General features: G+C 64.6%; 52 protein-coding genes (1 of these 52 running past the window's edge). 29 read left to right on the forward strand and 23 right to left on the reverse strand.

From position 1 onward, the window contains the following. From E4L98_RS30045 to tssM, 14 genes are all read left to right on the forward strand, one after another. Nucleotides 1-291 (forward strand): type VI secretion system protein TssA (locus E4L98_RS30045; RefSeq protein ID WP_371857233.1); only part of this gene is annotated, 291 nt, incomplete at its 5' end. Between the two features lie 31 nt (nt 292-322). Next, nucleotides 323-835, forward strand: a complete 513-nt coding sequence (tssB, locus tag E4L98_RS15190) for a type VI secretion system contractile sheath small subunit (protein ID WP_135202397.1) — start codon at nt 323-325, stop codon at nt 833-835. A gap of 2 nt (nt 836-837) precedes the next feature. After that, nucleotides 838-2,334 (forward strand): type VI secretion system contractile sheath large subunit, encoded by a 1,497-nt coding sequence (tssC, locus tag E4L98_RS15195; RefSeq protein ID WP_135202398.1) that lies wholly within the window; start codon nt 838-840, stop codon nt 2,332-2,334. A gap of 30 nt (nt 2,335-2,364) precedes the next feature. Next, the gene (locus E4L98_RS15200; protein ID WP_135202399.1) at nt 2,365-2,844 is read left to right on the forward strand and encodes an Hcp family type VI secretion system effector; all 480 of its coding nucleotides are present in this window, start codon (nt 2,365-2,367) and stop codon (nt 2,842-2,844) included. A gap of 18 nt (nt 2,845-2,862) precedes the next feature. Beyond that, a complete protein-coding gene (gene tssE, locus E4L98_RS15205) occupies nt 2,863-3,381 on the forward strand; it encodes a type VI secretion system baseplate subunit TssE (protein WP_135202400.1) in 519 nt (172 codons plus the stop codon). Beyond that, a complete protein-coding gene (gene tssF, locus E4L98_RS15210; RefSeq protein ID WP_135202401.1) occupies nt 3,378-5,249 on the forward strand; it encodes a type VI secretion system baseplate subunit TssF in 1,872 nt (623 codons plus the stop codon). The genes tssE and tssF overlap by 4 nt, the downstream gene beginning before the upstream one ends. Further along, nucleotides 5,234-6,250: a type VI secretion system baseplate subunit TssG gene (gene tssG / locus E4L98_RS15215; RefSeq protein ID WP_205746736.1), complete on the forward strand. Its 1,017-nt coding sequence runs from the start codon at nt 5,234-5,236 to the stop codon at nt 6,248-6,250. The genes tssF and tssG overlap by 16 nt, the downstream gene beginning before the upstream one ends. A gap of 22 nt (nt 6,251-6,272) precedes the next feature. Beyond that, nucleotides 6,273-8,927, forward strand: coding sequence for a type VI secretion system ATPase TssH (gene tssH / locus E4L98_RS15220; RefSeq protein WP_135202403.1), 2,655 nt, complete (start codon nt 6,273-6,275; stop codon nt 8,925-8,927). 35 nt (nt 8,928-8,962) lie between these two features. Then, complete coding sequence (locus E4L98_RS15225) at nt 8,963-9,700, forward strand: hypothetical protein (RefSeq protein ID WP_135202404.1); 738 nt, start codon at nt 8,963-8,965, stop codon at nt 9,698-9,700. Between the two features lie 4 nt (nt 9,701-9,704). Beyond that, the gene (locus E4L98_RS15230; protein WP_135202405.1) at nt 9,705-11,666 is read left to right on the forward strand and encodes a type VI secretion system Vgr family protein; all 1,962 of its coding nucleotides are present in this window, start codon (nt 9,705-9,707) and stop codon (nt 11,664-11,666) included. Next, the gene (gene tagH, locus E4L98_RS15235) at nt 11,653-12,714 is read left to right on the forward strand and encodes a type VI secretion system-associated FHA domain protein TagH (RefSeq protein ID WP_135202406.1); all 1,062 of its coding nucleotides are present in this window, start codon (nt 11,653-11,655) and stop codon (nt 12,712-12,714) included. The genes E4L98_RS15230 and tagH overlap by 14 nt, the downstream gene beginning before the upstream one ends. An 11-nt stretch (nt 12,715-12,725) precedes the next feature. Further along, nucleotides 12,726-14,075: a type VI secretion system baseplate subunit TssK gene (gene tssK, locus E4L98_RS15240; RefSeq protein WP_135202407.1), complete on the forward strand. Its 1,350-nt coding sequence runs from the start codon at nt 12,726-12,728 to the stop codon at nt 14,073-14,075. Further along, complete coding sequence (icmH, locus tag E4L98_RS15245; RefSeq protein WP_135202408.1) at nt 14,072-15,394, forward strand: type IVB secretion system protein IcmH/DotU; 1,323 nt, start codon at nt 14,072-14,074, stop codon at nt 15,392-15,394. The genes tssK and icmH overlap by 4 nt, the downstream gene beginning before the upstream one ends. Before the next feature lie 14 nt (nt 15,395-15,408). Then, nucleotides 15,409-18,897 (forward strand): type VI secretion system membrane subunit TssM, encoded by a 3,489-nt coding sequence (gene tssM / locus E4L98_RS15250; RefSeq protein ID WP_135202409.1) that lies wholly within the window; start codon nt 15,409-15,411, stop codon nt 18,895-18,897. Nucleotides 18,898-18,909: 12 nt separating this feature from the next. Here tssM and E4L98_RS15255 read toward each other — a convergent pair whose 3' ends face one another. The 7 genes from E4L98_RS15255 to E4L98_RS15285 form a co-directional block, all read right to left on the reverse strand. Beyond that, nucleotides 18,910-20,304, reverse strand: a complete 1,395-nt coding sequence (locus E4L98_RS15255) for a serine/threonine-protein kinase (RefSeq protein WP_135202410.1) — start codon at nt 20,302-20,304, stop codon at nt 18,910-18,912. Continuing rightward, the gene (locus tag E4L98_RS15260) at nt 20,297-21,178 is read right to left on the reverse strand and encodes a c-type heme family protein (RefSeq protein WP_135202411.1); all 882 of its coding nucleotides are present in this window, start codon (nt 21,176-21,178) and stop codon (nt 20,297-20,299) included. Before E4L98_RS15260 ends, E4L98_RS15255 begins: the two co-directional genes overlap by 8 nt. Before the next feature lie 3 nt (nt 21,179-21,181). Continuing rightward, nucleotides 21,182-22,036, reverse strand: coding sequence for a hypothetical protein (locus tag E4L98_RS15265; protein WP_135202412.1), 855 nt, complete (start codon nt 22,034-22,036; stop codon nt 21,182-21,184). Between the two features lie 69 nt (nt 22,037-22,105). Continuing rightward, nucleotides 22,106-24,478, reverse strand: coding sequence for an acyl-CoA dehydrogenase (locus tag E4L98_RS15270; RefSeq protein ID WP_135202413.1), 2,373 nt, complete (start codon nt 24,476-24,478; stop codon nt 22,106-22,108). An 82-nt stretch (nt 24,479-24,560) separates the two neighbouring features. After that, on the reverse strand, nt 24,561-25,838 hold the full coding sequence (locus E4L98_RS15275) for a ComEC/Rec2 family competence protein (RefSeq protein ID WP_135202414.1): 1,278 nt from the start codon (nt 25,836-25,838) through the stop codon (nt 24,561-24,563). 9 nt (nt 25,839-25,847) lie between these two features. After that, nucleotides 25,848-27,590, reverse strand: a complete 1,743-nt coding sequence (locus E4L98_RS15280) for a gluzincin family metallopeptidase (RefSeq protein WP_135202415.1) — start codon at nt 27,588-27,590, stop codon at nt 25,848-25,850. Nucleotides 27,591-27,720: 130 nt separating this feature from the next. Beyond that, nucleotides 27,721-28,548 carry an IclR family transcriptional regulator domain-containing protein gene (locus E4L98_RS15285; RefSeq protein ID WP_135202416.1) on the reverse strand — a complete coding sequence of 276 codons (828 nt, stop codon included), beginning with the start codon at nt 28,546-28,548 and terminating at the stop codon, nt 27,721-27,723. Nucleotides 28,549-28,654: 106 nt separating this feature from the next. Here E4L98_RS15285 and E4L98_RS15290 point away from each other — a divergent pair, with 106 nt between their 5' ends. The 7 genes from E4L98_RS15290 to E4L98_RS15320 all read left to right on the forward strand — a co-directional run bounded on the left by E4L98_RS15290 (nt 28,655) and on the right by E4L98_RS15320 (nt 35,945). Next, nucleotides 28,655-29,320: a 3-oxoacid CoA-transferase subunit A gene (locus tag E4L98_RS15290; RefSeq protein ID WP_135202417.1), complete on the forward strand. Its 666-nt coding sequence runs from the start codon at nt 28,655-28,657 to the stop codon at nt 29,318-29,320. After that, nucleotides 29,317-29,967: a CoA transferase subunit B gene (locus tag E4L98_RS15295; RefSeq protein WP_135202418.1), complete on the forward strand. Its 651-nt coding sequence runs from the start codon at nt 29,317-29,319 to the stop codon at nt 29,965-29,967. Before E4L98_RS15290 ends, E4L98_RS15295 begins: the two co-directional genes overlap by 4 nt. After that, on the forward strand, nt 29,964-31,181 hold the full coding sequence (gene pcaF, locus E4L98_RS15300; RefSeq protein WP_135202419.1) for a 3-oxoadipyl-CoA thiolase: 1,218 nt from the start codon (nt 29,964-29,966) through the stop codon (nt 31,179-31,181). The genes E4L98_RS15295 and pcaF overlap by 4 nt, the downstream gene beginning before the upstream one ends. 54 nt (nt 31,182-31,235) lie before the next feature. Next, the gene (locus tag E4L98_RS15305) at nt 31,236-31,898 is read left to right on the forward strand and encodes a response regulator (RefSeq protein WP_135202420.1); all 663 of its coding nucleotides are present in this window, start codon (nt 31,236-31,238) and stop codon (nt 31,896-31,898) included. Continuing rightward, nucleotides 31,895-33,175: an ATP-binding protein gene (locus tag E4L98_RS15310; protein ID WP_135202421.1), complete on the forward strand. Its 1,281-nt coding sequence runs from the start codon at nt 31,895-31,897 to the stop codon at nt 33,173-33,175. Before E4L98_RS15305 ends, E4L98_RS15310 begins: the two co-directional genes overlap by 4 nt. Nucleotides 33,176-33,232: 57 nt before the next feature. Continuing rightward, on the forward strand, nt 33,233-34,834 hold the full coding sequence (locus E4L98_RS15315; protein ID WP_135202422.1) for a glycosyltransferase family 39 protein: 1,602 nt from the start codon (nt 33,233-33,235) through the stop codon (nt 34,832-34,834). 70 nt (nt 34,835-34,904) lie between these two features. After that, nucleotides 34,905-35,945, forward strand: a complete 1,041-nt coding sequence (locus tag E4L98_RS15320) for a bifunctional UDP-4-keto-pentose/UDP-xylose synthase (RefSeq protein WP_135202423.1) — start codon at nt 34,905-34,907, stop codon at nt 35,943-35,945. A 1-nt stretch (nt 35,946) separates the two neighbouring features. Here E4L98_RS15320 and E4L98_RS15325 read toward each other — a convergent pair whose 3' ends face one another. Further along, complete coding sequence (locus E4L98_RS15325; RefSeq protein ID WP_135202424.1) at nt 35,947-36,855, reverse strand: site-specific integrase; 909 nt, start codon at nt 36,853-36,855, stop codon at nt 35,947-35,949. A gap of 129 nt (nt 36,856-36,984) precedes the next feature. Here E4L98_RS15325 and E4L98_RS15330 point away from each other — a divergent pair, with 129 nt between their 5' ends. After that, nucleotides 36,985-38,037, forward strand: coding sequence for a DNA-binding protein (locus E4L98_RS15330; protein WP_135202425.1), 1,053 nt, complete (start codon nt 36,985-36,987; stop codon nt 38,035-38,037). Beyond that, nucleotides 38,034-38,789 carry a class I SAM-dependent methyltransferase gene (locus E4L98_RS15335; RefSeq protein WP_135202426.1) on the forward strand — a complete coding sequence of 252 codons (756 nt, stop codon included), beginning with the start codon at nt 38,034-38,036 and terminating at the stop codon, nt 38,787-38,789. The genes E4L98_RS15330 and E4L98_RS15335 overlap by 4 nt, the downstream gene beginning before the upstream one ends. Here the strand turns inward: E4L98_RS15335 and E4L98_RS30720 are convergent. Next, nucleotides 38,776-39,402, reverse strand: a complete 627-nt coding sequence (locus tag E4L98_RS30720) for a PEP-CTERM sorting domain-containing protein (protein ID WP_135202427.1) — start codon at nt 39,400-39,402, stop codon at nt 38,776-38,778. The genes E4L98_RS15335 and E4L98_RS30720 overlap by 14 nt on opposite strands. Nucleotides 39,403-39,543: 141 nt before the next feature. Here E4L98_RS30720 and E4L98_RS15345 point away from each other — a divergent pair, with 141 nt between their 5' ends. After that, nucleotides 39,544-40,275 (forward strand): class I SAM-dependent methyltransferase, encoded by a 732-nt coding sequence (locus E4L98_RS15345; RefSeq protein WP_135202428.1) that lies wholly within the window; start codon nt 39,544-39,546, stop codon nt 40,273-40,275. 23 nt (nt 40,276-40,298) lie between these two features. On the opposite strand, the gene E4L98_RS15350 is transcribed toward E4L98_RS15345, so the two are convergent. After that, entirely contained in the window at nt 40,299-40,877 is a 579-nt protein-coding gene (locus tag E4L98_RS15350) for a cytochrome b/b6 domain-containing protein (RefSeq protein WP_135202429.1), read from the reverse strand. A 107-nt stretch (nt 40,878-40,984) separates the two neighbouring features. Between E4L98_RS15350 and E4L98_RS15355 the strand changes: the two genes are divergently transcribed. Continuing rightward, nucleotides 40,985-41,992, forward strand: a complete 1,008-nt coding sequence (locus tag E4L98_RS15355) for a LacI family DNA-binding transcriptional regulator (protein WP_205746737.1) — start codon at nt 40,985-40,987, stop codon at nt 41,990-41,992. On the opposite strand, the gene E4L98_RS15360 is transcribed toward E4L98_RS15355, so the two are convergent. The 10 genes from E4L98_RS15360 to E4L98_RS15405 form a co-directional block, all read right to left on the reverse strand. Next, complete coding sequence (locus E4L98_RS15360) at nt 41,982-42,776, reverse strand: transporter substrate-binding domain-containing protein (protein WP_135202430.1); 795 nt, start codon at nt 42,774-42,776, stop codon at nt 41,982-41,984. The genes E4L98_RS15355 and E4L98_RS15360 overlap by 11 nt on opposite strands. 11 nt (nt 42,777-42,787) lie before the next feature. After that, nucleotides 42,788-43,714 carry an isoaspartyl peptidase/L-asparaginase gene (locus E4L98_RS15365; protein ID WP_135202431.1) on the reverse strand — a complete coding sequence of 309 codons (927 nt, stop codon included), beginning with the start codon at nt 43,712-43,714 and terminating at the stop codon, nt 42,788-42,790. Then, a complete protein-coding gene (locus tag E4L98_RS15370; protein ID WP_135202432.1) occupies nt 43,711-44,445 on the reverse strand; it encodes an amino acid ABC transporter ATP-binding protein in 735 nt (244 codons plus the stop codon). The genes E4L98_RS15365 and E4L98_RS15370 overlap by 4 nt, the downstream gene beginning before the upstream one ends. Nucleotide 44,446: 1 nt before the next feature. Further along, nucleotides 44,447-45,118, reverse strand: a complete 672-nt coding sequence (locus E4L98_RS15375) for an amino acid ABC transporter permease (RefSeq protein WP_135202433.1) — start codon at nt 45,116-45,118, stop codon at nt 44,447-44,449. Further along, a complete protein-coding gene (locus E4L98_RS15380) occupies nt 45,118-45,777 on the reverse strand; it encodes an amino acid ABC transporter permease (protein WP_135202434.1) in 660 nt (219 codons plus the stop codon). The genes E4L98_RS15375 and E4L98_RS15380 overlap by 1 nt, the downstream gene beginning before the upstream one ends. A 91-nt stretch (nt 45,778-45,868) precedes the next feature. Next, the gene (locus tag E4L98_RS15385) at nt 45,869-46,600 is read right to left on the reverse strand and encodes a copper homeostasis protein CutC (RefSeq protein WP_135202435.1); all 732 of its coding nucleotides are present in this window, start codon (nt 46,598-46,600) and stop codon (nt 45,869-45,871) included. After that, entirely contained in the window at nt 46,593-47,510 is a 918-nt protein-coding gene (locus E4L98_RS15390; RefSeq protein WP_135202436.1) for an ROK family protein, read from the reverse strand. The genes E4L98_RS15385 and E4L98_RS15390 overlap by 8 nt, the downstream gene beginning before the upstream one ends. Nucleotides 47,511-47,812: 302 nt before the next feature. Next, entirely contained in the window at nt 47,813-48,376 is a 564-nt protein-coding gene (locus tag E4L98_RS15395) for a hypothetical protein (RefSeq protein WP_135202437.1), read from the reverse strand. Between the two features lie 38 nt (nt 48,377-48,414). Further along, a complete protein-coding gene (locus E4L98_RS15400; protein WP_135202438.1) occupies nt 48,415-48,714 on the reverse strand; it encodes a hypothetical protein in 300 nt (99 codons plus the stop codon). Nucleotides 48,715-48,758: 44 nt separating this feature from the next. Further along, nucleotides 48,759-49,001, reverse strand: a complete 243-nt coding sequence (locus tag E4L98_RS15405) for a hypothetical protein (protein ID WP_135202439.1) — start codon at nt 48,999-49,001, stop codon at nt 48,759-48,761. A gap of 255 nt (nt 49,002-49,256) precedes the next feature. Between E4L98_RS15405 and E4L98_RS15410 the strand changes: the two genes are divergently transcribed. The 4 genes from E4L98_RS15410 to E4L98_RS15425 all read left to right on the forward strand — a co-directional run bounded on the left by E4L98_RS15410 (nt 49,257) and on the right by E4L98_RS15425 (nt 54,320). After that, nucleotides 49,257-50,024: a hypothetical protein gene (locus E4L98_RS15410; RefSeq protein ID WP_135202440.1), complete on the forward strand. Its 768-nt coding sequence runs from the start codon at nt 49,257-49,259 to the stop codon at nt 50,022-50,024. A 115-nt stretch (nt 50,025-50,139) separates the two neighbouring features. Continuing rightward, complete coding sequence (locus tag E4L98_RS15415) at nt 50,140-52,044, forward strand: ATP-dependent nuclease (protein ID WP_135202441.1); 1,905 nt, start codon at nt 50,140-50,142, stop codon at nt 52,042-52,044. Next, a complete protein-coding gene (locus E4L98_RS15420; protein WP_135202442.1) occupies nt 52,041-53,708 on the forward strand; it encodes a UvrD-helicase domain-containing protein in 1,668 nt (555 codons plus the stop codon). The genes E4L98_RS15415 and E4L98_RS15420 overlap by 4 nt, the downstream gene beginning before the upstream one ends. A gap of 129 nt (nt 53,709-53,837) precedes the next feature. Beyond that, nucleotides 53,838-54,320 (forward strand): DUF488 domain-containing protein, encoded by a 483-nt coding sequence (locus tag E4L98_RS15425; protein WP_135202443.1) that lies wholly within the window; start codon nt 53,838-53,840, stop codon nt 54,318-54,320. Here E4L98_RS15425 and E4L98_RS15430 read toward each other — a convergent pair. The 3 genes from E4L98_RS15430 to E4L98_RS15440 form a co-directional block, all read right to left on the reverse strand. Continuing rightward, the gene (locus E4L98_RS15430; protein ID WP_135202444.1) at nt 54,277-55,104 is read right to left on the reverse strand and encodes a DUF8757 domain-containing protein; all 828 of its coding nucleotides are present in this window, start codon (nt 55,102-55,104) and stop codon (nt 54,277-54,279) included. The genes E4L98_RS15425 and E4L98_RS15430 overlap by 44 nt on opposite strands. Nucleotides 55,105-55,401: 297 nt before the next feature. Beyond that, the gene (locus E4L98_RS15435; protein WP_135202445.1) at nt 55,402-56,730 is read right to left on the reverse strand and encodes a Swt1 family HEPN domain-containing protein; all 1,329 of its coding nucleotides are present in this window, start codon (nt 56,728-56,730) and stop codon (nt 55,402-55,404) included. A gap of 128 nt (nt 56,731-56,858) precedes the next feature. After that, on the reverse strand, nt 56,859-57,131 hold the end of the coding sequence (locus E4L98_RS15440; RefSeq protein ID WP_135202446.1) for a hypothetical protein. Its footprint extends 654 nt past the window's final position; the window shows 273 of its 927 coding nt (coding positions 655-927); its start codon lies beyond the right edge, outside the window — the gene reads right to left on this strand; it ends in the stop codon at nt 56,859-56,861.

Consider the following 57,131-nt stretch of genomic DNA (forward strand, 5'->3'; position numbering starts at 1 on the left):
GTGCCGACTGCGGCCGATGCGGCGCCGGAGCAGGGCGCCGAGGCCGCTCAGTCAGGGGCGGTGGCGGCGCCGCGCCCGCACGGCGAAATCGGCAGCCGCGCCGACATTCAGCGACTGCTGGACAAGATGTGCACCTATTACGCCGAACATGAACCGGGCAGTCCGGTGCCGGCGCTGCTGCGCCGCGCCGCGCGGCTGGTGGACATGAGCTTTGCCGAATTACTGCAGGAGCTGGCGCCCGATGGACTGAACCAGTATGCGCAGGTCAGCGGCGTCAGAAATGAAAACTAACCCTATCCACATACAACAACGGAGGTCAGTGGTGGCAACAGAAAGCAGTCAAAAATTCATTGCGCGCAATCGTGCGCCCAGGGTGCAGATCGAGTACGACGTCGAAGTGTTCGGCGCCGAAAAGACCGTGCAGCTTCCTTTCGTGATGGGGGTGTTCTCCGACCTGTCCGGCAAGCCGGCGGAGCCGCTGCCGCCGGTGGCGGAACGCAAATTCCTGGAAGTCGACGTCGACAACTTCGACGAACGCCTGAAATCCATGAAGCCGCGCGTGGCGTTTGATGTCCCGAACACGCTCACCGACGACGGCAAGCTGGCCATCGACATGACGTTCGAGAGCATGGAAGACTTCACGCCCGGCGCGATCGCGCGCAAGGTCGAGCCGCTGCGCAAGCTGCTGGAAGCGCGCAGCCAGCTGTCCAATCTGCTGACCTACATGGACGGCAAGACCGGCGCCGAAGAACTGGTGGCCAAATTGCTGAACGATCCCGCGCTGATGCAGTCCCTCAGCCGCGCCCCCAATCCGCCGACGCCGCAGGAGCAATGAGCATGTCTACCGCAACCGCAGAACTGAGCAAGCAACCGGAAGGCGCCAGCGGCATCGTCCACAGCGACTTCGCCACGCTGCTGCAGCAGGAATTCCGTCCCAAGACCGACAAGGCGCGCGACGCCGTCGACAACGCCGTGCGCACGCTGGCCGAACAGGCGTTGCAAGGCGCAGCGCTGGTATCCGGCGACGTGCTGGTCACCATCGAGAACATGATCGCCCAGCTGGACAAGAAGCTGTCGGAGCAGATCAACCATATCCTTCACCACGACGACTTCCAGTCGGTGGAAAGCGCCTGGCGCGGCCTGCACTACATGGTCAGCAATACCGAATCCGACGAGTCGCTGAAGATCCGCGTGATGAACGTCTCCAAGAACGAGGTGCACAAGACGCTGCGCAAGTTCAAGGGCGCGGCCTGGGACCAGAGCCCGATCTTCAAGAAGCTGTATGAGGAAGAGTACGGCCAATTCGGCGGCGAGCCGTATGGCGGCTTCGTCGCCGACTATTACTTCAACAACAGCGGCGCCGACGTCGAGCTGCTGACGCAGATGGCCCAGATCAGCGCCGCCGCCCACGCGCCGCTGATCACCGCCGCCGATCCGGGCGTGATGCTGATGGATTCCTGGCAGGAGCTGGCAAATCCGCGCGACCTGACCAAGATCTTCCAGACGCCGGAGCACGCGGCCTGGCGCAGCTTCCGCGAGTCGGAAGACGCGCGCTATGTCGGCATGGCGATGCCGCGCTTCCTGGCGCGCGCACCTTATGGCGCCAAGACCAATCCGGTCGAGGAATTCGATTTCGAGGAATCCACCAACGCCAACGGCAGCAAGGACTTCACCTGGGCCAACGCGGCATACGCGATGGCGGTGAACATCAACCGCTCGTTCAAGCAGTACGGCTGGTGCTCGCAGATCCGCGGCATCGAATCGGGCGGCGCGGTGCAGAACCTGCCGGTGCATACCTTCCCGACCGATGACGGCGGCGTCGACATGACCTGCCCGACCGAAATCGCCATCAGCGACCGCCGCGAGGCCGAGCTGGCGAAGAATGGCTTCATGCCGCTGGTGCACAAGAAGAACAGCGACTTCGCCGCCTTCATCGGCGCGCAGTCGATGCACAAGCCGGCCGAATACGATGATCCGGAAGCCACCGCCAACGCCAACCTGGGAGCGCGGCTGCCTTACCTATTCGCGACCTGCCGTTTCGCCCACTACCTGAAGTGCATCGTGCGCGACAAGGTCGGCTCGTTCAAGGAGCGCAGCGACATGCAGATCTGGTTGAACAACTGGATCGGCCGCTACGTCGAACACAATCCGGCCACCGCCACCGAAGCCGACAAGGCGCGCAAACCGCTGGCCGGCGCCGAGGTGGTGGTCGAGGAGATCGAGGATAACCCCGGTTACTACACCTCGCGCTTCTACCTGCGCCCGCACTACCAGTTGGAGGGCCTGACCGTGTCCCTGCGTCTGGTCTCCAAACTGCCTTCCGCCAAGGCTTGAACATTCACACACCACTAGTAAAGGCATAACATGATCCTGCTGAAATTCTCCACCCAGATCAAGGGCACCTCCAACGTCGCCGGCCACACCGACTGGATCACCATCGACGCCATCCAGATGGGCGTCGGCCGCGCAATCTCGATCAGCGGCGGCGGCACCGACCGCGACACCAGCAATCCGTCGTTCTCCGAAATCTCGCTGAGCAAGGCCACCGACATCGCCTCGGCCGACCTGTTCATGCAGGCGGTATGCGGCAAGAGCCTGGGCAAGGCGGAAATCCACTTCCTCCAGACCGGCGGCCAGGACAAGAAACAGCAGGTGTTCCTGACCATCGAACTCGAATCGCCGATCATCAGTTCCTACTCGGTCAGCAGCGGCGGCGAACGTCCCAGCGAGACCTTCTCGATCAACTTCACCAAGATCAGCTACAAGTACGACTCCTTCACCGGCGACACCGTGGTCACCGGCACGCCGAAGAAGTGGGACCTGGAAGCCAACGCGGTTTACTGACAGGAAGCGGAGAGCGCCATGGCCGAACTGCTTGCCACCGAACGTCTGCAGCCCGCGCTGCTCGACCGTCTGACCGACGACGAGCGCCAGTCCACGCTGGAGCCGCGCGACAAGCGCGTGCTGTCCATGCGCGGGCTGCGCAAGGCGGTGCTGCGCGATCTCGGCTGGCTGCTCAACAGCACCGGCCTGGGCGCGCTGCAGCCTCTCGAGACGACGCCGCTGGCGGCCGGTTCGGTGCTGAATTTCGGCCTGCCGGACCTGACCGGCAAGACCGCGTCGGGCCTCGACCGCGCCGAACTGGCGCGCCGCATCCGCCAGGCCATCTGGGATTTCGAGCCGCGCATCCTGCGTGACAGCGTGCGCGTGGTGGCGCTGGCGCCGGGCCATGCGGGCAGCGCGCCGAATCAGGTGGCGTTCGAGATCCACGGCGAGCTGTGGGGCCAGCCGCTCCCCGAGCGGCTGTACCTGAAGACGGAACTGGATCTGGAGATCGGCGAGTTGCGCCTGTTCGACATGGAAGGCGGAGGCTTGCAGTGAATCCGAAACTGCTGCGTTATTACGAAAGCGAATTGCAGCACCTGCGCGACATGGGTGGCGAATTCGCGCGCGATTTCCCCAAGATCGCCGGCCGTCTGGGACTGGAGGCGCAGGAATGCGCCGATCCGTACGTCGAGCGGCTGCTGGAGGGCTTCAGCTTTCTGGCCGCGCGCGTGCAGTTGAAGATCGATGCGGAATTCCCGCGCTTTACCAATCACCTGCTGGAACTCGTCTACCCACAGTATCTCGCGCCCACGCCCTCGATGGCGATCGTACAGATGCAGCCGGACATGGACGAGGGCAGCCTGGCGCGCGGTTTTACGCTGCCGCGCAACAGCGCGCTGCACGGCCAGTTGGGCAAGGACGACCTGACCGCCTGCGAATTCCGCACCGCCCACGACCTTACATTGTGGCCGGTGGAACTGGCGTCGGCCCGCTACTTTGCCTGTGGCGGCAAGCTGCATGGCCTGGACCTGTCGCGCATGGGCGGCGTCAAGGCCGCGCTGCGCCTGCGTCTGCGCGCCGGCGCGGGCCTGAATTTCAGCGACCTGACGCTGGAAAACCTGCCGCTGCACCTGCGCGGCGGCGATGCCTTGCCGGCCCGCCTGCTCGAAGCGATGCTGGCCCAGACCGCCGGCATCATCGCCATGCAGGCGGCGGAGACGCCTTCATGGCACCGCCTCATTCCGGCCGACAGCCTGCGGCCGACGGGATGTAGCGACGAGCAAGCCTTGCTGCCCGCAGGTCCCCGCAGTTTTCAGGGCTACCGGCTGCTTCAGGAATATTTTGCGCTGCCACAGCGCTTCATGTTCGTGGAGCTGGGCGGGCTGGCGCCGGCGCTGGCAGTCTGTGACGAGCCCGAAATCGATATCGTCATCCTGTTCAAGCGCCACGACGCGGCGCTGGAGTCATTGACGGCAGCGAATCTGGGCCTGTACTGCACGCCGGCCATCAATCTGTTCCCCAAGCGGACCGACCGCGTGCATCTGTCGGAACAGCAGTCCGAGTATCACGTGGTACCCGACCGCACCCGTCCGATGGACTACGAAATCTACCAGGTGCGCAGCGTCACCGGCTACGGCAGCGGCGCCGATGCGGTACAAAGTTTCGACTCCTTCTACCGCGCGAACGATTTGCGGCCGGGCGGGAAGGGCGCCTATTATCAGGTCCGGCGCGATACGAGGCTGCGTTCCGAACGCCAGCGCCGCCATGGCGCGCGTTCGAGTTACATGGGCAGCGAGATTTTCCTGTCGCTGGTCGACGCCAGCGCGGCGCCTTATCCGTCCGGCCTGCGCCAGCTCGGCGTGGAAACGCTATGCAACAACCGCGATCTCGTGCTCAGCATGCCGCTGGGCGTGGGCAAGACCGATTTCACCGTGGCCGCCGGTGCGCCGGTTCGATCGGTGCGCGCGGTGGCCGGGCCGACGCCGCCGGCGCCATCGCATGCCGAGGGCGAGACTGCGTGGCGTCTGGCCAGCCAGCTGTCCCTGAACTATCTGTCGCTGCTGGACCAGGACGAGACGCAAGGGGCCAGCGCCATGCGCGACCTGCTGCGGCTCTACTGCGGCAGCAACGATGCCGCCGCCCATCGCCAGGTGGAAGGGTTGCTGTCGGTGCGGGCGCAAGCCATCGTACGCCGCCTGCCGCTGCCTGGCCCCATCAGCTATGGCCGCGGCCTGCAGGTGACGCTGACCTTCGATGAGCAGGCGTACGAGGGCAGCGGCGTGTTCGTGCTCGGCATGGTGCTGGAACAGTTCCTGGCCAAGTACGTCAGCCTGAACGCATTCACCGAAACCGTGGTCAGGACCACGGAGCGCGGCGTCATCATGAACTGGCCGGCAAGGATGGGGCGATGCGAGATTCTGTGAGCGTGCTGGAAGACCTGGGGCGGCGCCCGGGCGCCTACGACTTCTATGCGGCGTTGCGACTGATCGAATGCGCCCATCCGGCGCTGCCGCGCATCGGCCAGGCGCGCCGTCCGCAGGAGGAAGCGGCGCGTTTCGGCCAGCAGCCATCGATGGCCTTCACGCCGGTGATGCTGGCGGGCCTCGAAAAAAATGAAGAACAGTCGGCTGCACGGCTGCTGGTGGAGGGTTTCGGCCTGCTCGGCGCGAACGGGCCGATGCCGCTGCACCTGAGCGAATATGTGCGCGACCGCCTGCGTAACGCCGCCGATCCCACGCTGGCGCGCTTCCTGGATATCTTCCATCACCGGATGATCAGCCTTTTCTATCGTGCCTGGGCCAGTGCGCAACCGGCGGTCGGCATGGACCGGCCGGAAGCCGACCGCTTTGCGAATTATCTGGCGGCGCTGATCGGTATCGGCATGCCGGCACTGCGCGGGCGCGACACCGTGCCGGACCACGCCAAGCTGCATTACGCCGGCCGCCTCGGTCCGCAGACGCGCAATGCCGACGGCCTGGAAGCCATCCTGAGCGACCATTTCGGCGTGCCGGTACGGGTGTTGCAGTTTGTCGGCCACTGGATGCGGCTGCCGCAGGATGGCCTGTGCCGGCTGCGCAGCGGCGCAGGCGCCGAGCGGCTGGGCCGCACCACGGTGGTTGGCCGCAAGGTCTGGAACACGCAGCACAAATTCCGCTTGCAGATCGGTCCCGTCGATCAGGCGCAGTTGCAGGACTTCCTGCCCGGGGCGCCCGGCATGCGGCGGCTGCGCGACTGGGTACGGCAGTATGCCGGCCTGGCGCTGGACTGGGACGTCAACCTGATCGTCAAAAAAGAAGCGCTGCCGCGCCTGAAGCTGGGCGGCGGCGCGCGCATGGGCTGGAACAGCTGGCTCTCCAGCAAAACGCCGGAACGCGACGACCGCCAGCTGCTGCTGGCGCCGCGCAGCCGACCGGCCACCATCTGACACTATCATGAAGGAGCCATACATGGCCGACATCAGTCGCCTTGCCCTGTTCGGAAAACTGAATAGCCTGTGCTACCAGGCGATGGAAAGCAGCACCGTCTTCTGCAAATTGCGCGGCAATCCCTATGTCGAACTCGCGCATCTGCTGCATCAGTTGCTGCAACTGCAGGACTGCGACCTGCTGCGCATCGTTCGGCATTACGGCCTCGATGCCGCCGTGCTGGCGCGCGACCTGACGGTGGCGCTGGACCGTCTGCCACGCGGCGCCAGCAGCATCACCGACCTGTCGCCGCAGCTGGAGGAAAGCGTGGAGCGGGCCTGGGTCTACGCCAGTCTGATGTTCGGCGAAAGCCAGCTGCGTTCGGGACATCTGCTGGTGGCGCTGCTGAAGACCAGCGGCCTGCGGCATGCGCTCCTGGGCATGTCGCGCGAATTCGGCGAGATCGTCATCGACGACCTCATCGCCGCTTTCGACAGTCTGCTGCGGTCATCGCCGGAACAGGGATCGGCAGCGACCGACGGCTTGCGGGGCGATGCGGCGGAAGAAGGCGGCGGCGTTACCGCGCCGGCAGCCATGGGCCGGCAGCAGGCGCTGTCGCGCTATACCAGCGACCTGACCGCGCAGGCGCGCCAGGGCAGGATGGACCCCGTGGTCGGCCGCGACGACGAAATCCGCCAGACCATCGACATCCTGATGCGCCGGCGCCAGAACAATCCCATTCTGGTGGGCGAGGCCGGCGTCGGCAAGACCGCCGTGGTGGAAGGCCTGGCCCAGCGCATCGCGCGCGGCGACGTGCCGCCGGCGCTCAAGGATGTGCGTTTGCTTGCGCTCGACCTCGGCCTGCTGCAGGCCGGCGCCAGCATGAAAGGCGAGTTCGAACAGCGCCTGCGCGCCGTCATCGATGAAGTGCAGGCCAGCGCGCAGCCGGTGGTGCTGTTTGTCGACGAGACGCACACGCTGGTCGGCGCCGGCGGCGCGGCCGGCACCGGCGACGCCGCCAATCTGCTGAAGCCGGCGCTGGCGCGCGGTACGCTGCGCACCATCGGCGCCACCACGTTTGCCGAATACAAGAAGCACATTGAAAAAGATCCGGCGCTGACGCGCCGCTTCCAGACCGTGCAGGTGGATCAGCCGGATGAGGCGCGCGCCGTGCTCATGATGCGCGGGATGGCCGCCACCATGGAGCGCCATCACCAGGTGCAGGTGCTGGACGAAGCACTGGAAGCGGCGGTGCAGCTGTCGCACCGCTACATTCCGGCGCGCCAGCTGCCCGACAAGGCGGTCAGCCTGCTGGATACCGCCTGCGCGCGCGTCGCCATCGGCCTGCATGCCACGCCGGCCGAGGTGGACGACAGCCGCCGCCGCATCGAGGCGCTGCGGGTGGAGCTGGACATCATCGGCCGCGAACAGGCGATCGGCATCGATGCGGGGGAGCGGGCGGCGGCGGCGCGCCAGCGGCTTGACGCCGAACTGGCGCGGCTGGAAGCGCTCGAGGCGCGCTGGGACACTGAAAAGCGGCTGGTGGACCGCATCCTGAAGCTGCGCGCCGATCTGCGCGCCGCCGGCGAAAGCTGCGATGCCAGCCAGCGCGCCGACTGGCTGGCCGAGCTGCGCGACCGCCAGCGCGAACTGGCCGAGCGCCAGGGCGAGACGCCGCTGATCCTGCCGACGGTGGACCGGCAGGCCATCGCCGCCGTGGTGCAGGACTGGACCGGCATCCCGGTCGGCCGCATGGTCCGGAACGAGGTCGAAAGCGTGCTGAATCTGGCGGACACGCTGGGCCAGCGCATCATCGGCCAGCGCCATGCGCTGGAAATGATCGCGTGCCGCATCCAGACCGCGCGCGCAGGCCTCGATCATCCGGACAAGCCGGTCGGCGTGTTCCTGCTGGCCGGCACCTCGGGCGTCGGCAAGACCGAGACGGCGCTGGCGCTGGCCGAGACGCTTTACGGCGGCGAACAGAATCTCATCACCATCAACATGAGCGAATATCAGGAAGCGCATACCGTCTCGTCGCTCAAGGGCGCGCCGCCGGGCTACGTCGGCTACGGCGAGGGTGGCGTGCTGACGGAAGCGGTGCGGCGCAAGCCGTATTCGGTGGTGTTGCTGGACGAGGTAGAAAAAGCCCATCCGGACGTGCACGAGCTGTTCTTCCAAGTGTTCGACAAGGGCTGGATGGAAGACGGCGAAGGCCGCGTGATCGACTTCAGGAACACGCTGATCCTGCTGACTACCAATGCCGGCACCGATCTGATTACGCGCCTGTGCGCGCAACCGCGGCTCTTGCCCGAACCGGACGCCATGGCCGCCGCGCTGCGCGCGCCGCTGCTGGAGGTATTTCCGCCGGCGCTGCTGGGCCGCCTGGTCACGATACCGTATTACCCGCTCAGCGACAGCATGCTGGCCGCGATCATCCGCCTGCAACTGGGCCGCATCGGCAAACGCATGGCCGCCAGCCACAAGATCCCGTTCACCTACAGCGAGGACGTGGTGGCGCTGATCGCCAGCCGCTGCGCCGAGATGGAAAGCGGCGGACGCGTGATCGACGCCATCCTGACCAACACGGTCCTGCCGGCGATCAGTACCGCCTTCCTGCGTCGTCAGCTCGATGGGCTTCCGGCGCGGGCGGTGCGGCTGACGGTGGCGGACGGCGACTTTAGCTACGCTTTCGACTGACGCCACCACACCTATATCAAACACAGGAGAATCACATGGTTCAAATGACCGCAAGTAATATGCCATCCTGGAAGTGGGACCAGAACGCCGGTTCCGATGGCGAAGCGGCGATGCAGGGCGGCGCCGCCGCCGCGACGTATTTTGCCACTGCGGGCGGCCTGGCCAGCACCAGCGGCTTGTTCGGCATGCAGTACGGCCCGAACGGGTGGGAGCGCACCATGGACCGACGCATCGCCGTCACCACTGGCCTGAACACCATGGCCGCCGCGGCCAACGGTGCCGCCATCTTTTCGCAGTTGGCCGGTCCTGGCGGCGTGGTGGCGGGGACGGCGCTTGGCTTGATCTCGACCGCGGTCACCGGCGGCTTCGCTGCCTACGATGCGCAGAAGTGCCGCGCCGCGCTGCGGCAGCTTGCGGCGCAGCTGGACGGGATGAGCGCGGAGAAAGCACAGGACCCGGACATGGTGGTGGTCAAGCAGACGCTGAACTTTTGTCTCGGCCAGCAGGATACGCGACAGTACAAGGGCGTGGCCGATGCGGTGATCATCGGCCAGCCGCTGAAGGTCATGTACAAGACCGGCCGCGCCATCTACAAGGAAGTGCAGGGCACCAAGGGCGTGGCGCGCGCCCAGCATTCGCGGCGGCTGGTGCAGATCGCCAAAAAAAACACCAAGGCGGCGGAACTGGCGCGTGCCATCATCACGGCGCTGATGGCCAAGGACCTGGACGGCATCATGGAAAATGCCGTCAGCGACGCCATGCGGACGGGTTGAACGCATGACGACCACGCAAGTTCACCGCGAACTCGCCTTCAGCTGCGCGCTGGGCGCGGACACGCTGCTGCTGCGCCGCATGCAGGGCAGCGAGGCGCTGTCGCAGCTGAGCGAATATATATTGGACCTGTACAGCGAGCGCAGCGACCTGAATATCGACGATCTTCTGGGCACGCCGGCCACGGTGGCGGTGGACCTGCCGCGCGGCGGCAAGCGCTATTTCAGCGGCATCGTCACGCGCTTTGCGCACAGCGGCCGCCAGGGGCGCTACGCCACCTATCAGGCCACGATGCGGCCCTGGTTCTGGCTGTTGACGCGGTCGTCCGACTGCCGCATCTTCCAGGAACAGAACGTGCTGGATATTGTCCGCTCGGTGCTGGCGCCATATTCGGTGGCCGATATCGACACCTCGGCGCTGAGCGGCAGCTATCAGCCCTACGACTATTGCGTGCAGTATCGCGAGACGGATTTCCAGTTCCTCAGCCGGCTGCTTGAGCGCGAGGGGATTTACTATTACTTCCGCAGCTCCGCGGGGCGCCACACCATGATGCTGTGCGACTCGTACGCGGCGCATGCGCCGGCGCCAGGCTATGCCAGCCTGCCATACATGCCGGCGCTGGACCATGCGATGCGCGACAGCGAAGTGGTGTACGAATGGAGCATGGGAGGCGAGATCGAGCCAGGGGTGCAGGCGTTGCAGGATTTCGACTTCGAGAAGCCGTCTTCCAGTCTGCTGGTCAAGTCGGCCGTGGTGCGCGACTATGCGCACGGGCGCCATGCGCTGTATGACTACCCGGGCGGCTACAGTGAGCGTGCCGCCGGCGAGACTTACGCCGGGATGCGGCTCGATGCCCGCCAGACCAGCTACCGCCAGGTGCGCGCCGCCACCCGGGCGCGCGGACTGTATCCGGGCTGTCTGTTTTCCCTGAGCGGCCATCCGCGCGGTGACCAGAATGGCGAATATCTGTTGACGTCCGCGCAGTACACGCTGTCCTCTGATACCTATGAACCGGTGTGGCCGGCGGAGCCGGGTACGGTGCTAAGCTGCAGTTTCGCCGCACTCGCGCGCCAGACCGATTTCCGTCCGCCGCGCAGCACGCCCAAGCCGGTGATGCAGGGACCGCAGACCGCCATCGTGGTCGGCAAGGCGGGCGAGGAAATCTGGACCGACAAGTATGGCCGCATCAAGGTGCAGTTTCATTGGGACCGCCTGGGCCGCGAGGATGAAAGCAGCTCGTGCTGGGTGCGCGTGGCGCAGGGCTGGGCCGGCAAGCGCTGGGGCAGCGTGTTCTTGCCGCGCGTCGGCCAGGAGGTAGTCGTCAGTTTCCTGGAGGGCGATCCCGACAAGCCGCTGGTCACCGGCTGCGTTTATAACGGCGACAACATGCCGCCATACGCGCTGCCGGCGCAGGCTTCGCGTTCCGCCATCCGCAGCCACAGCGTGCAGGGGCAAGGCTACAACGAACTGCGCTTCGAGGATAAGCGTGGCGCGGAACAGTTTTATCTGCGCGCGGAGCGCGATCTCGAACAGCGTGTACAACGCGACGCGCTGGCCTGGATGGGACGCGACAGCCATCGGATCGTCAAGGGCGACAGCTATGACCAGACGGCAGGCGACCGCCATGTCCGGACCGGGGGGGACCGTCGCGAGAGCGTCGACGGCGCGGTGTCGCTGAGTTCCATCCTGAATATGCAGCTGCACAGCGGCCTGATTTCCAGCCTTGAGGCCGCGCAGCATGTCCACATCAAGGCGGGCATGAACGTGGTGATCGAGGCCGGTGCCAGCATCACGCTGAAGGCCGGTTCCTCGTTCCTGACCATAGGTCCGGCATTGATCACCGCGTCCACCATGCCGGTGCCGTTGCCGGCCGCCGCGCTGGCGGTGGAAGCGGCGCTGCTGACCGTACAAACCTTGCCGGCCGCCGCGCCGGCCGCAGCCAAGGAGGCCGACGATGGCAAACAATGATGTGACGCTGGTGCTGAATGTGCTGAGTTACCGTGGCCAGCCGCCAGCTGAAGCGGTGAGCGCGCGTTTTGCGGGGGAGGGCGGCACCCTGGGCCGGGGCCAGGACAGCACGCTGGTGCTGGCCGATCCGGACAAATACATCTCCCGCCAGCACGCCAGCGTGACGCGGCAGGACGGAACTTACTATTTCGCCGACTGCGGCGGCAATCCGAGCATCGTCAACGGGCAGCCTCTGGGCGGCGGCGCCAGCATCGCACTCAGTGACGGCGACCGCATTCTGATCGGCGATTATCTGCTGCAGGTAGCCATGGAGCTGCCACCGCCAGCGCCGCCGCCAGCGCCGCTGCCAGAAGAGGAACTGGCCACCATCGTCAAAATTCCCGCAGGCTTTGATCCGTTGGCGACCTTATTGGCCCCCGTGCCGGCGCCGGCTTCCACGGCGGCGGATGGCGCTGTGCTGCAGGCACTGCTGAACGGCCTTGGCCTGCCCGCGCTGCGCCCCGGCCAGTCGCCCGAACAATTGGCGGAAACGGTCGGCGCAATGCTGCGCGCCGCCGTCGGCGGCACCATGAGCGTGCTGATGGCGCGCGCCCTGACCAAGCGTGAAAGTCACATCGACATGACCATGATCACCGCCCAGGCCAACAACCCGCTTAAATTCTTCCCCGACGCCGACAGCGCGCTGGCGCAGATGCTGGGCAGCCGGATTCCCGGCTACCTGCCTCCGGTCGAAGCCCTCGAAGGCGCCTTCGACGATCTGCGCGCGCATGAACTGGCGGTCATCGCCGGCATGCGCGCGGCGCTGGCGGCGGTGGTGCAGCGCTTCGATCCGCACAGACTGGAGCAGCGCATGCCGGAGCCGGGCCACCTCGACAAGCTGATGCCGGCCGCGCGCAAGGCACGGCTGTGGGATCGCCTGACCGAGTTGTACGCCGATCTGGCGCGCGACGCCGACGAAGATCTGCAGCGCCTGTTCGGCGAAAAGTTCTCGGCCGCCTATGAGCAGCAGGTCGCACGCCTGCGCGCGCCCCTTTCAACCCACCCGTAAAGTCGAACCGTATGTCCTGGAATAGCAAAGTAATCTGGTCCGAAGGCATGCTGCTGCAACCGCAGCACCTGCAGCAGCACGACCGTTATCTACAGACGCAGATGGACGCGCGCGCCGGCGTCCTGCGCCCTTATGCCTGGGGATTCTCCCGCCTGGCGATCGACCAGCAGCAGCTGGCGCTGGGCAAGCTCGCGCTGCAATCGTTCAGCGCCATTCTGCCCGACGGTACACCCGCCGGCCTGCCGGTGGAAGACCTGGCACCGCTGCCGCTCGAGATCCCGGCCGATGCGCGCGACGTCAGCGTGGTACTGGCGCTGCCGGCGCGCCGTCACGGCGTAGCGGAAGTCGATGACCGCGCCGGCCCCGATAACTATGCCCGCCATGCCAGCGCCGAGTACGAGGCGTGGGACAGCAATGGGCTGGACGACAGCGCGCTGATGACTGTCGGCCGCATGCGCCTGCGGCTCGCGCTGGCGACCGAAGCCAACGATGCCTACGTCACGCTCGGCGTCGCCCGCGTGATCGAGCGCCGGCCGGACAATACTGTCGTGCTGGATACCGGCTACATGCCACCCGTGCTGGAAGTGCGCGCGGCGCCGGCGCTGGCCAGTTTTGTCGACGAACTGCGCGGCCTGCTTCAGCAGCGTGCCGAGGCGCTCGCCTCGCGCCTGGCCCAGCCGGGCGGCAACGGCGCGGCCGAAATCGCCGATTTCCTGCTGCTGCAGCTGCTGAATCGCAGCCAGCCGCTGATGGCGCACCTGGCCGGCATGAGCGGCCTGCATCCCGAGCGTCTGTATGCGGAGCTGGTGAAGTTGGCGGGCGAACTGGCCACCTTCACCCAGCCCGACAAGCGCAGCGCCGACTATCCGGCATACCGCCATGACGACCTGGCGTCCAGCTTTGCGCCGTTGATGCTGGACCTGCGCCGTTCGCTGTCGGTGGTGATGGACGCCCACGTGGTGCCGATCGCCCTGGAAGAACGCCAGTACGGTATCCGCGTGGCGGTACTGCCCGATCAGGAACTGCTGCGCAGCGCGAGCTTTGTGCTGGCGGTGCACGCGCAGATGCCGGCGGAAGCGGTGCGCAACGGCTTCCCGCCGCAGGCCAAACTGGGGTCGGTCGAAAAGATACGCGATCTGGTCAACCTGCAGCTGCCCGGCATCGGCCTGCGGCCATTGCCGGTGGCGCCGCGCCAGCTGCCGTTCCTGGCCGGGTACAGTTATTTTGAGCTGGACCGCGGCAGCGACTACTGGCAGCAGCTGTCCAATTCCGCCGGCTTCGCGCTGCATGTGGCGGGCCATTTCCCCGGCCTGCAATTGCAGTTCTGGGCCATCCGCCAACCGCAGCAGGATCGCGCATGAGCACCGGACCATTCACCGCCGAGCAGGACCCGGACAGCACTATCCTGATGCCGAATCCCGGCGGACGCCGCCCGGCCAGCGAGCGGCCGGCGCCCACAGAGCCCGCGGCGGCCCCGGCATCGCCGGTGCATGTAGACGGCGCTGTCGACCTGCATGGCTGTGGCCTCAATCCGCTGGTGCGGGCGGCGCAGGCGCTGTTGGATTTGGTGGTGCCGCTGCGCTTCGTGACCACGGCGCCGGACATGGAAATGCTGCGCCTGCGGCTGACGGTGGAAATGCGCGCCTTCGAAACGGCGGCGCGCGCCAGCCACGCCGATGCCGAAACCGTGGCCGCCGCTCGCTACGCGCTGTGCACCTTCCTGGACGAAACCATCGCCAGCACGCCGTGGGGCGGCAGCGTGTGGAACAGCCGCAGCCTGCTGGTGGCGTTCCATAATGAAGCCTGGGGCGGCGAGAAATTCTTCCTCATCCTGCAGCGCCTGAGCCAGGACGCGCGCGCCAACCTCGACGTGCTGGAGCTGATGTATCTGTGCCTGGCGCTGGGACTCGAAGGCCGCTACCGTGTGCTGCCGGGCGGGCTCGATCAGCTCAGCGTCCTGCGCGAACGCCTGCTGCACCTGATCCAGCAGCAGCGCGGCGCCATCGAGCAGGACCTGTCGCCGCACTGGCGCGGCAACCCGCCGCCGCCGCCCTCCATGCTCCGTCGTGTGCCGTTATGGGTGCTGGTTGCCGCCGCCGGTGTGATCCTGCTGGTGCTCCAGTTGACCTATAGCTGGCTGCTGAACCGGAGTTCCGATCCGGTCTACGCGCAACTTGGCGCGGTGCGGGCGGCTGCGCCGTCGCGCAACGTGACGGCGACGACGCCGGGCCCGGCGCCGGTGCGGGTGGCGCGCTTCCTGGCGCCGGAGATCGCCGAAGGACTGGTCAGCGTCTCCGAGACAGCCGACCGCTCCACCGTCACCCTGCGTGGCGACGGCGTATTCGCCTCGGGCAGCGCGGAAGTGATGCGCAACCAGGAAGCGACCATCCGCCGCATCGGCGACGCGCTGACCACGGTGCCCGGCAAAGTAATCGTCATCGGCCACACCGACAACACCAAGCCTGCGCTGTCGGCGCGCCTGCCGTCCAATTACGACCTGTCCAAGGCGCGCGCGCGGACGGTGGCGGCGCTGCTGGCCGAGCGTTCCGGCCCGGCTACGCGTTACAGCAGCGAAGGCCGTGGCGAAAGCGAACCGGTGGCGCCCAACGACAACGCCGTCAACCGCGCCCGCAACCGCCGCGTCGACATCGTGGTGCTGACGCCTCCGCAACCGCAGTAAAAGAAGACACCAATATGAAACGATTGATGAACAAGCCGTGGATGTGGACGGCGGCCGGACTGCTGCTGGTGGCCTTGCTGATCTGGTATGAAGGGCCGCTGCTGGCGTTCGACGGTCACGAGCCACTGGCCAGTACGTCGGCGCGCTGGACGCTGATCATGCTGGTGGTCCTGGCCGTCGCCGCCTGGCATGGCTGGCGGCTGTGGCGCGCCCGACGCGGCAATGCGCAGCTGGCGGAGGCGGTTTCCGCACCAGCGCAGGAGAATGGTGAAACTGCCATTTCCGCCGCCGAAGTGGCTGCGCTGGGTGAGCGCATGCGCGCCGCGATGGCGGTGCTGCGCAGGGCTTATCCCGGCTGGAAAATGCGCGGCCAATATTTGTACCAGCTGCCCTGGTATATGTTCGTCGGTGCGCCCGGCAGCGGCAAGACCACGGCGCTGACCCAGTCCGGCCTGCAGTTTCCGCTGGCCGAGACCATGGGGACGGGCGCGATTGCCGGCGTCGGCGGCACCCGCAATTGCGACTGGTGGTTCACCGATGAAGCGGTGCTGCTGGATACGGCGGGTCGCTACACCACGCAGGACAGCCACGCACAGGCCGACAAGGCCGCATGGACGGGATTCCTGGGTCTGCTCAAGAAGCACCGCAGCCGCCGCCCGGTGAACGGCGTGATACTGGCCATCAGCGTGGCCGATCTGCTGCAGCAGGGCGAGGCGGCACGACAGACGCAGGCGCAGGCGATCCGCGCCCGCATCCACGAGCTGCACCAGGAACTGGGCATGGCCTTCCCGGTGTACGTGATGGTTACCAAAAGCGATCTGCTGGCCGGCTTCGCCGAATTCTTCGATCCGATGGGCCGCGAGGAGAGGGCGCAGGTGTGGGGCATGACCTTCCCGCTGCCGGCGGACGGCTCGCCCGCCGCCGCGCTGGCCAGCTACGCCGACGAATTCGACGCGCTGGAGCGCCAGCTGCAGGCGCGCGTGCTGACCCGCATGCAGCAGGAACGCGACCTGCAGCGGCGCGCCTTGTTGTACAGTTTTCCGCAGCAGTTTGCCGGCCTGGGACCGGTGCTGGGCCGTTTCCTGCACACGGTATTCGAAGCGAACCGCTATGAACAGGCGGCGCTGCTGCGCGGTGTCTACTTCACCAGCGGCACGCAGGAGGGCAGCCCGATCGATCGGGTGATGGCGGCGCTAGCGGCGGCATTTGGACTCGGCCGCAAGGCACTGCCGGCCGGCGGCGGCAGTGGTCGCAGCTATTTCATCACGCGCCTGATGCGCGACGTGATTTTCAGGGAGGCGGGGCTGGCAGGGATCAACCGCGCGGCCGAGCGGCGCCGCCAGCTGATCACCTGGGGTGCGTTGGCCGGCGGCTCGCTGCTGGCAATCCTGCTGGCCGTCGGCCTGACCATCAGCTACGGGCGCAACCAGCGGCTGGTGGCGGAATCGGCGACTGCCGCCACAGATCTGGCGAAACTGGCGGCAGCCACGCCGGCCGGCGGCAACGTGCTGGCGGCCCTGCCGCTGCTGAACGCAGCGCGCGCGCTGCCGGCCGGCTATGCCAGCCAGGACGACAGCATCCCGTGGCTGAACCGCATGAGCCTATATCAGGGCGAAAAGCTCGGCGATGGCGCGGTGGCGGCTTACCGCCGGCTGCTGCGCACCACACTGCGGCCGCGCATCGTCGCCAACATGGAGGATGCGCTGCGGCGCGGCGACGCCAATAATCAGGACTTCCTGTACGAGACCTTGCGTGTCTACCTGATGCTGGGACAGCATCAGCATTTCGACGCGGCCTCGGTCCAGGCATGGGTGGAATTCGACTGGCGCCGCAGTCTGCCGGAAGCGAACGAAGCGCAGCGTCGCCAGTTGCTGGCGCACAGCGCCGCGCTGCTGGAGGCCGAAGATCAGGCCGACCCGGTGGCGCTGGACGCGGCCTTGGTGGCGCAAGTCCGTCTGACGCTGGCCGGCATGCCGCTGCCACAGCGAATCTATAACCGTCTGAAACGGCAGGTGTCGTCCGGTTCCCTGCCGGAATTCAGCATCAACGGTGCGCTGCGGCGCGACGGCTCCGGGGTCTTTGCACGCGTCAGCGGCGCGCCATTGTCGCGCGGTGTCAGCGGCATATACAGTGTCGCCGGTTATCGCAAGGTCGCGGACCAGAGCGGGCAGGCGGTGGCCGATGTCGCCAAGGACAACTGGGTGCTGGACCGCCAGGAATCGGAGGCGGCGGCCGGCATCGACCAGCTCAAGGCCGCTGTCATGCAGCTGTACTTCGCCGACTACATCCGCCAGTGGGACAACTTCCTGGCCGACGTGCGACTGGCGCCCGTGAGCACCCTGGATCAGGCGGCGCGCGTGACGAACACCTTGTCCGGCGCGGATTCGCCGCTGCGCGCCTTGCTGCTGGCGGCGGCGCGCGAAACCACGCTGGAAGGTGCGCGCCCGGACGCCCGCGGCGCCGTCGATCAGCTGGTACGCGACAAGCTGAATGCCGCCCGCAGACAGCTGGAATCGGTGCTGGGCAGCGCCGACGCGGCGCCGCCGGAGTCGCCGCAGCATCCGGTCGACCAGCATTTTGCGGCCTTGCACCGGCTGGCAGGCGGCCAATCGCCGGCGATGCTGGACCAGTTGCTGGCGCTGATCAAGGACGCGGCGCTGTATTTCGACGCGGCCGACAGCGCTCGCCGCAACGGCACGCCGGCTCCTTCCGCCGATGCGCTGGTGCGCCTGAAACGCGGCGGCGACGGCCAGCCGGCCCCGCTGCCGGTACTGCTGCAGAACATCGACGCCGCCGGCAATGTGCTGGCGCAGAACAGCGAACGGACGCGCCTCAACGCACTGTGGGCCGGCAGCGGCGCGTCGTTCTGCCGCGACGCCATCGCCGGCCGATATCCGCTGGTGCGCGGCGGCACGCGCGACATCGCGGCGGACGATTTCGGCAAATTCTTCGCTCCAGGCGGACTTGCGGACGACTTTTTCAGCAAAAACCTGGCGCCGCTGGTGGACATGAGCGGCAGCCAGTGGCACAGCCGCGCCGGTGGTTCGGCGGCGTTGTCGCAGGAGGCGCTGGACCAGTTCCAGCGGGCCGCGCGCCTGCGCGACATGTTCTTCGGCGCTGGCGGCCGTCAGCCATCGATGCGCTTCGACCTCAAGGTCGCCGCCATCGACCCGGCGTTGGGCCAGTTGACGCTGACCATCGACGGGCAGCCGCTGAGCGGACAGCAGGGCGCGGTCTCGGTGCTGCTCCCCAGCGGCAAGGGTAACGGACAGATACGCTTCGAGGCCAGTCCGGCACTGCGCGGCGACTGGCACACCGAAGGTCCATGGGCCTGGCTGCACATGATGGATCGCGGCCTGGTGACGCCGCTGCAGGGAGAACGTTTCCGCCTGAATTTCGATCTGGAGGGCCGTCAGGCCGTCTACGAGCTGACGGCGAGCAGCGTGATGAATCCGTTCCGACGCGAGCTGCTGGAGCAGTTCCGCTGCCCGGCGGCGCTATAGATGATGGGCGGCTCAGGCGCCGCCTATCCATGCCGCCTGTTCGAGAAAGCGCGCGCGTGCGGCCGGCGCTTCGATGTGGCTGGCCAGCAGTGCGACAAAATCCTTGCGGCCGGTGGCCTGGCGCGCGACGCGCTTGACGACGATGGCGGCAATCGGCCCGATCGCCTGCGCCAGCAGTGGGACGGCGGCGCCGGTCAGCTCCTGCGACAGCGGTGCCGGCATGGTCTGGCTGCCCTGGGTCGGCGGCGGCACCGTCAGCATCGGCGTGCTGCGCTCCGCCAGCAGATGGCCGGCGCGGATTTCCGCCAACTGCTGCTGGAACAGCGCCTGCGCCTGCGGCGACGGGATATGGGCCAGCAGTTGCCGGCCCAGCGAGTCGAAATCGGGCGCCGCCGGCACGATCTTGCGCAATAACAGCTTGGCCATGGGGCCGATCTGGCGCGCCAGTATGAGTTCCAGCGCCGGCATCGATGCCGCCAGCCAGTCCGGCGGCGCCAGGGTGTCGGCGGCCGTGCCGTGCAGCGACGCCGCCGGTCCGGAGGGCGCCAGCAGGATGGTGGCGTCCTGGTCGCCGTCGTCGCTGCGCAGCGCGGCCGTCAGCGCCTGCAGGAATTCGCGCGCTCCGGCATAGCGGGCTTCGCGATCCTTGGCCAGGGCGTGCCGCAGCACCGTATCCAGCCCGGCGGGCAGCGTCGGATTCAATTGCGTCGGCGCGGGCGGCGTATGGTTCAGCACCTGCTGCATCACCGTCGCGGCGGAGCCGGTGAACGGCCGCTGGCCGGTCAGCAGCTGATACAGCACCACGCCGGCCGAAAACAGATCGCTGCGGCCATCCACCGCCTCGCCCCGGAACTGCTCGGGCGACATGTAGCTGGGGGTTCCCAGCATGGCGCCGGTCTGGGTCAGGGTGGACGATTCGATGCGGGCGATGCCGAAATCGCTGATCTTGATGCGGCCTTCGCGCGTGACCAGCAGGTTGGCCGGCTTGATGTCGCGGTGGACCACGCCGTGCGCATGCGAGTAGGCCAGGGCGGTCAGCAGATCGCCGTACCATTCCAGCACCTGCGCCAGCGATGCCGGCTGTTCGCGCAGCAGCGCGGACAGCGGCGTGCCGTCGATGTACTCCATGGCGATGTAGGCCAGGTGCTCTTCTTCGCCGTATTCGTAGACCGTCACGATATTCGGGTGCATCAGCCGGCCGGCGGCCTGCGCCTCCTTGCGGAAGCGTTCCACGATCTCGCGCGCCGGCGCATCGTCGCCGAGGTCGCGGCGTACGGTCTTCAGCGCCACGGTGCGGCCGATCAGCGGATCGGTGGCGCGGTAGACCACGCCCATCGCACCCTGGCCCAGCATGCCATCCAGTCGGTATTTGCCGATCTGGCGCGGCGCGTCATTCACCTCACTCATCGAGCATCTTCATGGCGCTGGCCAGGCTGGTGCGCATGCGGTCGAACGATTGCGACAACTGGGCCAGCTCGTCGCCATCGCTGGTATCGAAGGCGGCGGCATCGAACTGGCCCAGGCTGACCTGGTCGGCCAGCGACGCCAGACGGCGTACGCGGCGCGTCACGAACAGGTGGATGGTGATGTTCAGCACCACGAACAGGAACGCGAAAATGCCCAGCAGCGACCACATATAGGTATACAGCAGGGTGCGGGCGCGCTGCAGCGGCACTGTCATCGGCACCGACACCACCTGGGCGCCGACCACTTCGTTCATTTTCCAGCCGAAGCCATTGGCGCTGCCGTAAATGTCGGTCATGGTTTTCGGTGCGGCGTCCGGCGTGCTGTGGCAGGCCAGGCAGGCCGCGTTGGTGATGCGGATCGGCCGGGCGATGAAGATGGCCGGCCCGCCCGCCGTCATGCGCTCGCCCACCAGTTCCGGTTTGGACGGATTGGCGCGCAGGGTATGGACCAGCGGGGTTTCCCACTCATTGGCGCGGTTGCGCGGATTGGTCGGATTCAGCGTGGCCTGCTTGTAGCTGTAGTCCGGATAGGCTTTCAGCAGTTCGTTCAGGTGTTCGATGGCGGCAAAAGTCGGCACGGACTCGGGCAGGAACTCGAATTTCATGCGGTTGTCCAGCAGCGGCACGATGTGCGCGGCCGTGTATTTGCCGGCGGCGTTGGATGCCTGCATCAGCAGACGGGCGTTTTGCAGCGTCTCTTCCCGCGCATTGCTGACCAGGAGCTGATTGGTGACGACGCTGGCGGCGCCGAAGCCCAGCACGGCGACGAGCAGGAATACCAGATTGAATTTGGCGGCAAGCGAGCGTTTTTTCATGGATCAGAACAGGTAATTGGACATGCCGGGAGGGCGCTTTTTGACGGTTTTCTGCAGGGCCTGACGCCAGTCGGGATCATCGCCCAGCTGCGCTTCCACATTCTGGCGGAAGGCCGCGTCATTCAGGCGCGGCGTGAACTGCGCGACCATGCGCTTGCGCAGCAATGGCGGAACATCGTTCCAGCTGGCCAGATCCTGCACCTCGATCTCGCGCAGCGCCGCTGGATCGGCCGGCCGGATGCGGCTGGCGATGGTCACCAGCGGGTCATAGAAAGTGCGCGGCATTTCGCTGACGAACTGCCGTGGCGCGCGTTGCGACACCTGGAGCGCCTGTTCGCCGTTGCGTACCGCGTACTGGTCGCGGCCAACCGCGGTCGGGCCGGTGGCGCCGGGACGGTCGGTCTCGGTCAGCGGCAGCGGGCCCTGTTCGACAAACAGTTCGGTCTTCGTGCCGGCCAGATGCAGGATGGCGCTGCCGTGGTCGGCCTTCAACTGCCACGGGCCGGCGGATGCGGCGAGCTGGCTGTTGGCCGGTTTAGTCGCGGCCAGCTTCAGCCAGCCGCGCAACAGCAGCACCGTCGGTGACGCCGGTCCGTCCAGCTGCACACTGCTGGACGGACCGAGGGCCAGCACGGCGCCGTTGGGCCATTCGATCTGCAGGCCGCTTGCACCGGATTCGACGATATCGCCCGGCAGCAGCCTTACGCCGGCCGGGGCGTCATACACGGTGGTCTTGCGTATCAGCCTGGCGGGCCGTTCGGCGTGCGACAGCAGCGCAGTCTGTGCCGACGCCGGCGCCGGCAGCACGGTCGCCATCAGCGTCAGAAGGCCGGCGGCAAAGGAAAATGGACGATGCATAAATTCGGATGGTTTGCGGTATAACGGAAATACGCGCGAACCACCCGGGCGGATGCACCGCCGGAAAAATTATTTTACGCTGGCTGATGCCTCGACCGGCTCCGTCATGCGGCGGCGCTTGACAGCGTCGTCGGCGGCGTTCAGGTCCGGCGGGAAGTCGTCTACATGGATGGACAGACTGGTGTAGCGCGCAAAGTCGGACATGGCGCGACGCTCTTCCGGCGTCACCAAGCCCTGGGCCGCGATGTCGGTGATCCAGCGTTCCATATCGGGCAGGTTTTGCGGCGCCGGCGACAGCTCGCCCTCCTTGATTTTCGGCTTGAGGCGGTGCTCGATGCCTTCCACCATGGCCTGCAGGCCGAAAGCCAGCTCGCCGCAGGCCACCGGGTCGCGCAGGTCGTCGGCCAGGAAGCTGCCGGCCAGCAGGCGCTCGCGCGCGTCGTCGTGGGTCTGCATGGCGGTCGCGATGGCGGTACCCAACTTGTCCGATGGCGGCCCGTACGGCACGCCGAACGGGAACACCAGCAGGCGCGCCACCACGGCGGCGACGCGGTTGGGGAAGTTCTGCAACACGCCGTCCAGCGCCAGGGCCGCCTTGTGCAGTGCGTCCTGCACCGACCAGTGGACGTACGGAGCGTCCTGTTCGCGCCAGCCCTCGTCCTTGTAGCGCTTGAGGGTGGCGCTGACCAGGTAGAGCAGCGACAGTGTATCGCCGAGGCGCGCCGAGATGCGTTCGCGCCGTTTCAGGTCGCCGCCGAGGATGAACATGGACATGTCGGTCATCAGCGCGAACCCGGTGGACAGCCGGCCCACAGCGCGGAAATAGCGTGCCATGCCGTCGCCGGCGCGCGCCGGCACCGGTGCGGTGATGGCGCCGGTCAAACCGTACCACAGGGCGCGCACCGCGTTGACCACGGTGAAGCGCATGTGGCCAAAGAAGGCGGCGTCGAAATCGATCAGTCCCTGGCGCTCATCGGCATTGGCGGTGGCGCGCATCTCCTTCAGCACGTAGGGATGGGCGCGGATCGCGCCCTGGCCGAAGATGATCAGGCAGCGGGTCAGGATATTGGCGCCTTCGACCGTGATGGCGATCGGGATCTGCTGGTAGGCGCGTCCCAGGAAGTTGGAGGGCCCCATGCAGATGCCTTTGCCGCCCAGGATATCCATGCCATCGTTGACCACCAGGCGACCGCGCTCGGTGACGTGGTACTTGGCGATGGCCGAAATCACCGCCGGCTTTTCGCCCAGGTCAACCGCCAGCGCGGACAGGCGCCGTGTGGCGTCCATCATGTACAGATTGCCGCCCATGCGCGCCAGCGCTTCCTGCACGCCTTCGAACTTGCCGATGGCGGTGTTGAACTGGCGGCGGATGGCACAATACGCGCTGGTGCCGCGCACGGCCAGCTTGGCGGTGCCGACGCTGGTGGAGGGCAGCGAGATCGAGCGGCCGGCGGCCAGGCATTCCATCAGCATGCGCCAGCCCTTGCCGATCTGCCGCGGGCCGCCGATGATCCACTCCATCGGGATGAATACGTCCTTGCCGCTGGTCGGGCCGTTCTGGAACACGGCATTCAGCGGCCAGTGGCGACGGCCGATCACCACGCCCGGATGATGGGCCGGGATCAGCGCGCAGGTGATGCCGGGCGTGATATCCGGCGGCAGCAGCTTGTCCGGATCGGTCACGCGGAAGGCCAGGCCGAGCAGGGTGGCGATCGGTCCCAGCGTGATGTAGCGCTTGTTCCAGCTGACACGCAGGCCGAGCGTTTCCCGCCCATCATGGCTGCCCATGCAGACCACGCCGACATCGGGTATCGCGGCGGCGTCCGAGCCAGCGTAAGGGCTGGTCAGCGCGAAGCACGGGATTTCCTCGCCGGCCGCGAGGCGCGGCAGGTAATAATCTTTTTGCTGGTCGGTGCCGTAATGGAGCAGCAGTTCCGCCGGCCCCAGCGAGTTGGGCACCATCACCTGCACCGCCAGCGCGGAGGAGCGGGTAGACAGCTGCATCACCACCTGCGAGTGCATGTAAGCCGAGAAGCCTTTGCCGCCGTAGGCTTTGGGGATGATCATGCCGAGGAAGCCCTTGTCGCGCGCGAACTGCCAGGCCGGCTGCGGCAAGCCTTGCCAGACCTGGGTGCTTTCCCAGTCGTCCACCATCTCGCACAGCTGGCGCACCTCCTTGTCCATGAAGGCTTGTTCTTCCACCGTCAGCGCCGGATTGGGCAGCTGCATCAGCTTGTTCCAGTCAGGCTTGCCCGAGAACAGATCGGCGTCCCACCACACGGTGCCGGCCTCCAGCGCATCGCGCTCGGTGTCGGACATGGGCGGCAGGATGCGCTTGAACAGTCGGTAAATATGCGGCGTGACCAGGCTCTGGCGCATCGGCGGCACGACCAGGATGAAGACAATGGCCGCCAGCACGGCCACGATGATCCAGAATATCATGGCAATCTCCTCTCATTTGTAGCGGAGATTAGCGTGCGCCGAGTAATTCCACTGTGCGCTGGCGCTCATAGCGCCGGCGGCTTCAGAGCGGAATCTCGATCTGGTCGAACAGTTTGTCGTGCGCCATCAGGTGGGTGCTGTGCAGGTCGGTGTGGGCGCCGAGTTCATTGAGGAGCGTGGTGCGCGGCACTTCGGTGCCGGCTTCCACGCTGCCATGCTTGTCGGGGCGGGTGGAGAGCACGGTGGTCATGCGGCCCTTGCGGCTTTTCGGCCCTTTTTTGCTGAACGCGTTCCACATCGAGCGCGGCGTGGCATTCAGGCTGCCGTGGTGCCCGACCTTGTACACGTCCACGCTTTCCAGCAGCTTCCTGGTTTTCGGCTGACTCAAGGCGTATTGCCAGTTCTCGATCTGGCCGTCGCCGGGGAACAGGATCTTCTTGTTGGCGGTTTCGAACAGCAGGATCACGCTGGTGTTGTTCATCTGCTTGTCCAACGCCCGCACGATGGCCAGAAACTGTTCGCCGCGCGCTTGGCGCAGTCGGCTTGCCAGCCAGCGCACGCCCAGCGGCAGCTTGCCGCCGCGTGCCGCCACCTGCGACGGAAATGCCGGCCGGGCTTTGGCTGCGGTCGAAGCGTCGGCGTCAGCCTTCACGCGGCGCAGCTGGAACTGCCAGAACTCATCGGGGTCGCGGCTGCGCTGCCTGCTGATGCTTCCGGTCTGCTCCAGCGTCGGCGGCCCGAGGACATGGATGGTCACGCCCGGCAGAGTCTTCTCCAGTCCCGATTTGGCGCCGTGGTAGACATAGCGCTGCTCGCCGCCCATCGTTGACAGATTCAGCACCGCCGATTTGTTGGAAAGATTGTCTTCGCCGATGAAGCGCAACTGCGATTTGAGCGCTTCCGTCAGGCCCGGCGGCCCGCCATTCACGAAGCCGACCGCTTTTTCCGCCACCTGGTGCATGGATTGCAGCGCCGCCCTGAATCCGGCCTGCGGCGATGGAGCGCGCGCATCGACCGCCAGGTCCAGTTCTTCGGTCCACGGCTGCACCACGACCTTGGGCTGCAGTTTGCGGATGATGTCGCCCGGCGCCGTGCCGCCGGGATTGGTGGCGAATCCGCTGATATGGTCGGCGTGGCGGTGGGTGGCCACCACCGCATCCAGCCTGCCGCCGCAGGTGGCGGCGACATGCCTGGCGATGCGGGTCAGCTGGTCGGCGGCGGTGTCCTCGGGCAGGCCGGTGGTGCCGAAATCGATCAGGATATGCCGCATGCCGGACGGGTAGCCGAAGCGCAGCAGGAAGCAGTCGCCGAAGCCGACCTGGTAGGCGAAGATGGTCAGCGTGGTGGGGACATTCGCCATGAGAGTCTCCTACATCATCGCGCGCTTGCGGTGGATGTCCGCAAACTGGTTGCGCGCGTCGGGAGCTGTGCCCAGCTGACCGCTGCGCCACAGATAATCGAGCCGCGCGGACTGGCGCTCGGCGTCGTCCAACCGGTGTTCGATGTGGTATTTGATGCGGCCGAACTGGTCGAGCACAATGATGCCGCCGCCATAGGCGGTAATCGGCTGGGTCGGCGGCATGCCGGCGGGCCGCTCGATGCCGATGCTGGACCTGGCTTCGGCGCCGAAGATCTCGAACACCTGTACATACTCGCAGATGGTCTCGCGCAGGAAAAAGCCGTCCGGCCCCTGGCGCACGCTGGGCTGGACCGAGCGGACGCGCAGGTAGCCGCGTTCGTCGATCCTGAGCACGCGGCGGTTCTCCCAGATGAAGCGGAACACTTCCTCTTTGTCGTACAACATGCTGTCGGCATGGTTGCGCTGGTAGACAATGGCGGCGTCCTGGCTGAACGGCAGCCAGCAGCCGCTGGCCGCATCCGTGCCCCGGGATGGCGGCCGGATGCCGTAACCGGCGAAGCTGTCCTTCAGCAGCTGGCGGTAGGCGTAGCGCGTGTCGTCCGGCGCCACTTCGGCGTCGGCGGTCAGCAGCCCGGCCAGATAGGCGCTGAACGTCAGGTCCACCGGCGGGCAGTAGTCGAGCGCGCGTATCGCCATGGTCAGCAGATGCGAGGCGGCGCGCGCCCCTTCATCGATCACCATGTCAAGGTTGTAGCTGCGGCGCGGGAAAGTACCGAGTGCAGCGATGCGGCCGCACCACATGGCGACAAAGCCGCGCAGCATGGCGGCCGCAAACAGTTCGCCGCGCGCGTGCGCATCCTGATAAGCGTCGGACTGCAGCAGACCGGGGTCCGGCGCAATGCGTGCCGAGCGGCGCAGACAATCGGCCCGCGCGCCTTCCTCATCCATGCTGGCACCGAATTCCTTGCCCAGGCCAAGCAGCATGGAATCGAGGATGGCGTCCTGGCCGACGCGGGCGGCGGGGATCAGCCGTATCCGGTTGTCGGTCCGCACCGGACGGCCACCGGTCAGCGCCAGTTCCACCGCCTTGGGCAGCGAAAATACCGACAGCAGCGCAACCACATCGGCAAAGCCTTCGTGAAACGCCGCCTGATCGGGCGTGGAGGGCGTCGAGTAGCTATCGCGGACGCCATCCAGCAGCGCGTGCGTGGTCTCGTGCGCGACGATATCGTGGGACAGACAGGTGAACACGCGGCGTCGGGTTTTGTGCGAATCGAAGTAGCCGAAGAACAGCGCCTTGTCGCGCTCCGAATAGAAGGCGTTGGCCTCCATGAAGGCGTGCGGCGCCACGTGCAACTGATGGCCCTCGAAGCCCCAGGCCACGCGGCGGCCCAGCGCGAACTCGAAGATGCCCAGCGTGCGCATGACGATGGCGTAGACGTTCTGCGCATGGAAAGCGGGATCGGCGAGCAGGCTGTTTTCCCACGCCTTTCTGGCGCGCGCATCGTTGTCGGCGCCGCTGTAGGCATAGCGGTCTCGCGGCACGCCGGCGGTGTCGGGCGGCGGCTGGAACGGCGAGTAGAGCACCTCGGCGCTGGCGTCGAAGTCGGCCACCTTGACGCGGTAGCCGACCGGCCCCGGCGCCAGGTCTTCGTAGGCCAACTCGACCTGCTCAAATACCAGCCTGCCGGCGATCCGCACGTGCGGATCCTGCACCAGCATGGTCATTTTCCGGGTATTGAAGCGTGTCATGCCACCCTCGCAGAAGTTTGCATAGATAGCAATATGCAAACTACATCATCGCAAATTATTCAGATGGCGGGGTTGGTGATGACACAAAAGCGACGCAAATAAAAGCATTGCATTCCGGCCGCGATGTGCATCAGGGCAGCAGAACGGCCAATTCCTGCGCGCTGCGTTGCAGTACGGGAAGGAACTCGTCACGCAGCCGTTCGACACTGATGCGCGCGGCCTGGGTGCCGACGTTGAGCGCGGCCACCACCGCGCCGGAGGCGCCACGCACCGGTACCGCGATCGAGCGCAGGCCGATTTCCAGTTCCTCGTCGTTGATGGCGTAGCCGTCACGGCGCACCTGCCGCAGCACCTCGTGCAGCCGCTGCTTGTCGACGATGGTATTCGGCGTCATCGGGCGCAGGCTGACGCGGGCCAGGTAGGCATCCAGTTCGGCATCCGGCAGGTGCGACAGCATCACGCGGCCCAGCGACGTGCAGTAGGCCGGCAGGCGACTGCCGGTGTTCAACGCCACCGACATCACACGGGAGGTGGCGGAGCGGGCCACGTACAGCACCTCGTCTTCTTCCAGCACCGCCAGCGAGCTCGATTCGTTGAGCGCGCGACTGATGTTGTTCAGATAAGGCTGGGCCGACACGGTCAGCGGCGTCGAAGAAAGGTAGGAGTAGCCCAGGGTCAGGACCTTGGGCCGCAGCGAGAAGTTATTCAGTTCGGCGTCAACGTAGCCCAGTTCGCGCAGGGTGTGCAGGCAGCGGCGCACCGCCGCGCGCGGGATGCCGGTCTTCTGGCTGATGCCGGCGATGGTCTGCGGCTGGCGCGCATCGCTGAACGCCTGCAGCACGGCCAGGCCGCGCGCGAGCGAGGTCATGAAGCTTGGATCGGTCAGGGCGTCGATCTGTTCGGAGATGGTGGGCGCGCGTTCCGGCTCCCCGACGGGGTGGCTTGTAATTTTGGACATGGCGTGATTTTAGTCGGTTTTGCTTGACCCGTGAGGGTGCGCGGCCTACACTGAGCGTTCGATAATCAATTACATGTTCGATTATCGCACAATTTGAAGGGCAACCATGATAGACAAAACTTATGCTACGCTGGAGCGGGCGGTGGCCGACATCCACGACGGCGCCACCGTCATGATCGGCGGCTTCGGCAACGCCGGCATGCCGTCCGCGCTGATCGACGCCCTGATCGCGCAGGGCGCGCGCGACCTCACCATCGTCAACAACAACGCCGGCAATGGCGAAACCGGGCTGGCGGCGCTGCTCAAGGCGAGGCGCGTGCGCAAGATCATCTGTTCGTTTCCGCGCCAGGCCGATTCGCATCATTTCGATGCGCTGTACCGCGCCGGCGAGATTGAACTGGAACTGACGCCACAAGGGAATCTGGCGGAGCGCATCCGCGCCGCCGGCGCCGGCATCGGCGGCTTCTTCACGCCGACCGGTTACGGCACGCAGCTGGCCGAGGGCAAGGAGACGCGCCTGATCGACGGCCGCCACTACGTGCTGGAATCGCCCATCCATGCCGATTTCGCGCTGATCAAGGCACTGCGCGGCGACCGATGGGGCAATCTGGTCTACCGCAAGACGGCGCGCAACTTCGGCCCCATCATGGCCATGGCCGCCAGGACCACCATCGCACAGGTGCAGCAGGTGGTGGCGCTGGGCGAACTCGATCCGGAAGCGATCGTCACGCCTGGCATTTTCGTACAGCGCGTGGTGAGGGAGGCAGCATGAGTAACCGTTACAGCCGCGAGCAGATGGCCGCGCGCGTGGCGCAGGACATTCCCGAAGGCGCCTACGTCAATCTGGGCATCGGCCTGCCGACCAAGGTTGCCAACTATCTGCCAGCCGACCGCGAGGTATTTCTGCACAGCGAGAACGGCCTGCTGGGCATGGGGCCGGCGCCGGCGCCCGGCGAGGAAGATGAAGACCTGATCAACGCCGGCAAGCAGCCGGTAACGCTGCTGACCGGCGGCGCCTTCTTCCATCATGCCGATTCGTTCGCGATGATGCGCGGCGGTCATCTGGATGTGTGCGTGCTGGGCGCCTTTCAGGTGTCGTCCGCTGGCGATCTGGCCAACTGGCATACGGGCGCGCCGGATGCGATACCGGCCGTCGGCGGCGCCATGGACCTGGCGCTGGGCGCCAAGCAGGTGTTCGTGATGATGGAACATCAGACCAAGACCGGCGAAAGCAAGATCGTCGAAGCGTGTACCTATCCGCTCACGGCGATGGCGTGCGTCAGCCGCATTTATACCGACATGGCCGTGCTGGACGTGACACGCGATGGCCTGGCCGTACGCGAAATGGCACCCGGCCTCACGTTCGACGAACTGCAGGCCGCGACCGCGGCGCCTCTAATCAAAGGAAACGCACCATGAAGGACGCATTTATCTGTGACGCCATCCGCACGCCGATCGGCCGCTATGGCGGCGCGCTGAAAGACATCCGCGCGGACGACCTGGGCGCGGTACCGCTGCGCGCGCTGATGGAGCGCAATCCCGGCGTTCAGTGGAACCAGGTGGACGATGTGATCTACGGCTGCGCCAATCAGGCCGGCGAAGACAACCGCAACGTGGCGCGCATGTCGCTGCTGCTGGCCGGTCTGCCGCAGGAGGTGCCCGGCACCACCATCAACCGCCTGTGCGGCTCCGGCATGGATGCGGTGGGCACGGCGGCGCGCGCGATTCAGGCTGGCCAGGCCGAATTGATCATCGCCGGCGGCGTGGAGTCGATGACCCGCGCGCCCTACGTCATGGGCAAAGCCGACAGCGCATTTTCTCGCGCGGCGAAAATCGAAGACACCACCATGGGCTGGCGCTTCGTAAACGCTGCACTGCAGGCAGCCTACGGCACCGACACCATGCCGGAGACGGCCGAAAACGTGGCGCAGGACTACCGGATCAGCCGCGCGGATCAGGATGCGTTCGCGCTGGCGAGCCAGAACAAGGCTGCGGCGGCGATTGCGCACGGCATCTTCACGCAGGAGATCGTGCCGGTCGAGCTTCCGCAGAACCGCCGCGCCAAGACGCCCGGCGAACCGCCGCTGTTCGCGCAAGATGAGCATCCGCGCGCGACCTCGCTGGAAGCGCTGGCCAGGCTGAAAGGCGTAGTGCGCGCCGACGGCACGGTCACCGCCGGCAATGCCTCCGGCATCAACGATGGCGCTTGCGCACTGCTGATTGCCAACGGTGACGCGGCCAGCCGCCACGGGCTGAAGCCGTTGGCCCGCGTGGTCGGCATGGCGACGGCCGGCGTAGCGCCACGTGTGATGGGCATCGGCCCGGTGCCGGCGGTGCGCAAGCTGCTGCGCCAGACCGGCCTGACGCTGGAGCAAATGGATCTGATCGAACTGAATGAAGCCTTCGCCGCGCAAGGGTTGGCCGTGCTGCGCGAACTCGGTCTGCGCGACGACGATCCGCGTGTGAATCCGAACGGCGGCGCCATCGCGCTGGGGCATCCGCTGGGCATGAGCGGCGCGCGCCTGGTCACCACCGCGGCTTACCAGTTGCAGCGCTGCGGCGGCCGCTATGCGCTGTGCACCATGTGCATCGGCGTGGGCCAGGGCATTGCATTGATCATCGAGAGGGTATAACCGGGATACCCGCCAGCCCGTATAATTGCGCTACTTTGTTCAGGAGAGCATGTAATGCGGCTGTTGCTGGTGGAAGACGACCCGATGATAGGCGAAAGCATCGAGGACGGCCTGCGTGGCGAGAACTACGCGGTCGACCGCGTGCGCGACGGCCACGCCGCCGATCTGGCGCTGAGCAGCGTCAATTACGACCTGCTGTTGCTGGATCTGGGTCTGCCGCGCAAGCAGGGCATGGACGTGCTGCGCACGCTGCGCGCGCGCGGCCAGGACTTGCCGGTGCTGATCATCACGGCCCGCGACGGCATCGCGGCCAGGGTCGAAGGCCTGGACAGCGGCGCCGACGATTATCTGGTCAAGCCCTTCGACCTGGAAGAACTGCTGGCGCGCATCCGCGCCCTGCTGCGCCGGCGTGTGGCCCGGACGCAGTCTTTCATATCTCACGGCCCCCTGACACTGGACCTGGCCAGTCACGAGGTGCGCTTCGAGGGCCAGCCGGTCAAGCTCTCGGCGCGCGAGTTTTCCATTCTGCGCGCCTTGCTGGACAATCCGGGCGGTGTGGTATCGAAACGCCAGCTGGAGGAAAAGCTCTATGGCTGGAACGCCGAGATCGAAAGCAACACGGTGGACGTTTATGTGCACCGCTTGCGCAAAAAATTCGGCACCGATTTCATCACGACGGTGCGCGGGGTCGGCTACAAAGTGGCGGCCACGTCGTGAGGACCATCCGCCAGCAATTGATGATCGGTTTGCTGGGCGCCACGCTGGCCTGCGTGGTGGGCGCCGGCGCCATGCTGTATCGCTCGCTGCTGACCGAGACCAAGGAGCTGGCCGACCTGCAACTGCGTCAGCTCGCCGGCGCCCAGCCGGGAGAGGTCAAGGGCAGCCACGATCCGGAGGAAGCGTTTGTGCTGCAGACGTGGGACGCCAGCGGCGAGCGGCGCTACGAGGCCGCCGCGCCGGATTTGCCGCATCTGCCGCGGTATGACGCACAGGGCTACCGGGATGCGCAGGTGAATGGCGCCGTCTGGCGCATCTACGGCACCAGCGCGGCGGGACGCTACACGCAGGTGAGCCAGCCGCATGACGCGCGCCATGTTCTGGCGGCGCACATGGCCTTGCGCGCCGGCGCGCCGTTGCTGCTGATCGCCGTGCTGTTTTCCGGCTTGGTGATGCTGATCGTGCGACGCGCGCTGCGGCCGCTGCTGCGTCTGGAGCAGGCGGTGGCGGGGCAATCGCCCACCGCACTGCGCCCGCTCGATCCCGAGGCGACTGCTCCGGATCTGCGTCCGGTGGTGGAAGCGCTGAATGGCCTGATGGACAAGTTCGAGGAAGCCATGGCGGCTCAGCGCACCTTTATCGCCGACGCGGCCCATGAATTGCGCTCGCCGCTGACGGCGCTCAAGCTGCAGCTGCAACTGGTCGAGCGGGCCGACGGCGCCGAGGCGCGCGCGCTGGCGCTGGCCAGACTGCACGAACGGCTGGATCGGGGCAGCCACCTGGTGCATCAGCTGCTCAGCCTCGCGCGTCAGGAGTCGGGCACGGGGCCGGCGCAATGGAAGCCGATCGACCTCAATGAGCTGCTGGGAAGCGTGGTGGCCGATCATTCCGCCCTGGCCGACAGCCGCGGCATCGACCTCGGGGTGGAAAGCGCGCAAGCCATTGTGCTGCACGCGGACGGCGACGGCATGCGCGTCATGCTGAACAACCTGGTGGACAATGCGCTGCGTTATATCCAGGCGGGAGGTCGGGTCGATCTGCTGGCCGGCAGGGAGGATGGCCGCATCTATGTGCAGGTGCGCGACAATGGCCCGGGCGTCGCGCCAGAACACCGCGAACGCTTGTTCGACCGCTTCTTCCGCCCGGACGGCAATGAAGCCTGGGGTTCCGGGCTGGGCCTGTCCATCGTCCGCAGCATCGCCGACCGGCACCATGCGGTGGTCCGGCTGGGCGAGGGCGAACAAGGCCGGGGATTCATCGTCACGGTGCTGTTTTAATGCGGCGTTAATGTAGGAAGGCATAGACTGCGCCGGTTCTTCCTTCACCGCGCCTTTATGTCCAGGACCTGCCGCTACACGCTGATCGCCGTTTTCATCCTCGCTTCCCTGCTTGTCCTGCATGTCCGCACCCTGGTGCCGCCCGATGAAGGCCGTTATGCCGAGATGGCCCGCGAAATGTTTTTCAGCGGCGACTGGATCACCACGCGGCTGAACGGCATCAAATACTTTGAAAAGCCACCCCTGCATACCTGGATGAGCGCCTTGTCGTTCGCGGCATTCGGCGTCGGTGAATGGCAGGCGCGCTTGTGGAACGGCGTCTGCGGCATTGCCGGGGTGCTGTTGGTCGGCTACACCGGCAGCCGCGTCTTCTCGCGCACGGCGGGGTTGTATGCGGCGGCAATCCTCGCTTCCATGGTGTTCTGGTCGGCCGGCTCGCAATTCAACACGCTCGACATCGGCGTGGCCGCGACCATGTGCATATCGCTGTGCGCACTGCTGCTCGCCCAGCGGGATGATGCGGCTCCCGCGCAACGCCGCAACTGGATGCTGGCCTGCTGGGCGGGCATGGCGCTGTCGCTGCTGGCCAAGGGCCTGATCGGCCTTGCGCTGCCCGGCGCGGTACTGGTTCTGTATGCGCTGCTGTCCGGCGACCGCGCGATAGCACGTCGTCTGCACCCCTGGACTGGCGGCGCGCTGTTCCTGGCGATTGCACTGCCATGGTTCTTGCTGGTCGCGGCGCGCAACCCCGAACAGCCGCAGTTCTTTTTCATACATGAGCATTGGGACCGGTTCTTCCTCAAGACCCACCATCGCGAGGGGCCATGGTATTACTTCCTGGTGTTGCTGGCGCCGGCGACGATGCCCTGGCTGCCGCTGCTGCCGGCGGGATTGATAGCTGCGCGGCGGCGCGTGCAGGGCCAGTTTCAGCCCCGGATGCTGCTGCTGATCTGGGTGCTGTTTATCCTGTTCTTTTTCAGTTATTCGAGTTCCAAGCTGCCAGGCTACATGCTGCCGGTGTTCCCGGCATTGGCTTTGCTGGCTGGCCTTTGTCTCGAGCAGGCATCCACGCGCCTGGCATGTGCACCGCCCATGCTGCTTGCGGCCGCCGGTGCAGCCGGCATGGCCACTGTGCCCGCGTCGCCGCTGGATGGGCGTTTGCTGATGGCGGCGTGCGGCGTCGCGGTGGTCGGCGGACTGGCCGGCTGGCTGATGGTAAGGCAGGGCAGGCGCGCTGCGATGGTGCTGGTGGTCGCGGCAGGTGCGTGGGCCATGACCCAGTTCGCCATGGCGTCCTACGAACCTCTCGGCAGGCGCCAGGCCGGCCTCGATCTGGCGCTGGAGGTACGGCCAGAGCTGGCTGCCGATACGCCCGTGTATTCAGTCGGTGCGTACGAACAGTCGCTGACCTTCTACCTGGGGCATACCGTCATCCCTGTGGCATATACCGACGAACTGGGCTTCGGTCTGACGCGGGAACCGGAGCGCGGCATCGCCTCATTGTCGGCATTCTCGCAGTTGTGGCGTCGAGCGGCGGCGAACGGCAGCCCCCAGTTTGCGATCATCCGGGCCGACCTGTATGAGACGCTGCGTGCCGATGGACTGCCGATGCGGGTGCGGGCCAGAAATGAGCGGGTGGTGCTGGTTTCGAGCCGCTGAATTTTAATGCGCCTTTAATGAAAGCCGTGGCACCATCGCCGGTTTGACTTAACAGCTATCCGGTGCATTCATGAAGAAAGTCCTCATCCTCGGCGTCAACGGCTTTATCGGCCATCACCTGTCCAAGCGCATTCTCGCCACCACGGACTGGCATGTGTACGGTATGGACATGAACACCGATCGCATCAGCGATCTGCTGGCGCACGAGCGCATGCACTTCTTCGAAGGCGACATCACCGTCAACAAGGAGTGGGTCGAGTACCACGTCAAGAAGTGCGATGTGATCCTGCCGCTGGTGGCCATCGCCACGCCGTCGACCTACGTCAAGGCGCCGTTGCGCGTGTTCGAACTGGACTTCGAGGCCAACCTGCCGATCGTGCGCTCGGCCGCCAAATACGGCAAGCACCTGGTGTTCCCGTCGACCTCGGAAGTGTACGGCATGTGCCACGATGAAGAGTTCGATCCGGAAAACTCGGAACTGATCTGCGGCCCGATCAACAAGCCGCGCTGGATCTATTCCAACGCCAAGCAGCTGATGGACCGCGTGATCTGGGGCTACGGCATGGAAGGCCTGAACTTCACCCTGTTCCGTCCATTCAACTGGATCGGCGCCGGCCTGGATTCGATCCACACGCCGAAGGAGGGTTCCTCGCGCGTGGTGACGCAGTTCTTCGGCCATATCGTGCGCGGCGAGAACATCTCGCTGGTGGACGGCGGCCACCAGAAGCGCGCCTTCACCGACATCGACGACGGCATCGACGCGCTGATGAAGATCATCGAAAACAAGAACGGCGCCGCCACCGGCAAGATCTACAACATCGGCAACCCGGTCAACAATTACTCGATCCGCGAACTGGCCGACATGATGATGGCGCTGGCGCCGCAATATCCCGAGTACGCCGATGGCGCCGCCAAGGTCAGGATCGTCGAGACCACCTCGGGCGCCTACTACGGCGACGGCTACCAGGACGTCAAGAACCGCGTGCCGAAGATCACCAACACCTGCGAAGAACTGGGCTGGAAACCGACCACCAGCATGGCCGACGCGCTGAAGAAGATCTTCGACGCCTACCGCGGCCAGGTCGCCGAGGCGCGGGCGCTGGTCAGCTGAATCAGATCGCCGGCAGGGATTTGAACGGGTCGGCCGCTTCCACGTAGCGCATGGCGGAGTGGACGTCGCGCCAGCCGACGTACTCCATCAAGGTTTTCAAATCCCAGCCGCTGGAACTGGCCCAGTTGGCGAAGCCGCGCCGCAGCGAATGGCTGCTGTATTCATCGGCGAACGGCACCGCTGCGGCGCTGAACACGGCGCGCAGCAACGGCACCAGGCTGTTGATGTGCAACCCGACCGGGCTGACATTGCCCCAGCGGTCCACGCCGCGAAACACGGGACCATCCCGCAACCCCGCCGCCCCGACCCAGTCCAGATAAGCATCGACGGGGCAGAGGCTGGCCAGTGCCGGCGCCTTGAAGGTTTTGCCGCGGGCCTGTCGATCGCCCTTGGAATAGGGCAGGAAGCAGGTCATGCCTTTACCGGCAACCGCCTGGACATGCTCGACACGCAACCGCGTCAGCTCATCGCCGCGAAATCCGCGCCAGAAACCCAATAGCAACAAGGCTTTGTCGCGAAGGTGGCGCAGCTTTGCGGCCGGTTCCGCACCTGCCGCTGCCGCATCGAGCCAATTCACCACCGCACGCAACTGCTCCAGTTGGAGCGGACGCGCCTGCTTTTCCTGCGCGGGATGCAGCGTCCTGATCCCCTTGAGCACCTTGCGCACCAGCGGCGACTTGGTGGGATCGGCAAAACCCTGGTCTGCATGCCATTGCGCCAGCGCCGCCAGGCGCTGCTGCAGCGTATTGATGGCCAGCGTGTCGGCGTAATGCGCGAGATAACTGGCGATGCTGTCCGCCGTCGCCGGCAAAAATCCGCCCCATTCCACTTCAAAATGGCGCACCGCGCCCTGATAACTGCGCCGGGTATTCGCCCGTTCGGAAGCGTGGAGGTAGCGTTCTATGGTCATAGCAGGGCTCACATGCGATAAGCTGACATTATCACATTAGAGAAAATAGGCCAAATAGCAAACACAACCCAGAAGTTTTAGTACATAATTACGTGGTATGTAATTTAGTACGATATTAGAGGAGCGATAATGGCCAGAACGGGACTGTATAAATCGGACGTCAAAAAGGCACGGGACAGCCTGCTGGCGCAGTCACAATACCCTTCCGTTGACGCCGTTCGGGTCGCGCTCGGCAATACCGGTTCCAAGACCACCATCCACAAATATCTGAAGGAACTGGAGGAAGAGGAGGGGGCCGGTGCGCGCAAGGCCACCATCAGCGATGCGCTGCAGGATCTGGTTGAACGTCTCGCCAGCCGCTTGCAGGAGGAGGCCGATCAGCGCGTTGCCGAAACCCTTGAAGCGCTCGCACTCAGGGAGCAGGAGTTCCTGCAGACGAAGCGGCAGTTGGAACAGGCGTTGCATGCCGCGCGTGAGTCTTCCGCCGCGCTGGAATCCCGCTTGCACGCGGAAGCCGCCGCCCACGCCCAGACCCGCGACAAACACCAGGCGGAGACTGTCGCCCGTCACACGGCCGAACAGCAAGTGGCCGACCTGAAGGACCGCCTGGCCGAAAACGAACAACACCGCAACTCTCTGGAAGAAAAGCACATCCACGCCCGCAATGCGCTTGAACACTATCGCCAGTCGGTGAAGGACCAGCGCGACCAGGACCAGCGCCGGCATGAGCAACAGGTCCAGCAGGTGCAGGCGGAACTGCGGCAGCAGCAGCTGGCTGCGGCGGCAAAACAAGGTGAGGTCACCAAACTGAACCAGGAAGCGGCGAAGCTGCTGTCCGAGCTGGCGCACACCAAACAGTCGCTGTACGAACAGCTCACGCACGGCCGCAAGCTGGAGCAGAAAGTCGAACAGTTGCAGTCCTTGCAGGTGCATGCCAGCAACATCGAACGCCAGTTGGCGGGTAAGATGGCTGAAGTGGAACTGCTTTCCGAACAACTCGCCCAGGCAAATACCCAGCTCGAACCCGCCAGAGCGCGTGCACGCGAACTGGAAATCCTGTTGGCAGAAGCCCAGGCCAGAGCCGAGGCGCAACAGCAGATTGGCGATCAGCTGCGCGGCTATCTCGACAAATTTGCACAATTGGAGCGCGAAGATCCGCAACCACGCAAGAGGACCAAATGAGCCAAAAGAACTGGTTTGACCAGGGTGGCAGCGCATATGCGCGCTTCCGGCCCGAATATCCGCCCGAGCTGGCGGCGTACCTCGCCTCTGTCGCGCCCGACGCGCAACTGGCCGCCGACGTCGGCTGCGGCAACGGCCAATTGACCCGCTTGCTGGCGCCGCATTTCGACCAGGTGATCGGCCTCGATCCCAGTGCCGACCAGATCGCCAATGCCGCACCGGATCAACGCATCGATTATCGCTGCGCGCCGGCCGAGCAATTGCCACTGGACGATCATGGCGTCAGCCTGATCACGGTCGCGCAGGCGGCGCACTGGTTCGACCTGCCGGCGTTTTATCGCGAGGCCCGTCGGATCGCCAAGTCCGGCGCCGTACTGGCCTTGATCAGTTATGGCGTGCTGAGGCCGGAACCCGTGCTGCGGCCCCGTTTCCAGCAATTTTACGATGACGAAATCGGCCCATACTGGCCGCCCGAGCGCAGGCTGGTCGACAGCGGCTACGCCACCATCGACTTTCCGTTTGACGAATTTCAGGCGCCGGCGTTCGAGATCCGCGCGGAATGGGACTTGCCGCAATTCCTGGGCTACATCCAGACCTGGTCGGCTTTCCGCAGCGCGCGCGAAGCCGGCAAGCAGGCGTTGCTGATGACATTCGCGAACGACGCGGCGCGGCTTTGGGGCTTACCGGAGACCCGGCGAGCCTTTTCCTGGCCGATCAACATGCGCATCGGCCGTCTGATTACACCGGCTTAGTCCTGGAGCGGCGGCGCGCGACCAGACCGAGAAGGCCCAGACCGGCGCCCAGCATGGCATATGTTTCCGGTTCCGGCACGGAGGCGACCTGGATGTTGACATCGGGCGCGAAGTCGGCCAGCCGTCCGGTGCCGGCCACGCGGCTGTCGATCGACCAGACCGTCCAGGTGTAATCCTTGAACGCCAGACCGGTGGAGGAGGGCAGCAGCGCGGCGGACACGGTGGCGGTGATATCTTTGCCGGAGATGTGGGCGGCAACCGCATTGCTGCCGATACTGCCGGTGCCGTCCGAGCGCAGTATCACGGTCGAGTTGAACACCACGCCCGGCAGCCCGATCGCGGAGAACGGCCGGTTGGTGGCGCCGCCCACATCCAGCCCGAAGACATAGGCCGCGCCGGGCACGCCGGCAATGTCGCCGGCCGCGGAGGTGCTGAACACGAATTCATTGGTGGCGGCGTTGTAGCTGACATCGGCCGACAGCACGTCGAAGGCGGCATTGGTGCTGCCGGTGTAGACCGGGAGGAAGTCGTTGGCGGGATCGGTAACGGCGTAGGCATTGGCTGCGGCGGCGATGCCGGCAACGGCGATGGCCTTCAGTAGGATTTTTTTCATGTCATTGTCTCGGTTAGTTGATGGAAAGCGGGCCTGCGCCACGCGAACCGTATATTCCTGACAATGCAAAAAAGGTTCATGATCCGGAGTATGATGCGGGCAGCCGCCCTCCGATGCGGCGCCAACCTGAGGAGATATTGAATGAAACAGCAATTCGCCCAAATCATGCTCGCACTGGCGGGTGTTACGGCATTCGGTGCGGCGGCCTACGCCGCGGACAACGCCGCCCAGTACCAGGCCGCCATCGCCAATCCGGCCCGCACCGATGCCGATCGCAAGGACGACGCCAAACGCAAGCCGGCCGAATTCCTGGCGTTCGCCCAGGTCAGGCCGGGCATGAAGGTGCTGGATGTGGCCACTGGCGGCGGCGCGACCGCCGAATTGCTGGCCCTTGCGGTCAGCCCCGGCGGCGAAGTCTGGGCGCAAAGCGCCAAACCATCGGAGAATCTGGACAAGCGTCTGGCCGCCCATCCACAAGCCAATCTGCATCCGGTGGTGGCGCCTTTCGAGAATCCCGCTCCGGCCGGGGCCGGGCCGTTCGACCTGATCACGCTGATCATGAACTATCACGACCTGGTCAACGCCGGCGTCGACCGCGCCGCCATGAACAAAAGCCTGTACAACGCGCTGAAGCCGGGCGGGCATTTCGTCGTAATCGACAACGCCGCCAAGGATGGCAGCGGCTTGAGCGACACCAAGACCTTGCACCGCATCGATCAGGCCACGCTGGTGGCGGAAGTGACCAAGGCCGGGTTCGTGGTCGACACCACCAGCGACTATCTGCACGTGAAGGATGATCCGCGCGAGCTGCCGTTCTTCAAAATGGACGGCCGCCCCGATGACAAGTTCGTGGTGCGCTTTGTGAAAAAATAAGCCGCTCGTGCGACCGCCTCCGGTCAATCGTCATGGCCGCGCTTGCGGCCGGTGATCATCGCCCGCACCAGGTTCTCGTGATGCAGCCAGCTCGAGATGAGGACGCTGACCACGTGCAGTATCACCAACCCCAGCATCAGATTGGCCAGCGACTCGTGGACCTCCTCCATCCAGTCGCCGGCACGCTCGGTGTACAGCAGCCATCCGGTGACCGCGAGGGCGATAGTGAGCAGCAACATCAGCAGGATGGCCAGGCCGCCGGCCGGATTATGGCCCGTGTAGTGGAGCGGTCGGCCAGCCGCCAGCGAGCGCAGGTAGGCAATAATCGCTCCTGGTCCGCGCACGAAACTGGAAAATCGCGCATAACGGCTGCCGAAACATCCCCACAGCAGGCGGAAACCCACCAGCGCCGCCATGCTGTATCCGAAAATCACATGGACCAGCCGCCAGTCCTCCATCTCGGCGGTGAGATAGGCGCCGGTGAAACTGATCACCATCAGCCAATGGAACAGGCGGACGGGCAGGTCCCACACCTGAATCAGGTGCGGCTGGCGGGCAGAGATCGCGTCGGTGCCGGACGCGGCGTCATTATCTTTCATCATCGGCTCCCGGCGATGCGCAAGCGCTTGAAAGGCGCCAGTATGCGTTCTTCAACCAGCACTTTCCATGCGCTGGATCAAACGTCGGCGACAACGCGAGGGAAGGTATAATGACAGCCATGAACGACGCCCTGAAACCTGTACCGGAACCGACGTTGTCCGACGTCGCCGCGTTGGCGGGTGTGTCGCGGGCGATTGCCTCGCGCGCCTTGTCGGCGCAGCCGAGGCCGGTGTCCGCGGACAAGCGCGAACGGGTGCTGCGCGCGGCCGAGACCTTGGGCTTCCGCCCCAATCCGCTTGCGCGCGGGCTCGCCAGCAAGACCGTGAACCTGGTCGCCATCCTCGTCAACCACATCCACGACCTGTCCGACCTCGACCTGTTCGACCTGCTGCTGGCGGAAATCCAGGCGATCGGCAAACAGGTGATCTTCATCCGTGTCGGTGACGGCGAACATGCGGAAACGCTGCTGCGCGACAGCGTCGCCTATCACGTCGATGCGGCGCTGGTATTTTCCGATTTTGCCGACGCGGCCACCGTGCGCCGCATGTTCCGCAACAATGCGGTGCTGATGCTGAACGGCCATCAGGACGCCTGCGCGCCGTCGGTGACGATGGACGAAGATCAGGGTATCCGCGCAGCGGTGGCCGACGCGGCGGCCAAGGGCGTGCGCAGCGCGCTGCTGCTGACGGGACGCACCATGTCGCTGGTCGAGCAGGCCCGCATCGGCTACTACCGCGCGGCGCTGGCGCGGCACGGCATCGCGCTGCTGGGGGAGCTGGCCGGCGATTATTCCTACGCCAGCGGACGCGCGCTGGCGCGGCAGATCGATGTCGACGCCACCGGCGCCGTATTCTGCACCTCCGACGCCATGGCGATGGGCGTACTGGACGCGCACCGCCAGCATTTTCCGCAGCACCGGCCGCAGCGCTTCCGGCTGTACGGCTTCGACAACATCTCGCTGACGCAGTTCGATGCCTATCCGATTTCGTCGATCGGCGCCGACAGGCGGGATTACGTGGCGCAGATCGTGCGGATTCTGAGCGACCCGGCGCACTTGGTGCAGGGCTGCGGCCAGGTGCTGGTGGCGACGCGTTTCGTCCCGCGCCTTACTGGCTGAGTGGCGTGAGTGGTGGCGGCACCGCCTTGCTGCCCCACCATTTCCGGTAATTTGCCGCGTAGGCGCCGGACTGGATGTAGTCCGAGACGAATCCGTTCACGAATTTCAACAGCGCCGGATCGCCCTTGGCCATCGCGATGCCGATCGGCGTATTGCCGTACATCGCGGGCAAAGTCTCCAGTTGATCGTTCTTGCTGGCCAGGTAATCGAGCAGCGACGAATCCTCGATGCCGGCGTCCGCGCGCTTCTGCTGCAACAGCAGGACGCCGTCCGGCGCGAAGTTGTCGGTGTAGATGAACACCGCCTGCGGCGCCGACTGCCGCAGGAAGGTATCCGCCGTGGTGCCGCGGCCGACCACCACGCGCTTGCCGTTCAGGTCCGCCAGCGTTTTTACGTGCGCGCTCTTTTGCGCGATGACCCGCAGGCCTGCCTGATTGTAGGGGATGGAAAAGTCCACCACGCGCGAGCGTTGCGGCGTGATCGAAACATTGGCCACCACCAGATCGAGCTGCTTCGACATCAGCATGGAGATGCGCGCGTCGCTGGAGACATCGGAAAAGCGCACCGGCACGCCCAGTTTCGCCGCCAGCTGCGTGGCGACATCCACGTCGTAGCCAACCGGCTGATTGCTGGCGTTGCGGAAGCCCACCGGCTCGCCGCCCAGCGAAACGCCGATGCGCACATAGCCGCGCGCCTTGATTTCCTCGATGCGGCCGGCCAGCGCGGACGCCGCAGCCAGCATCAGTACCGCACCGGCGGCGTAGCGTTTCAGTCGATGCTGCATGATCTGTCCTTTCAAGGTTGAATGGCGGTGGCGACGCGCAGTTCCGGCGCGGCCATGCGCTCGTCCCAGTACCAGTAGCGTATCTCATCGTCGCAGCGGTAGTTCACTACCTGGTGGTTGCCCTTCGCGTCCATGGCGTGGATTACCACACCGGCCAGGAAGCCGGTCTTCAGCTCGGACAGTTCCTGCACCGCCAGCTCAACGGCATCCGCCAGCGAATGGCCCAGCCGCAGCGCCAGCACGATGCTGCGCGAAGTTCCGCAGCGCATGGTCATCTCGCCGGTGTGGGTGCAGGCGGCGGCGCCGTAGCGGCTGTCGGCGTAGAAGCCGGCGCCGGGAATCGGCGAGTCGCCCAGCCGGCCAGGATACTTCCAGGCCCAGCCCGAGGTCGAGGTGACGACGCCCAGGTTGTCGCCGCCGTCGCGGCCCAGGAACACGGTGGTGTCGCGCACGCGTTCGGGATCGGTGATGGCGTTGCTGAGCGGGGCCAGCGCGATGTCGGGGAAGGCGGCCAGTTGTTCCGGCGACATCTCCTTCTGCAACCGCTCCCACCAGACACGCTTGCTGTCCGGGTGGAGCACCTCGTCCAGCGCGAAACCACGTTCGCTGGCGAAGCGACGGGCGCCGGCGCCGGTCAGCATCACATGCGGCAGATGCTTCATCACCTCGTGCGCCAGCGCGGACACGGGCAGGGTGGCCGGCACCGCGCCGACCGCGCCAACGTCGCGCGTGGTGCCATCCATGACGCCGGCGTCGAACTCCATTTCGCCCAGCATGTTCGGCCAGCCGCCGTAGCCGACGCTGCGCACCTTGGCTTCGCGTTCGACCCTGGCGATGCCGCTGACCATGGCGTCGATGCCGGCGCCGCCCTGTTTCAGCAGGTCCACCGTGGTGTCAAAGCCGGGCCATGCCTCGGCGTTCGCAAGCAGCATTTTCATGATTTACTGATCTTTGTGAGGAATTGGGCAATGCGCGGCTGCGCCAGGCCGCCGTCGGCCGCGAAGAACCGTGCGGTCGGCAGATCGGCCAGCAGCCGGCCTTGATCGAGGAAGACGACGCGATTGGAGATCTGCCGCGCGAACTCTATTTCGTGGGTGACGAACAGCATGGTGGTGCCTTCCGCCGCCAGCTTGGCGAGGATGGCCAGCACCTCGGCCGTCATTTCGGGATCGAGCGCGCTGGTGACTTCGTCCAGCAGCAGATAGCGCGGCTTCATCGCCAGCGCCCGGCAGATGCCCACGCGCTGACGCTGGCCACCCGAGAGCTGGGCGGGATAGGCGTCCGCGCGCGCGGCCAGTCCCACGGAGGCGAGCAGCGCGTGTGCTTCTTCCTCGGCCTGACGACGCGGCACCTTCAACACTTCGACCGGCGCCAGCGTGATGTTCTGCAGCGCCGTCATGTGCGGATACAGATTAAACAGCTGGAACACGGTGCCCGAGCAGCGGCGTGCCAGTTGCAGCTGCTTCGGATCGTCGACGCGGTGGCCATCGACGGAAATCGTGCCGGCATCGAGCTTTTCCAGGCCGTTGATGCAACGGATCAGCGTCGATTTGCCGGAGCCGCTGGCGCCGAGGATGGACACCACTTCCCCCGGCGCGATGCGCAGGTCCACGCCATCGAGCACCGTGTTGGCGCCGAAGCGTTTGACCGCGCCTTCGATCAATATCATGCTACAAACCCTTCCATTGACTGTGCGCGCGCAGGCGCGTTTCCATGCGGGCGCAGGCCCTGGCGATCAGCCGGGCCATCAGGTAATACAAAACGCCGATCACCGTCCAGACGATAAAGGGCTTGAGCGTGCGCAGGTTGAGGATTGCGCCGGCCTTGGTCAGGTCGATCACGCCGATCACCGAAATCAGCGACGTCACCTGCAGCTGGTTGACCAGCAGCCCGGCCAGCGGACCGAGACCGAAAGCCGCCGCTTGAGGCGCGACGACGCGGCGCAGCGTTTGCCAGCGGCTCAAACCGAACACGCGCGCTGTTTCCAGCTGCTCGCGTCCCACCGATTCGATGGCGGCGACCGCGATCACGTAGATGAACGCCGCCGTGTTGGCCGACAACGTGATGAGCGCCGCCTTCACCGGCGTCAGATCGGTTTCCAGCAGCACCGGCAGGCCAAAAAACACCAGGAACAACTGCACTAGCACCGGAGAATTCTTCAGCAGCTCGGCCAGAAAGGCGATCAATGGCGCCAGCAGCGGCACGCGATAATAGCGCAGCAGCGCCCAGGCCAGGCCGGTCAGCAAGCCGATGGCGGTGGTGGCGGCGAACAGCGCGGCCGACACGCCCAGTCCCTGCAGCAGCAACAGCAGATCTTGTACGGTGAAATCGGTATAGCGCATCAGCCCAGATCCCGGTTCAAGTGGCGGTGCAAGGCGCCGGCAGACAGCGACACCAGCCAGGTCATGGCGGCATACAGCAGCAGGAGGAGGGCATAGACCTCGAACGGCTGGAAGGTATCGGCGGCGACGATCTTGGCACTGCCGGTCAACTCATTCAGCGTGATCGCCGACAGGATAGACGACGTCAGTATCAGATTGACGAACACCGCGCCCAGCGGCCGCACGGCGCTGCGCAGTGCGATCGGCAGCAAGATGCGGCGGTAGATCGTGAGTCGCGACAGGCCGCTGACCTGCGCCGCCTCCAGCACGCCCGGATCGACCGCCAGAATGCCGGCCCGGATCACATCCGAGACGAAGGCGCCGCCGGCCAGCGACAAAGCCAGCACGCCGGTAGCGAAGGCGCTGAGCTCTACGCCGATTTCGGGCAGACCGTAAAACAGGAAGAACAACTGAACGATGAAAGGAATATTGCGGAAGACGTCCGCATAGATATCGGCCGCACGGCGCGCCAGCTGCGACGCGCCGGTACGCATCAACGCCGCCGCAGTGCCCAGCGCCAGACCGCCGGCCAACGCCAGCGCGCAGGCGAGGGCGGTCAGCCGCGCACCGGCTGCCAGATCGCCAAGATAAGGTTCAAGCGTGGTCGGGTCGAACGTCAAACAAAGGGCTCCCGCTAAAAGTGAAACCGGTTTCACCGCAAACCCGTTGAGTGTCACACAAAGTGCCGTGCATTTCAAGGGCGAAGCGTGGTCAGGCCCGCAGCGCGGCTTTCAGCGCGGCGACCTTGGCGCTGCTGGTCTGCCGGCGGCCACCGGAATCGAAGCCGAACGCCAGCACCCGCGCCGACGCATCAGGCGCCGGCGTCGAGCACGACGCATGGACGTCGGTCAGCGGCAGGCGTGCGCGCAGCAGGCCCACATTGCCTGCGTTGATGCCGGCGCCGGGCATGATGGCAATGCGGCCGGCGCCAGCGTCGAAACAGCGCTGCAAACCGTCCAGACCTTCGGTTGCGCTTGGGGCGCCGCCGGAAGTCAGAATCCGTTCGAAGCCCAGATCGACGGCCAGGCTGACTGCCTGCGCGAGATCCGGACACAGATCGATGGCCCGGTGCAGCGTGCAGCGCAAGCCAAGATCAGTCGCCCGGCGTGTCAGCCGCTGCAAAGTAGCCGCATCGAGCTGCCCGCCCTGCAGCGAAGCGCCGAGGACCACGCCCTGCAGGCCGGCTGCGGCGACGGCGTCGATTTCGCTCAGCATGAGCTGCGTTTCAGCGGCGTTGAAGCGAAAATCGCCGCCACGCGGACGTATCATGGCCACCACCGGCACCGGACTGTTTGCCGCTGCGCGCAGCAGACCGGCGCTTGGCGTCAGGCCGCCGATTTCCAGAGCACTGCATAATTCGATGCGGTCGGCGCCACCGCTGACTGCAGCGCCCAGGCCAGCGATACTGTCGATGCAGACTTCCAGCGTGATCGCGTTACGCATATTTGTGGCCCAGCTTTTCCAGTCCCAGCCAGGCCGCGCCGATTAATCCCGGCTCGGCGCCCGACTGGCCTGGCACGATGATGGGCGTGTCCGTCTTGCGCAGAATGGCCGCGCGGACCGCCTGATCGAGCCGCGCGATCAGCGGAGCGCTGTTGGCCAGGCCGCCGCCGACCGGTAGAATCGAGGCGCCGACGGTATTCACCAGCATGGCCAGCGGACCGCTCAGCAGGTCGATGTAGCAGTCCACCGTACGTGCAGCGCAGGCATCGCCGGACTGCCAGGCGCCGATGATGTCGCGGCTGTCCATGGCTTGCTGGTGCAACGTCACATGCAGCCGTTCCAGCCCGCGCGCGCCGCCCACGGTATCCAGGCAGCCAATCTGCCCGCAACCGCAGGCAACGCGCGGAATCGCCTGCGGCGGCGATCCGGCCAACTGCGCGGCCACCGGGCCGTGACCCCATTCGCCGGCGAAGCCGCCAGGGCCGCCGACCAACCGGCCGCCAATCACCAGACCGCCGCCGACACCCGTGCCCAGGATCAGACCGAACACGCTGGCGTGACCGCGACCGGCGCCGGCCTGGGCCTCGGCCAGTGCGAAGCTATCCGCATCGTTGATGATCCAGACAGGCAAGCCGAAAGCGGCGGCCAGATCGTCGGCGAGCGTGCGGCCGTCGATGCAGGGAATGTTGGCGCATTTGATGCGTCCGTCCGCCGGATCGATCACGCCGGCGATTGAGATAGCGATGCCGCGCGACGGGCCGCCGGCAGCGATCAGCGCCTGCATGGCGGCGGTGAAGGGGGCAAAGTCATGAGCCGGCGTCGGCACCCGATGCAGCTCGCTGATTTGGCCGTCGGCCGCCGCCACGGCACACTTGATGGCGCTGCCGCCGATATCGAAACAGGTAATCATGACGTAAATGATAAAGGCGAAAGGTGCGAAAATACCACGAATTTTGGTGGTGAGAGAACCACGGCCAGCAAACCCATAATTTCGCATAATTTGTATTATGTCAAATTGGATGAGAATCAAACGGACGATTTCAAGGGCAATAAGCGCATGGCCGTACGATGAAGCAAAAGTGTGACTCTTTGCGAAGCAAATGTGTGACTCCCCGGCGGATATGAAGCAAATGTGTGACTTTCCCCGACCACGCCCTATGGAGCTAGTCGACACCGCCTCGGTTTCGGACGCTTCTCTCGCCCGGCCGTGTCCTAGTCGCGTGTTTGTTCTGGCAGCTTGAGATCGACCGCGCCGTAGAATGCTTGGCTTTGGTCGTGCGTCAGCGCGGTCATTTTGGGTGAAGTTCCGATGCCTACCACGAGGAACTTCCCGCTGTGTCCTGGCGGCAGATTTACGGCATCCCGGGCGGCCTTCAATGCGCACAGCATGCGCAGACCGTCTGCGGAATTTACCCAGGCGTCGATGTTTTCGATCAGCATGACGAACGGCGTCCCGCCGTGCGTAATTTGGCGCACCAGGTCATTCAAGTTTGACGTGCGCTGCTCCCTCTGGTCGCCCTTCGTCTGATCGTGGGCAGCCGCGACCACCGTTTCGAGCACGTCGCCGCCGCAGAGCTCGTCCGCGCGCACGCGCACCACGTGGGTGCCGGCCTTACTCAGTTTGTCGGCGAGTGCACTGAGAAAAGGTATTTGTAGCGCCGCGTTATTTTCCGCCGAAATAAACACGGCAGATTGATAGCCCTGGTCGAGCACAAGCGGCGACAGCAAACTGCAGCACAGGTCGTTTGCAGAATTATCGAGTACGGTGTTCAGCATGAAATTGACGACCAGCCTCCCGCAAAAGCTCACCTAACTCAGGCCACGACGTCGAGCCGCCCCGGCCACCGCGTTACGATGGGTTCCACGGACAGGTCGATGATTGCGCCCGGCGCTGGATGCAGTTCCAGGGCGTGCGCGATCGCCACTCTGGCCGCGTCGTGGCATTTGTCGTCTCCGGCTTTTTCAGCCCAAGCGTCGTCGAACTGCAGATTGAAATGCACGGCCCTGGCCTGGTCGTACGCACCCGCCCAGAGGGTCACGTTGGCCAGATGGCCCAGCATCCTGGCCTCGGCCAGGCGGCGGTCATCTGGACCCAGCATGTAGTTGAACCGCATCTTGCCTCCTTGTTGGACGACAGCTGTCGGCGTAGCGCCTGCCGTCAGCGTTTTTTGATCGATTGCGAGGTGAGCGAGCCGGCTAGCTGCTTTGTTGTGGCGCTGGAATTCGGGTTATGCAGGGCTCCTGACGCTTTCGCTTCCATCGCCTTGCCCGTGGCCTTATTGGTGCCGGACTGTGCCAACGCGCTCCCGGCTAAGCTGCGCTGGATAGCCGACGCATTCGGATTGGACAACGTGCGCCCAGCGGTCGACGCGACCTTCCCGCCTGTAGATTTGCCTGCCATAAAACCTCCGCAATAAGCTGGATGACTATATGTAGTGAAATTTTCTTCTATAGGCACTATAGCTTGTGGATGAGATATTGCAAGAATTTTCACTCGCAACAGCAAGTGCGCGTCTCGAAGCGCTGAAAATCCGAGCGTGAAACCAACCGGCCGTTTCTCTAAATCATTTACCTTAATCCATATTAAGGTAAATAGTGCATTTTGACAGTTATAAATATACCTGTTAATGTACCCATACTGACCTCAGGACACCGCATGCCACGCCCACCCTTTTCCCTTACGGATGACCAGGCCCGTGCCATTTCCGCTGGCGTCGCCCAGCTGGAGCTCGACTATCCGATCGATCCCCAAAATCACCGCCCTTTCGTACGCGCATTCATCCGGCTGGTGCATACGGCAACCGGACGCTTCTACAGCCCCGCCGTCTACCGGCGTTTGCTCGGCGCCTACGCGCAGCACCGGCGGCCGTCGACCTCCACGCTCGCCGCCGAAAAAGCCGCGCTGGCCGCTGAAACCACATCCGTTGAACCGGCATCCGAGGTGGCAGCAACACTTTCGATGCCATCTGCCCTGCCCGCATTGATCGCCAACGCCGTTGCCGACGCGATGGCCCAGAGTTGCCGCGTGGATGGGATTGCCGCGGCTCAGGCGGCCTTTTACGCCGACCGGCTCCGCGAAACCGAGTTGGAACTGCGTACAGAGAGAATGAATGCCGCGCAGCTACTGGCGGCGTTAAACCAGTCCCGCGAAACTGCTGCGCAGCAGGCAGAAGAAACTGGGAAATTGCGCGGCGTCGTGGCCGCGCAAAGCGAGGCGATCACCAAGCTGACCGCCGAAGTGAGTGACCTCAGGAAGTTCGCGCTGGTGGCCATCGACGACGCGCGCGGCGAAACACGGACATGGAAGGATCGTGCCGCGTATCTTGAAAGCCAGCGTCAGCTCGACAGCCGGCTCCTGGAGACGTTCCGCCAGAAGGCCTATCGTAACGGCGCCGATATTCCCGAACTCCTCAAAAAGACATAAACAGGTCCGGGTGTGACGAATGGAGAGAATTGGAACACCGCTTTTCCTCAATACTCTCCCTCTGGCAAGCACAACAACCAAAAAAAAACTCATCCAATCTAGCGAGCACCCAGCCATGAACCTGCACCACATTCGCCTATCGAATTTTCAATCCTTCGGCCCAGACCCCGTCAGCTTCATCGTTCCCGAGTTGTGCTACCTGATCGGGCCCAACGGATCGGGCAAGACCGCCGCGCTGCAAGCGCTCTGCCGGCTCTTTGCGTTCGATCCGGCCCTGCGCCGTATCAAGAAATCCGATTTTCATGTCCCGCACGACGAAGCCGAAGTGCCGGCCGAACGCAAGCTCTGGATTGAGGTCGATTTCGTGTTCCCCGAGCTGGAGGACGGTGATGAAAGCAACGGCGTCGCGCCCAATTTCGGCCACATGCGGCTCGACGAGGCCGATGGCCTGGTGCGCGTGCGCTTCCGCTTGGAAGCGACACTGTCCGATGCTGGTGAAATCGATGAGTCGCTGGTCTACGTCCTCGACGTGAAGGAGGATGGCACCATTGTCAGTACCGCCCAGGTACCCAAGGCCGAGCGCAACGAAATTCACGTTCACTATCTGCCGGCACGCCGTGATCCGGCGGACCACATCGCGTATGGTGCCAACGCTTTACTGGGCAGGATGCTGCGGGCGGTCAACTGGGACAACGAGCGGGCCGACATCAAGGAACTGACAGACCAGATCACCGAGCGCCTGTCGAGCAACCCGTCCATCAGCGCCTTTAGCGACTGCCTTTCCGAGACGTGGACGTCGCTGCACAAGGGGAGCTACTTTGCCGATCCGAAGATCACGTTCGCGGCTTCCGAGGTGGAAGCACTACTTCGCCATCTGTCGATCTCCTTCTCCCCGGCACACGACGATCGTGTTGCGGATTTCTCCCGGCTGAGCGACGGCCAAAAGTCCATGTTGTACCTGTCCCTGGTGGTGTCATCCCACGCGATCGGCCGCAAGGTGCTTGCGGGAGAAGATACCAGTTTCGATGTCGAGAAGTTGCGCCCGCCGGTCTTTACGATCATCGCTATCGAAGAGCCTGAAAACAGCCTGTCACCGCATTTCCTCGGCCGTATCGTCAACACCCTGTCTAAGATCACCAGCGACGGTGATGCCCAGGCGCTGATCGCCACCCATGCGCCCTCGATGTTGCGACGCGTACCGCCGGAAAACATCCGCTACCTTCGCTTAAACACGGCACGCACCACCCAAGTGAGATCCATACGCTTGCCAGAGGCGCAGGACGAAGCGCATAAATTCGTCCGGGAGGCGGTGCAGGCCTTCCCGGAGATCTATTTTTCGCGGCTGGTCGTGCTCGGTGAAGGCGACAGCGAGGAAATCGTCCTTCCGAAGTTACTGCGCGCAAAAGGGGCGCCCGTTGATGAATCGGGCGTGACGGTGGCGCCGCTCGGCGGGCGCCATGTCAACCACTTCTGGCGTCTGCTGTCTGAACTCCAGATCCCCTACCTCACGCTGCTGGATCTGGATCTGGCCAGGTTCGGCGGTGGCTGGGGCCGGATCAAGTATGTGAACGACCAGCTCGGAAAGTACGAGCCGGCCAAGCAACTACCTGCTGGTTTGGGCGTACCCGAGTGGAACAGCGACACCTATCCAGTGCTCAACTTTTTGCATTATTTCGAGCAGTTGGAACTACGTGGCGTTTTCTTCTCCTCCCCGATGGACCTTGACTTTGCGCTGCTTGAAGCCTTCCCCGTTCAATACGGCGCATCGCTAGAAGACCCTGGCGCTGATACCGTCAAAGCCGTGCTGGGCAAAAGTCACCACAGTGCACAGCAGTATGGGCAAGCGCAGTTACACCTATTTGGCACTTACCACAGCTTGTTCAAAGTCGGTAGCAAACCTGCCGCGCACATCGAGGCACTGGCACATATCACCGACGCGGCGATGCTGGCGGCTATGCCGCCTTCGCTGGCGCGGCTTGCCAACGCCGTGATCGCACGCTTGGCGGAGTTGCCGGAATGATCGCCCCAGAGGCATGGGCCCCGGCCGACGGGCTGACGCTGGAGCCGAACGCGTTGCGCGCGGCCACGGAGCGACAGGCGAACCTGGCGCTGACCGCAGGGCCAGGTGCAGGCAAAACAGAGATGCTGGCGCAGCGGGCTGACTTCCTGCTGCGCACCGGCACATGCCGCTATCCCAAGCGCATCTTGGCCATATCGTTCAAGGTGGACGCCAGCACCAACCTCAAGGAGCGCGTGAAGCGCCGCTGCGGCGTCGCGTTGGGACGCCGCTTTGACAGTCATACCTTCCACGCCTTTGCCAAGCGCATTATCGACCGGTTTCGCCCGGTGCTCACCGGCGCCGATGCCCTCGATCCAGGCTATCAGATCGGAGAGAGCCGCGTCGCGCGTACGTACATCACGTTCAAAGACCTCGTCCCGCTCGCGATCAAAATATTGCGGCAGTCGCCAAGCGCCCGCAATGCCATTCGCCAGACCTACACCGACGTGTTTCTCGATGAGTTCCAGGATTGTACGGGCGACCAGTACGAGCTGATCAAGGTGGCGTTCACGGGAACAGCGATCCGCATGACTGCGGTCGGCGACGTCAAGCAGAAAATCATGGGCTGGGCCGGTGCGCTGGAGGGGATATTTCAACTGTATGCGCATGACTTCACGGCCGTGCCGTTGAATATGTACCGCAACTTCCGCTCGCAGCCTAAGCTCCTACGCATGCAGAACGACATTATTCGCGTGTTGGACCCAGCCTCCGTTATGCCGCCTGAGCAGCTGGCCGGTGAAGGAGGCGAAGTATTTGCCTGGCGTTTTCCCGATAGCCGGCAAGAGGCCGAGTATCTGGCCAACCTGATCGCGGGCTGGACACAAGGCGGCAAATTGGCGTACTCCGAGGTGGCGATACTGGTGTCCAAACTGCCAGATCAGTATGCCTACGACCTGATGGAAGCGCTCACACGCCTGGGTATCCCGTATCGCAATGAAACGCAGCTGCAGGACTTGTCGGCGGAACCGGCGGCTCGGTTGATTGTCGATTTCCTTGCCTGCTTATACGGCCAGCGCGAGCCGAAGGCCTGGACAAGGCTATCAGAGCAGTTGTTGCCATATGACGATGACGATCTGCAGTCCGCCAAGCGACGCGCCTTTCACCAATTTGTGAAGAAGCAGAGGAAAGAAGTCGCGGTGGCGCAGTTGCTCGGCGGCCCCTACGACGGTTGGTGGGAGCACGTGGTGCAGTTTCTCGGCATGGTTGGCCTGGAGACGCTGGTTGCCCTGTCGCCGGACTATGAAGCCCACGCTCGGCTGAGAGAGGTCATCCAGCACGTCAAGACGAAGATCGAGGAGTTGCTTCAACTGGAACCGGTGCTACCATCGGCACTGAATCGGTTTGCTGACGATCAGGCGGTGCGTTTGCTGACGATCCACAAGAGCAAGGGGCTGGAATTTGATTCGGTGATCATGCTCGGGATGGAGGCAGAGACATTTTTCGGCAATGCAGCCGACGAGCGTTGTGTGTTCTTCGTCGGGGTCTCGCGGGCAAAGCGCCGACTGGTGCTGACCTACGCGGATCAACGGCCCAAACCGCCGAACTACCAGAAGCGATGGGATGTCATGCGTCGCCCGCACAACGAGTTTCTGGGGTACGCTGTCCCCTTTCTGGTTCCTGCATAGTGCAGCAGAGCCGGCGTGGGCGCCAAGCCAGCAGGCTGACGAAATGGGGCGGTGAATCGGCGCGCGCGTGGCGCTGGCGCGGTTCATCGGCAGAAATCGTGTAAACTGCGGCCTCACAAGGGATAGATTATGAGTATTTTTACAATCGGCTACGAAGGGTTGGATATCGACCAGTTCATCAAGCTGCTGAAGCTGGGCAAGGTCGATACGGTGGTCGACATTCGCGAACTGCCGCTGTCGCGCAAGCGCGGATTTTCGAAGAACGGGCTGCGGGAAATCTTGCAGGCCAATGGCCTGGGCTACCGCCATATCGTCGCGCTGGGCTGCCCCAAACCAATCCGCAACCAATATCGGGAGGATGGCGACTGGTCGCGCTACAAACGCGACTTCAAGCGCTATCTCACCAGCCAACGCGCCGTCGTGGCGGAGTTATCCGAGATTGCTCAGGAAAGTCATTGCGCCCTGCTTTGCTTTGAGGCCGATTACCAGATGTGCCATCGCTCGATGGTCGCTGATGCCGTCCAGCAGAACTGCGGGCTGCAGGTCAACCATCTTCAAGCGGGTGCCCTTAAAATAAGCAGCCCTGCGCAGCGTCATCTGGCGCTGGCTTAGGCGGATAGATCAGGCTGATAATCAGCCACTGATGCTGGAAGCGGTGGATGTTCCCCATCATGAACATCAAATCGCGTGCAGCGAATTCGCGCTCCAGTTTTGCCCGGAAAGGCGTTTCCCAACCGTCCCCATGCGACTTGCGGCAGTTCCGGAACAGCATGGCCACTTCCCAATCCACGATCTTGTGACGGTAAGCGCGTTCGCCGTCGGGCGTGTCGCATAGATAGTGGTAGTGAAAATCGAACGGCATCTTTTCCAGCAGCTTGAGTTGCTTGCGCTGTTCGTCTTCTGAAAACAGGTTGCCCTGGCTTTGCTCCTGCGATAGCTTGGTCAGTTCCTCATCGGTCCACTCGGGGTTGCCGACGGCCGTGATCTCCAGCCGTTCAAGGCGCTTGGGACGCAGCAGCGCCAGACTGACCTGCTGCCCTTGCCTGGCCTGTTCCAGCGCGTCGAAGCTGGCGAACGTGGGCATTTTTTCCCACCACTGGCGACGAAGCGTCCAGCCCTTCTCCGGCGGGATCGTGTCTCCCGTCTGGATTGTATCGACAAACACCTTGTGGCTTTCGGGACGATGGTCGGCGGGGGATTTTTCGATGCGCAGCGTCACCCACTGCCACTTCTGAAATTGCTGATTTTCAGCGATCATGCGAAACGGTACGGGATACAGGCGGCGCATCTGGCCATGTTCATTGATGCCGGCGACGCACGATGTTTCGGTATGTTTGGCGCTCGGTGAGGGATAGGTTTTCGCCAAGATCAGAATGCGCTCCACTTTGCTCGCCATGCGCCTGCCTTCCAGAATAGGTATTTGGAAACTAGTATTGGTTTTCTTGCATCATATCTCTTTTTCAACCTGTTGTGCACGGGATGCGGCGCCGGCCGGGATTCGTGTTGTTTTCGCCAAAGTGAGGCTAAGCTGATGATCTAAAGAGGAAATTCAGGATCTCGGATCTCATCGTCATCTGCCGTAGCCGATCCATCCTCCATCGGGCAACGGGCAACTGGCAACGCATCGTCCCTTTAGGACTGGCCCTTCAATGCAATTTTCGGCCATCTGCCGGCCGCTGGGCCTATGCTCTCGTTAGTTGTTCTCGGTTTCGGCTTCGGCGTCTGTCGGAATCGTCCGGCGCATGGCAATCTGTAAGCGGCGTACCTCGACATACAGGAAATCCATGTCCTCCTGGGTCAGTGGACGAGAGTGCATGACGGCGTTGCGAATGGGCGCGAGGCGAACGAACGATTCCGCGACCGATTCCGGGCGCTGGAAATAGTCCTTGAAGAATTCCGTCCAATTGTCGCTTCGGGTGATGATTGGCGCGTAGTCCGGAAAATCCAGGTATTCCACCGCAGGGTGACTCTTTCCATTGATGCGCAGGTCGTCGGCGCGGCGCTGCCTGATGGTCTGCGCGATACCAGCGGGGACACGTTGTTTGGTCCATGCATGGCCGTGCACTGCCTTCAACTTGCCGTCAATGAATTGTCTGAGCTCCCGCTCCAGTGCCGCCAACATCTCTCGCGCCTCGCTTGCGAGTGCGTAACCGTCAACCTCGACAGAAATTTCGGTCTGGTCGGCATCGACGGCGACATCGACGGTCATCGAGGGGGCATCGATCAATCCAGACAGATACAGCCCTTCTAACCGGGCGGCGGCAGGTAACGTGGAGAGCGCCGCATCGTAGCCATGCGCCAGATAAAAATCGCGACGAGCGTAGGCATCGGTGAACACCTCGGGCGGCAAGCTGGTCACCTTGGACCAGTCACCGAGCACCTTGCGCGTTGCTTCAGTCACCGCGTCGCTAAATGGATTGGCGGCGTTAATCGCCGCGCCAAGCACTTGCATCTCCGTCAGCGCACGTATTGAGGACATCGGCTCCGCTTCGTTGAGCCAGGGCTGCTGCCGTAGCAGGACCGACTGCTTCATTGTTTCAAGCCACGAGGACGGCGCCGCGGTCGATAGCAGCGAGCTTTCGGCAACCACGCGTTTTACTTCCCGCTCCAGCAACGTGTCCCAGGTCGGCAAGCGGTAAAGGTCTTGCGCACTGGCCAACTGTCGAGCAGCTTCGATCTCAGCATAGCTCTTGCGCAGTGTGGTCAGTTCCCGCACGCTCTGCTGCGCCAGCGTCTCGGTCACGCTGGGGGCAGCAAGCGCCATTTGGCGTAATGCTGGATCTTCCAAGGGCGCCAACAGGTTCCTCACCCGGTTCTGTTCGTCCAATGCAGCCTGCACGGCTGACAGCTGTGCGACGTCCGGCGTCGCCGCTGCAAGCGCATTCGCCAAGGCATCATGGGGCGAGATCAGCCGTTTCAGTCGTTCCTGCTCATCAAATATCGCTTTGGCGCCCGCAAGGTCGGCGTACAAGCGTTTTTCAAATTCATTCATGTTGATCCCGGACTCGATGTTGGCCATCATGCGCTTGTCCCACCAAGCGTTTGCAGGCGCACATTTAGGTTGCTGCTGCTGTTCTCAAGTGTAACAGAGCCATTATGCAATCGACTTCTGAGGCCGCCGGCCCGTCCAAGGCAATAGCGTCTCCCCTCCTACATACCCATACGATCGATGGCGCCAAGTTCCTGTGCAATTTTCCAATCCGGATAAAGCAGCGCGTACAGGTGATGGATCGCCTTCATCACCATCGTAACGTACTCAATCGCTTCGGCCTCGCTGATCTCGACGGCCTGGGGCTGATGTACCAGTTGATTGCGCTTTTGCGCCCCATCGTTGAGCTTCTTGACATAGGGCGACTTCACGCCGGCGTACTTGAGCAGCACCTCGCCGTACAATTTGCTCAGCGGTGGCGACGGCAGATGAAC

The sequence above is a fragment of the Duganella callida genome (assembly GCF_004614165.1).
Lineage (GTDB): Bacteria > Pseudomonadota > Gammaproteobacteria > Burkholderiales > Burkholderiaceae_D > Rugamonas > Rugamonas callida.

Bases quoted from the DNA above. Each gene is read 5' to 3' on its own strand.
- tssC (WP_135202398.1), top strand. From the start codon at position 838: ATGTCTACCGCAACCGCAGAACTGAGCAAGCAACCGGAAGGCGCCAGC.
- E4L98_RS15200 (WP_135202399.1), top strand. From the start codon at position 2,365: ATGATCCTGCTGAAATTCTCCACCCAGATCAAGGGCACCTCCAACGTC.
- tssE (WP_135202400.1), top strand. From the start codon at position 2,863: ATGGCCGAACTGCTTGCCACCGAACGTCTGCAGCCCGCGCTGCTCGAC.
- tssG (WP_205746736.1), top strand. From the start codon at position 5,234: ATGCGAGATTCTGTGAGCGTGCTGGAAGACCTGGGGCGGCGCCCGGGC.
- tssH (WP_135202403.1), top strand. From the start codon at position 6,273: ATGGCCGACATCAGTCGCCTTGCCCTGTTCGGAAAACTGAATAGCCTG.
- E4L98_RS15225 (WP_135202404.1), top strand. From the start codon at position 8,963: ATGGTTCAAATGACCGCAAGTAATATGCCATCCTGGAAGTGGGACCAG.
- E4L98_RS15230 (WP_135202405.1), top strand. From the start codon at position 9,705: ATGACGACCACGCAAGTTCACCGCGAACTCGCCTTCAGCTGCGCGCTG.
- tagH (WP_135202406.1), top strand. From the start codon at position 11,653: ATGGCAAACAATGATGTGACGCTGGTGCTGAATGTGCTGAGTTACCGT.
- tssK (WP_135202407.1), top strand. From the start codon at position 12,726: ATGTCCTGGAATAGCAAAGTAATCTGGTCCGAAGGCATGCTGCTGCAA.
- icmH (WP_135202408.1), top strand. From the start codon at position 14,072: ATGAGCACCGGACCATTCACCGCCGAGCAGGACCCGGACAGCACTATC.
- tssM (WP_135202409.1), top strand. From the start codon at position 15,409: ATGAAACGATTGATGAACAAGCCGTGGATGTGGACGGCGGCCGGACTG.
- E4L98_RS15255 (WP_135202410.1), bottom strand. From the start codon at position 20,304: ATGAGTGAGGTGAATGACGCGCCGCGCCAGATCGGCAAATACCGACTG.
- E4L98_RS15260 (WP_135202411.1), bottom strand. From the start codon at position 21,178: ATGAAAAAACGCTCGCTTGCCGCCAAATTCAATCTGGTATTCCTGCTC.
- E4L98_RS15265 (WP_135202412.1), bottom strand. From the start codon at position 22,036: ATGCATCGTCCATTTTCCTTTGCCGCCGGCCTTCTGACGCTGATGGCG.
- E4L98_RS15270 (WP_135202413.1), bottom strand. From the start codon at position 24,478: ATGATATTCTGGATCATCGTGGCCGTGCTGGCGGCCATTGTCTTCATC.
- E4L98_RS15275 (WP_135202414.1), bottom strand. From the start codon at position 25,838: ATGGCGAATGTCCCCACCACGCTGACCATCTTCGCCTACCAGGTCGGC.
- E4L98_RS15280 (WP_135202415.1), bottom strand. From the start codon at position 27,590: ATGACACGCTTCAATACCCGGAAAATGACCATGCTGGTGCAGGATCCG.
- E4L98_RS15285 (WP_135202416.1), bottom strand. From the start codon at position 28,548: ATGTCCAAAATTACAAGCCACCCCGTCGGGGAGCCGGAACGCGCGCCC.
- E4L98_RS15290 (WP_135202417.1), top strand. From the start codon at position 28,655: ATGATAGACAAAACTTATGCTACGCTGGAGCGGGCGGTGGCCGACATC.
- E4L98_RS15295 (WP_135202418.1), top strand. From the start codon at position 29,317: ATGAGTAACCGTTACAGCCGCGAGCAGATGGCCGCGCGCGTGGCGCAG.
- pcaF (WP_135202419.1), top strand. From the start codon at position 29,964: ATGAAGGACGCATTTATCTGTGACGCCATCCGCACGCCGATCGGCCGC.
- E4L98_RS15305 (WP_135202420.1), top strand. From the start codon at position 31,236: ATGCGGCTGTTGCTGGTGGAAGACGACCCGATGATAGGCGAAAGCATC.
- E4L98_RS15315 (WP_135202422.1), top strand. From the start codon at position 33,233: ATGTCCAGGACCTGCCGCTACACGCTGATCGCCGTTTTCATCCTCGCT.
- E4L98_RS15320 (WP_135202423.1), top strand. From the start codon at position 34,905: ATGAAGAAAGTCCTCATCCTCGGCGTCAACGGCTTTATCGGCCATCAC.
- E4L98_RS15325 (WP_135202424.1), bottom strand. From the start codon at position 36,855: ATGACCATAGAACGCTACCTCCACGCTTCCGAACGGGCGAATACCCGG.
- E4L98_RS15330 (WP_135202425.1), top strand. From the start codon at position 36,985: ATGGCCAGAACGGGACTGTATAAATCGGACGTCAAAAAGGCACGGGAC.
- E4L98_RS15335 (WP_135202426.1), top strand. From the start codon at position 38,034: ATGAGCCAAAAGAACTGGTTTGACCAGGGTGGCAGCGCATATGCGCGC.
- E4L98_RS30720 (WP_135202427.1), bottom strand. From the start codon at position 39,402: ATGAAAAAAATCCTACTGAAGGCCATCGCCGTTGCCGGCATCGCCGCC.
- E4L98_RS15345 (WP_135202428.1), top strand. From the start codon at position 39,544: ATGAAACAGCAATTCGCCCAAATCATGCTCGCACTGGCGGGTGTTACG.
- E4L98_RS15350 (WP_135202429.1), bottom strand. From the start codon at position 40,877: ATGATGAAAGATAATGACGCCGCGTCCGGCACCGACGCGATCTCTGCC.
- E4L98_RS15355 (WP_205746737.1), top strand. From the start codon at position 40,985: ATGACAGCCATGAACGACGCCCTGAAACCTGTACCGGAACCGACGTTG.
- E4L98_RS15360 (WP_135202430.1), bottom strand. From the start codon at position 42,776: ATGCAGCATCGACTGAAACGCTACGCCGCCGGTGCGGTACTGATGCTG.
- E4L98_RS15365 (WP_135202431.1), bottom strand. From the start codon at position 43,714: ATGAAAATGCTGCTTGCGAACGCCGAGGCATGGCCCGGCTTTGACACC.
- E4L98_RS15370 (WP_135202432.1), bottom strand. From the start codon at position 44,445: ATGATATTGATCGAAGGCGCGGTCAAACGCTTCGGCGCCAACACGGTG.
- E4L98_RS15375 (WP_135202433.1), bottom strand. From the start codon at position 45,118: ATGCGCTATACCGATTTCACCGTACAAGATCTGCTGTTGCTGCTGCAG.
- E4L98_RS15385 (WP_135202435.1), bottom strand. From the start codon at position 46,600: ATGCGTAACGCGATCACGCTGGAAGTCTGCATCGACAGTATCGCTGGC.
- E4L98_RS15390 (WP_135202436.1), bottom strand. From the start codon at position 47,510: ATGATTACCTGTTTCGATATCGGCGGCAGCGCCATCAAGTGTGCCGTG.
- E4L98_RS15395 (WP_135202437.1), bottom strand. From the start codon at position 48,376: ATGCTGAACACCGTACTCGATAATTCTGCAAACGACCTGTGCTGCAGT.
- E4L98_RS15400 (WP_135202438.1), bottom strand. From the start codon at position 48,714: ATGCGGTTCAACTACATGCTGGGTCCAGATGACCGCCGCCTGGCCGAG.
- E4L98_RS15405 (WP_135202439.1), bottom strand. From the start codon at position 49,001: ATGGCAGGCAAATCTACAGGCGGGAAGGTCGCGTCGACCGCTGGGCGC.
- E4L98_RS15410 (WP_135202440.1), top strand. From the start codon at position 49,257: ATGCCACGCCCACCCTTTTCCCTTACGGATGACCAGGCCCGTGCCATT.
- E4L98_RS15415 (WP_135202441.1), top strand. From the start codon at position 50,140: ATGAACCTGCACCACATTCGCCTATCGAATTTTCAATCCTTCGGCCCA.
- E4L98_RS15420 (WP_135202442.1), top strand. From the start codon at position 52,041: ATGATCGCCCCAGAGGCATGGGCCCCGGCCGACGGGCTGACGCTGGAG.
- E4L98_RS15425 (WP_135202443.1), top strand. From the start codon at position 53,838: ATGAGTATTTTTACAATCGGCTACGAAGGGTTGGATATCGACCAGTTC.
- E4L98_RS15430 (WP_135202444.1), bottom strand. From the start codon at position 55,104: ATGGCGAGCAAAGTGGAGCGCATTCTGATCTTGGCGAAAACCTATCCC.
- E4L98_RS15435 (WP_135202445.1), bottom strand. From the start codon at position 56,730: ATGATGGCCAACATCGAGTCCGGGATCAACATGAATGAATTTGAAAAA.